This is a genomic window from Elizabethkingia occulta (assembly GCF_002023715.1).
GTDB lineage: Bacteria > Bacteroidota > Bacteroidia > Flavobacteriales > Weeksellaceae > Elizabethkingia > Elizabethkingia occulta.
In genome coordinates this window covers 57,672-115,342 of sequence record NZ_MAHX01000005.1, presented here as the reverse complement: position 1 = coordinate 115,342, position 57,671 = coordinate 57,672, and the positions used below count along the sequence as shown (strand labels likewise).

Here is a 57,671-nt window from a genome sequence, read left to right as displayed (position 1 = left end):
TGGAAATCAGTATTTGATCTTCACACAAAGCCAAAAAGGAAAAATTATTTTAAAATCAATTTAAATTGCTTCATTATTTGGCTTAGAAATGTAGAATTGTTAATTTTGACACCGGTTAATAAAAGAGCATAAAATCAGCTATGCTGATTCTATAACGATAAAGAATAATAAAAAATAGATATATGAAAAAATATATTTTATCTGCAGTAGCAATTGTTGCCATAGCATCTTGTAGCGCTCCACAAGGAGGAAACAAAAACACGATAAAGAGAACTGAGGATGTTGCTCGTTATTCAGATAATATGGAGCCTTCTGAAACAGAACCAAACTTTGCACCTTCACAAGCTGAAAAGCCAGCAATGACTGACAGTACTAAAGTTGCTAAAACTGCAGAAGTGAAAGCAGTGAAAGACTCTGCTACAGCTAAGCCGGCAGCAGAAGCTAAAAAATAATCAGATAACATTTATCATACTAAAATGTCTTGCGCTTCGCAGGACATTTTTTATATTTACCTAAATTAAAAATTATTATGTCAGAAACCCAAAATTACATTCAGGAGAATAAACAACGCTTTCTGGATGAACTTTGTGATCTATTAAAGATAGCTTCTATCAGCGCTGATCCTGCATACAGTAAAGATGTTCTTAACTGCGCAGATGCTGTAGCCAAACATTTAAAAGAAGCAGGTGCAGATCAGGTTGAAGTTTGTGAAACCAAAGGTTACCCAATCGTTTATGGTGAAAAGATCATTGATCCTAAACTTCCGACTGTATTAGTATATGGTCATTACGATGTACAACCACCAGATCCGTTAGAGTTATGGGAGAGTGGCCCATTCGAACCAGTAATAAAAACTACACCTTTACACCCTGAAGGGGCTGTATTTGCAAGAGGTTCTGCGGACGACAAAGGTCAGTTCTTCATGCATGTAAAAGCTTTTGAAGCAATGATGAAAACTAATTCTTTGCCATGTAATGTAAAATTCATTATCGAAGGAGAAGAAGAAGTAGGATCTGAAAGCCTTGGAGACTGGATTTCTGAGAATAAAGAGAAGCTGAAAAATGATGTAATATTAATTTCTGATACTCACATCTATTCAAACGAACAGCCAACTGTAACTACAGGACTAAGAGGTCTTAGTTATGTAGAGGTTGAAGTTGAAGGACCTAACAGAGATTTGCATTCCGGGCTTTATGGTGGTGCAGTACCAAATCCTATCCATGTTCTTTCAAGAATGATTGCTCAACTGATCGACGAAGACGGAAGAATTACAATAGATGGATTCTACGATAATGTAGAAGAAGTTTCTTTGGAAGAAAGAGCAGAAATGAATAAACTGAAAGATGATCCGGAAGGTTTTAAAAAATCTATCGGTTTAAATGGAGTAGAAGGTGAGAAAGGTTATACAACTCTGGAAAGAACATCTATAAGACCAACGTTGGATGCAAACGGCATCTGGGGAGGTTATACTGGTGAAGGTGCTAAAACGGTAATTCCTTCAAAAGCTTTTGCTAAAATTTCTATGCGTTTGGTTCCATATCAGACACCTGAAGAGATTACTGAGAAGTTTACCAAATATTTCCATAAAATTGCTCCTGAAAACGTAAAAGTAAAAGTTACTCCACACCATGGAGGTATGCCATACGTTTTACCAAGTGATTCAGAAGAATTCCTGGCGGCAAAAAAAGCAATGGAAAAAGCTTTCGGAAAAGAAGTATTACCTTACAGAAGCGGTGGTAGTATTCCTATCACAGCGTTATTCGAAAAGGTATTGGGAAGTAAATCTGTATTAATGGGCTTTGGACTGGATTCAGATGCAATCCACTCTCCAAATGAGCACTACGGACTATTTAACTTCTACAAAGGCATTGAGTCTATTCCATATTTCTTTGAATACTATACGGATTTAAAAAAATAATAAAATTTATGCTAAACAATAAAGTAGCATACATCACTGGCGGTACCAAAGGCATAGGCTTGGGTATCGCCAGTGTTTTGTTAAATGCAGGAATGAGAGTGGCCATTAGTGGCCGAAATCTGGATGATGCAAAAGCTGCGGCAGCGCAACTTTCCAGCGATCCTTCAAAAGTTTTAGCGATACAATCCAATGTACGCAACTTTGAAGATGAAGACAAAGCACTTCAGGAAATTAAAAATCACTTCGGACAAGTTGATCTTGTAGTGGCAAATGCCGGACTGGGTCATTTTGCCCCCGTAGATGAACTTTCTGTTGAAGCATGGCAGGATATGATAGATACAAATCTTACAGGTGTTTTTTACACCCTGAAAGCATCTGTAGAAGCATTGAAAAAATCTGAAGGTTATTTTATTTCCATTGCCAGCCTGGCAGGAACTAATTTCTTTGCTAACGGATCAGGATATAATGCTTCCAAGTTCGGCGTTGTAGGTTTTACACAAGCAGCAATGCTGGATCTTAGAAAGTATAATGTAAAAGTTTCCACTATTATGCCGGGATCTGTAAAATCACACTTTAATAACCATGATCCTGGAGATAATGATGAATGGAAAATTCAGCCGGAAGATATTGGGGAACTGATTGTTGATATGATGAAAATGAACCCAAGAACATTACCATCTAAAATCGAAATCAGACCTACACTTCCAAAGTAATTGGAAAACCTGATTCAGGATTACAAAAACTACACATTAAAAGCTGCAAAACGCAATATTGATCATTAATTAAAAGCAAGTCATTGTAATCTGCGAACTATATGGTAATTAATATGCTATGTATATATTTTGATAAATTTAGTATGCATGCATAACATTTTTTTATTAACTTAGCCAAAATTCAATACACAATTTCTAATTATGAAAATATTAGTATGTATCAGCAGTGTACCAGATACAACTGCAAAAATAAACTTCACAGCAGATAAATCTGCATTCGATAAAAATGGAATTCAGTGGGTAATTAATCCACTTGATGAATTTGCTTTAACAAAAGCTATAAAATTACAAGAATCTCAGGGCGCTACAGTTACTGTGATCAATGTAGGAGACGCAGGAACAGAGCCTGTTATAAGAAAAGCATTAGCTATCGGAGCTAATGATGCAGTAAGAGTAAATATCGAAGCTAAAGATAGCTATTCTACAGCAAAAGAAATTGCTAAGATTGCTCAGGAAGGTGGTTACGATTTAGTTATCGCTGGTAAAGAGTCTATCGACTATAATGGTGGAGCTGTACCAGGAATGGTTGCACAAATTCTTAACCAGCCATTTGTTAACGCTTGCGTAGGTCTTGAAGTTAATGGTGGCGAAGCTACTGCTGTAAGAGAAATTGAAGGTGGTAAAGAAACAATCTCTGTAAAACTTCCTGCGGTTATTGCCGGACAAAAAGGAATGGTAGAAGAGAAAGACCTTATTATCCCGAATATGAGAGGTATTATGTCTGCAAGAACAAAGCCTTTGCAAGTTGTTGAACCTACATCTACAGAAGTTAAGGTTGAAGCTGTTTCATTTGACAGTGTTCCGCCAAGAGCTGCTGTAAAATTAGTTTCTCCGGACAACTTAGATGAATTGGTAAGATTACTTCATGAAGAAGCAAAAGTTATCTAATTATCTATTTTTCATCTAAAATTCAAAATTTATAATTTTAAAAATTTAAGAAAATGGCAATATTCGTATATGCAGAAAATATAAATGGCGTTTACAAAAAGGCAGCTTTCGAAGCAGTTTCTTACGCTAAAGCGGTTGCAGATAAGGCTGGCGACAGCGTAACTGTTATTGCAATTAACCCTACAGATTCTTCTGATGTTCTTTACAAGTATGGAGCAGATAAAGTAATCAATGTAAAAGATGAAGGTCTTAAAAACTTCAGCGCTAAAGCTTATGCACAAGCTGTTGGTGAAGTTTTGGATGGTAACGTTATTGTTTTCCCTCACACTACAGATGCTTCTTCAGTTGCACCAATGCTGGCTATTTCTAAAGGAGCTTCATTAATTACAAATGTAATTGCAGCACCAGAATCTATTTCTCCTTTCCAGGTAAAAAGAAAAGCTTTCTCTGGTAAAGGTTACATGCATGCAAAAGCAGATGCTTCAAATGTTGTAATTACTGTTTCTCAGAATGCATTCGGTATAAAAGAAAATCCTGCTTCAGGTTCTGAAGAAGTTAAAAACCTTTCAGTAGCTAATGAAGATACTAAGGTAATTAACCACGAACAATCTTCAGGTAAACTAGACCTAAAAGAAGCTGAAATCGTTGTTTCAGCAGGTCGTGGTATGAAAGGACCAGAAAACTGGGGAATGATTGAAGATCTTGCTAATGTTTTAGGAGCTGCTACTGCAAGCTCTAAGCCTGTAGCAGATATTGGCTGGAGACCTCACGCTGAGCACGTTGGACAAACAGGTAAGGCAATTTCTCCAAACCTCTACATCGCTGTAGGTATCTCAGGTGCAATCCAGCACTTAGCAGGTGTTAATGGTTCTAAAACAATTGTAGTTATTAACAACGATCCTGAAGCACCTTTCTTCAAAGCTGCTGATTACGGGGTAGTTGGAGACGCTTTTCAGATTATTCCTGCTTTAACTGAAAAGTTAAAAGCTTTCAAAGGATAATAATTTTGAGGTAAAAATTTCAAAATCATATAAAACATCGTGGCTTATTGCTACGATGTTTTTATATTTGTAGCTATGGATTATAAGAAACTAATCATAAGAGGCATTTCATACAGCCAAACCCAAATGGGAGCTTATGCACTGATCCTGGAACAGGAAGAAACAGGGATAAAACTGCCTGTTGTTATAGGTAATTATGAAGCACAATCTATTTCTCTGGGGCTAGAAAAAGACATTCAGCCACCGAGACCCTTAACCCATGATCTCTTTTCAAAATTTATCACCACTGTAGGTTATGCATTGGAGAGTATTATCATTTATCAGATTATAGACGGAGTATTTTTCTCCAATTTAATTCTTAAAAACGATCAGAACGAAAAACTGATTCTGGATGCACGTACATCCGATGCTGTTGCTATGGCAGTTCGTTTTGATGCACCTATTTATACCACAGACGAAGTTCTTACAGAAGCAGGTATTATGTTGGAATTGTCCGATAACGATGATAAAACAGAATACAAAGCTGAAGACGAAGAGGAGGCTCCTGAAATAAAAGGTTATGAAGTTTACACACTTGAAGAAATCCAGGAAATGCTTGACAAAGCAGTTCAGGAAGAGGATTTCGATACAGCTCTTGAACTTCAGCAAGAAATAAAGAAACGAAAAAAGAATATTGATTAATATTGATATTCTGCCCTATTAATAAACTTATGAATATAAAATTACGATTAACCCTACTCAATTTTTTCCAATTTTTTGTTTGGGGTGCCTGGTTAATTACCATTGCCAATTATTGGTTCGGTACAAAACAGTGGGACGGAACCAAGTTTGGCGCTGTCTTCAGTACTATGGGATTTGCCTCTATTTTTATGCCGACACTCTCCGGTATCATTGCTGACAGATGGATCAATGCAGAACGTCTTTACGGAATATTACAAATACTGTATGCAGCAGTATTATTCTTTCTTCCGCAGGTAACAGATCCGGGAACTTTCTTTTGGGTAATGCTTATAGCTATGTGCTTTTATATGCCTACGATTGCCCTGAACAACTCTATATCTTATACCGTTTTAAAAAACGAAGGAAAGGATGTTGTTAAAGATTTCCCACCAATCCGTGTATGGGGTACAATTGGTTTTATTGCAGCAATGTGGATTACCAATCTTACAGGAAGCAAATCCAATGAGTACCAATTCTATATAGCTGGTGCATCGGCTCTGCTTTTAGGACTTTATGCATTTTCCCTGCCTAAATGTCCTCCTAAAAAGCTTCTGGACAAAAATGCTAATATATTCCAGACACTAGGATTAGATGCTTTTAAGCTATTTGCAAATTACAAAATGGCTTTATTCTTCTTTTTCTCTATGTTTCTTGGTGGTGCGTTACAGCTAACCAATGCTTATGGAGATGTTTTCCTAGATGAATTCAGACACTATCCAAAATTTGCAGAATCTTTTGTAGTGAAATATTCTACCATTATCATGTCTATTTCTCAGGTTTCGGAAACGCTTTTTATTCTTGCAATTCCTTTCTTCCTGAAAAAATATGGTATTAAAAAGGTAATGCTAATTTCTATGCTTGCATGGGTATTGCGTTTCGGCTTATTTGGATTAGGAGATCCATCTACAGGACTATGGATGATTATCTTATCATGTATCGTGTACGGAATGGCATTTGACTTCTTCAATATTTCAGGATCTTTATTCGTAGAAACCAATACAGATGCTAAAATGCGTTCGTCTGCACAAGGTCTGTTTATGATGATGACTAATGGTTTTGGTGCCGTATTTGGAAGCTTAACCTCAGGATGGCTAATTGACAAATACTTTACTCAGAGTTACAATAAGGTTTCTGATCTGGCTCAACATCTGGATACAACCGCAGATAATTCTCATTTTTTAAGTTTCTTATCTAAACAAAAAATAGATGTATTAGCTGATGGTATATTGTCTCAGCCTGTTATGCTGCGTGACTGGCATGATATCTGGTTGACTTTTGCTGCTTATTCTCTTGTAATTGCTGTATTATTTGCTATTTTCTTCAAGCATAAGCATGATCCACAGGAAATAAAAGATGCAGGGCATTAATTTATAACAAACATTAAAAATAACACAAAGCCTTTCTGAGATCCAGAAAGGCTTTTGCTTTAATAATAAGCCAATAGCTCAAATCATACACCAAAAACAATCGATAAAAAGAAATATTTTAAACAAATAACATAAATTAAATTATTTTTTTTATAAACTATAAATTTATTTTATATATTTGAATTACAAACATTTATACTTCATTTAGCAAATGAAGATATTTTATCTTTGATAGCGTAAGGTTCCTATAACCTTATATGCAAAGCACTACAACATAACAAATAATGATTTTGCAATAACATTAATGTATTACAACAGTTAATTTATTTTTTAACCAAAATCAAAATTGTTATGAAAAAACAACAATCAATTCCACTTGTGATGCTAGCCATCATGATGATTTTTGCTGCATGTCAGCGTAATCTTCATAAAAATTGACTATTAGGTTAAACAGATTTTTTACAAACTTAATTTAACACAGATTAAAGCTTTAAAAACAACATTTAAAAGTATGATCATTATTTAATAAAATCATTAATAATATTTATCATGAAGAGAGCACTACTTTTATTTCTTACAAGCATATTAATACTTTCCTGTAAGGACATTATGGATGACAACTCTATAAATCAGCAAAAACCAATAGCAAATGCTGAATTGGTTACACTTAAATCGGATATTACAGTTGAAAGAATAAGGGATCTTAATTTATTTGGTGGTGATATGATCCTATCTCCTTGCAATAAAAATCACTAGAAGAAAATGATAACTTATCATACTATGATGGTATACTTGGGATAATGCTGGTGCCAATACCAACGTTGAATGGAAATAATAAATTGCCACCTAGGAATTCGATATTATATAGATATCTACAAAACTATTTAATTATCCTATCGATTTAAGTTATATAAGAGCATATTAATGAAAGTTATATCTAAAGTGAAAGAATGGCCATTATTTAATATTTAATCAAAATTGCTATGAAAAAACAACAGTCAATTTCATTTATGGTGATTGTCACAATATTCTTGATTTCAAAGACAAAATAGTCCTCAAAAATAATGCAATGAATGATAAAAATTTCAGATTGGGAGAGGTGGTCTTCTTGATAGATAGAGTTGGAGGGTTTCAATCCAGAGGCACAAGACCATATTTGGTGGATAAAGGTATGCTTTCAATAAGCTGGACTTGGGCATCGCCCCAGTTATCCGGAGATTGGCTGGCTTTTGAGGTGAGCAAAGACAAGCTTATACTTCAAAAAGGCTATGGAAATAACAATTTCAATTACATTATGACACTTACAAGAACTGATTAAAAAAATACTATAATATTTTTAATTTCTATACTTAGACTATAAAAACCAAAATGAGGCTATTTAAATAAAATAATAGTCTCATTTATTATTTTATTAGATAAATATTTTTGGAAATCATTTTTTGTAACTATATTTATTTCACCACAAACAAGTAATGCATATAAAGACATGTTCTATTTGAATTAATAGAATTATTTATAAACATAACTTAAACTATACTAATGAAAAAAGTTACATTACTATTTGTGTGTTGTCTTTCACTGCTTTCTCATGCACAAAAAAGATACATTGTCGTCATTCATGGCGGAGCCGGTACTATTCTGAAAAAAGATATGCCACCTGAACTAGAACAACAATACAAAGAAAAAATAAAAGAAGCTTTATATAAAGCTTATGAAAAACTGCAACAAGGAAGAACTGCTGTAGAAGCTGTAGAATCTGCAATTGTAATTTTGGAAGATAGTCCGCTTTTTAATGCAGGCAAAGGTGCTGTTTTTACTAATGATGGTAGGAACGAACTCGATGCTTCCATCATGTATGGCAAAGATAAAACAGCCGGTGCTGTAGCTGGAGTTACTACTATTAAAAATCCTATAAAAGCAGCCATAGCTGTTATGCAGAAATCTGAGCATGTTATGTTAATGGGAAAAGGAGCTGAACAATTTGCAAAAACTCAGAAATTAGAAATTGTAAATCCAAAATACTTTTGGACAAAACACAGATGGGATGCTCTTCAGAAAGTCAAAAAGGCAGAGTTAAAAGTAAATCAGCCCAATGCTTCTAATCAACAATATCCTGTCCATTACCAGATTGACAAGAAGTTTGGAACAGTAGGCTGTGTTGCATTAGATAAGGATGGTAATCTGGCAGCCGGAACCTCAACAGGAGGAATGACCAATAAAAGATATGGAAGAGTAGGAGATTCACCCATTATTGGAGCCGGAACCTACGCTGACAAGAATATAGGTGTATCAGGAACAGGATGGGGTGAATTTTACATCCGAACAGCAGCAGCCAGAACTGTAGCCGCCAAGTATGAATATCAGAATAAAGATGTAAAGACTGCTATACAGGAAGTAATGTCTGAAATTGAAAATATGGGTGGAGACGGTGGCCTAATTGCTTTGGACATGAATGGAAATATGGCAATGATCTTTAATACCGAAGGCATGTATAGAGGTGCCATAACCAATAAAGGTGAAATCGAAGTAGAAATTTATAAATAAGTACATGATGAAAAATACATTTATTTTAATCTTAATTCTCATTTATGGATTAGTACCAGCCCAGACATCAAAAGGTAAACTGTTTATAATTGGAGGCGGAGACAGCCCTGATTTTCTCATTGACAGAATGGTAAAAGAAGCCGGATTAAAAAAAGGAGAGTATGTAGCCATTTTTCCACAAGCTAGTGCTATTCCGGATTCTTCATTTATTTATACTTCTGAAGATTTTGAAAAAAGAATCCTGAAACCTCTTAACTATTATTTTACTAAAGGCGAAAAACTTTCAAAACCCAGACTAGATTCTCTCAAGAAAGCTAAACTAATTTTCATTAGTGGTGGCGATCAGACTAAATTTATGGAACTAATCAATTCTTACCCGGAAGTAAAGAACATAATAAAAGAATCTTATTTCAATGGGAATATGATTGCAGGAACCAGTGCCGGAGCTGCTGTAATGAGTGAGATTATGATTACCGGAAATCAACTCAGGCATAAAGAATACAATAGTACTTTCGATAATATAGAAACTAATAATGTCGAAACCCAAAAAGGACTTGGCTTTATTAATTCTGCTGTTATAGACCAGCATTTCATTATAAGAAGCAGATACAACAGATTGCTATCTCTTGTTATAGACAATCCCAAATTAAAAGGAATTGGTATAGATGAATCTACGGCCATACTTGTAAAAAATGGAGAAGCAGAAGTTGTAGGAAAAGCTCAGGTAATTGTTTTTAAAAACCCTAAACAATCCAAATCCAGCCTGAAAGATAAACTGGGTGCAAAAGCTATTGTATTGGACATTTATCTGAACGGAGAAAGATTTAAATTATAATATCTGCTCTATACTAATTTAATAACCTCTTCTGCTATTGCTAAGGGGATATTATTTACATGAAAAACAGTTTTGATACTTATTTCGCAGCCATTATCTGGCTGTATATATACTAATCAACACAATAAAAACCACTTGATATGAAAGTAAATTACAAAGTATTTACTGCATCATTATTTTTTATAGGAACGTGTGTCTATGGTCAGAAAAAAGATACCCTACTTAAAGAAAAGAAAATTGATGAAGTAATAGTTGTCGGCTATGGAAAGTCAACCAAATCCAGAATGACAGATAATGTTGCTAAGATAAGCACAGAATCTATTAAAGAAATTCCTAATGCCAACTTCCAAAATGCACTTGTAGGAAAAGCTGCTGGCGTACAAATTAGCCAGATCAATGGCAAGTTGGAAGCCGGATTCAATGTCAACATCCGCGGATCTGCAAGTATAGGTGCAGGTACTGGTCCGCTATATGTAATAGACGGAATCCCAATGATTAACCGTGATGAATCTACAAACGCTGCTCCTGTTAATCCATTGGTGACACTAAGTGCCTCGGAAATTGAATCTGTAGAAATACTGAAAGATGCCTCTTCTGCTGCTATATACGGTGCCCGGGGGAGCAATGGAGTAGTGCTGATTACTACTAAAACCGGAAAGAAAGGAAAACCAAAGCTCAATTTTAATGTTTCTCAGGGATTTAGCAGTCCTACCAATAAAGTGAGATTCTTAAATGCAAAAGAGTATGTAGAATTATTGCTGGAAGCTGGAAGAAATGTAAATGATGAAGATTTTGTAATCCGCAGATTCAACAGATATTCTAATAATACGGACTGGAGAAACAGAGCTATAGATACCAATTGGCAGAAATATATTTTCCGGCAAGGCTCTGTACGGGATGCTGATTTCTCTGTTTCGGGTGGAGATGATAATTATAACTATATGTTCACCGCATCCAACAATGACAGCAAAGGTATTATCCGAGGAAATGATTTGGGAAGGAATACTGCAAGGCTTAATGTAAGTGCTAAGGTTACTGATAAATTAAAATTAGCCATGAATTTAGGCTTTTCCAGGACAGATATAGAAAGAGTTGCAAATGACAATGAATTTACCACCCCTATGCAGGCTGTAGCACAAGCTCCTATATCACCTGCTTTTATTGATGGAGAGCCCTTTGCCGGAACAACCTATGCAAACTTTCTACTGGAAGATAAATATGCCAGTTATAATACTTTAGTAAAAAGGATAACAGGTAAATTATCCGCAGAATATAAAATACTGAAAAACTTAGCTTTTAACTCAGATTTAGGCTACGACTATTATAATCAGAAGGAGAAGAACTACAGAGGAAGAAAAGCACCACAGATGTCTACAGATGGTTATGCTTATAATTCCCGAGTAGATACCGAAAACTTAGTTTTCACCAATTACTTTTCCTATAATCTAAAGTTTGATTCCAACAATATTAGTGTAGTAGCAGGTACAGAATACAATAAAAACAGAAGAGAATTCGGAAGTGTAACAGGTATAAGATTCCCTTCGGATGATTTTCAGAATATAAATAGTGCAGGGGAGATTACCGAAGGAAAAGGCGAAGCTAGTGAATATACATTTTTTTCTTATTTTGCCAGAGTAAATTATGACTACAAAGGCAAATATTTATTAAAAGGCTCTATACGCAGAGATGGCTCATCCAGATTTGGGCAGTCAAATCGATATGGGACATTTCCAGCTTTCTCCGCCGGATGGATAATTTCCAAAGAAAGTTTTTTGTCGGAATCCAATACTTTTTCCTTGCTAAAACTAAGAGCAAGCTGGGGAAAAACCGGAAATGCTGAAATAGGAGATTTTGCAGCAAGAGACCAGTGGCAAGCCACTAAATATAAACAAATCCCCGGGATAGAGCCCTTCCAACCTGCTAATGCAGATTTGACCTGGGAAAAATCTACCCAGACAGATATCGGTGTAGATTTTGGCTTATTCAACAACAGAATTTCAGGAGAACTGGATTATTACAATAAAAAGACAAGCGGTCTATTATTCCAGCAGAATATTCCTTACACATCAGGATATGCCAGTATATACAGAAATGTTGGAGATATGAATAACAAAGGCTTTGAAGTAGTACTAAATACCCAAAATTTCAGAAAAGAAAATTTCACATGGAGCACCAGCTTTAATATTGCCAGAAACGATAATAAGATAACAGCATTACCAGACAATAATGCTGATCAGATTATAGGAAATACCATACTAAGAGTTGGTGAGAGATTAACCTCTTTCTATTTGGCAGAATATGCTGGCGTAGATCCGGCCAATGGAGATGCGTTGTATTACAAAAATATACTAAAACCAGATGGTACATTAGACAAATCTACTACCAATCAATACAGTCAGGCCAACAGAATTGTTGTTGGTACTTTTACTCCTGTATGGATAGGAGGTCTTACCAATACCCTGGAATATAAAAATTTTGATTTATCCTTCACTTTATACGGAGAATTTGGAGCAAGTATGTACAATTCCGGTGGAAAATTCATGTCCACAGCCGGCAGCTGGTTCGATAATCAAACTGCTGATCAGATGAATAGATGGAAAAAGCCTGGTGATATTACCAATGTACCTCAGGCCAGATTAGGTGAAGAAAATGGGACTCAGGAATCTACCAGATATCTTGAAAAGAGAGATTTTATAAGATTAAGAAATTTTAGTCTCGGCTATACATTCGATAAAAACTTAGTAAAATCGCTAGGTGTCAATAAGCTGAGAATCTATTTGTCAGCAATCAACCTTCTGACATTTACAAAATACAAAGGTTATGATCCTGAAGCTTTAGCAGATACAGGAAGAGGTGGAGGTGGTGCAACCTTTTATTCGGCTCCGCCAGCCAGAACATTTACCTTCGGTCTTAATGTTAACTTCTAAAACAATTAAAAATGAAAAGTATTAAATATATTATTTTAGGCTTGTTCGGGTTATTATTTTTCATCTCTTGCAATAGAGAGCTAGATATCAATCCTGAACAAAGTATAACAACTGAAAAGGCTGTATCTACACCGGAAAATATAAACAATATACTGATAGGTGCATATGCCAATACTGGTAAGTCGGATCTATTCGGTGGCAACTTGCAAATGTATGCTGACTTGCTGGGGGACTCAGGTTATTTGTCATGGTTTGGGACTTATCCTGATCTTCGTACTATTTATAGTAAGAATATAATATCCGATAATGTTTATGTAAGAGATTCATGGCGTACTGCATACAAAGTTATATTCGGGACTAATTTGATCCTTGACAATTTGAATATAATAACTATTGAAAACGATAGAAAAAGGATAGAGGGCGAAGCTAAATTTCTACGGGCTATAAACTATTTTGAATTGGTGCGTTACTATGGTAAAGCATATATAGAAGGAATCAACAATACCCAACTTGGTGTACCCTTGATTCTCTCAGGAAAAATTAATTATAACGGAAACTTATCCGTTCCCAGAAGTACAGTAGAAGAAATATACACTCAGGTTATAAAGGATCTTACAGATGCCATTACAGTAATACCTGTAAATAATTCTTATTACGCCGATGTTTATTCGGCAAAAGCATTACTTGCAAGAGTATACTTACAAAAAGGAGATTATAAGAAAGCCCGGGATATGGCTCATGATATTATCACTAATAGTGGAAAAAGCCTAATACCCAATTACAAAGATATATTCAACACCTCTGAAAATACTCCGGAAGATCTGTTTGCCATACAAGTAACTTCCCAATCCGGGATCAATGATCTTATAACGTTTTATGCATCTGAAGCCAATGGTGGACGTGGCGGAGATATTGCTCTGAAAGATGATTTCCTTAATTTATTCGAGGCAAATGATATAAGAGGCTCATTTTATTATCTCAATCCTTACGATGACAAACTTACCAGTAAATACACAAACAGATTTGGAAATCTCCATGTAATAAGACTTGCCGAAATATATCTGATAAGAGCCGAATCTAATTTCAGAGAAAACACTTCCTTAGGAGCTGTTCCTTTAGATGATATTAATACCATAAGAAACAGAGCCAAAGCCACAATATTAAGCTCAGTATCATTAGATGATATTCTGATGGAGAGAAGAAAAGAATTAGCTTTTGAAGGTTTTCTTTTGCATGATATAAAAAGAACTAAAGGTTCTGTAGGCTCCTTACAGTGGAATAGTGATAAATTAGTTTTCCCAATACCTGTAAGAGAAATGCAGGTGAATCCAAAACTCATTCAGAACCCCGGATATAACTAATATTGAGCTATATACTGAAAAATTAAAAACATTAAATTTTCATTTTTTTCAGATAAATATTTTGTGGAATCATTTTTTGTCTATACTTTTATACTGTTTTTAGAGAACAAATGAGAGTAAATACTATTATTACATCCACTTCCACAACGACAATTATTCAATTGCCGCAGAAGGGTTGTATTAGTATTTGACGACAAAAAATATAAATTACACAAGGCCTTTCTGAGATTCAGAAAGGCTTTTTTTATTCCTGATAACCATAGATATTGATATGAAAGTTTTAAAATTTGGAGGTACTTCAGTCGGAAGTACAGAAGCCGTAAAAAATCTCAGGCTTATTGTTGAAAGAGAAAAGGAAAATGATAAACCTTTGTTTGTCGTATGTTCAGCATTCTCAGGAATTACCAATTCTTTACTGGAAGCAACTGAAGAAGCATTACACAACCGGGACTATCAAAGTATTCTGGATGGTATAGAGCAGCGTCATTATGACATGATAAAAGAAACGCTGCCTGTATCCGTTCAAAATCCTTTACTTATGCTCGTTAAAGGCAATTTTAATATTCTGGAAGATTTACTTTCCAGTGTTGCACATTTAGGTGAGCTTTCCGACAGAACAAAAGCAAAAATTGTTTCACTAGGCGAACAGCTATCCTGTCCAATTATAGCTGCCTACCTAAATACCTCCATGCCTGCAGAATTTAAAGATGCAAGAGACTTAATCAATACCAATTCCAACTATCTGAAAGCTGAAGTTAATTTTGATGCAACCAATCGGAATATTCAGCAATGGGCACAAAATTTGGAAAACAAAGTGTATGTTGTCACTGGTTTTATAGCTACTGATAAAGATAAAATAACAACTACTCTGGGAAGAGGAGGTTCAGATTATACTGCGGCTATTCTTGGTGCAGCACTCAATGTTCAGGAGGTACAGATATGGACGGATGTCAATGGTTTTATGACCGCCGATCCGAGACTTGTAAGAAATGCTTATTCTCTTGAGTACTTAAGCTATCAGGAAGCTATGGAACTTTCATATTTTGGAGCAAAAGTAATTTACCCGCCTTCATTAGTTCCTGTAATTTCTAAAGAAATTCCGATATGGATTAAGAATACTTTCGAGCCAGAACATCCGGGCACTATGATTCATGTAGAAAGAGAAGCTCAGGATAAAGCATTGATTACAGGAATATCCTCTATCAATAATGTGGCACTCATAAATGTTGTAGGTACCATGATCCGACTAAAAGGCTTCAGTGCCAGATTATTTGGTACTTTATCCCGTCATGATATTAATATCATCCTGATTACACAGGCTAGTTCTGAACATAGTATTTCATTCGTAGTTGCATCAGAAGATGTTGCTAAAGCTCGATTGGCAATAGAAGACGAGTTCCATTCTGAAATTACTACTGAGAAACTACAGCATCCGGAAATAGACACCAATATCAGTATTGTAGCTATTGTTGGGGAACGTATGAAGAAGACAAAAGGTATTAGTGGTAAATTATTCAGTACCCTTGGAAAGAATAGCATCAATATTATAGCAATCGCACAAGGTTCTTCCGAACTTAATATATCTACAGTTATTTCTAAAGATGATCTTACAAAAGCACTGAACGTTATTCACGATGCATTTTTACTCTCTCCGGTTAAGACCTACCATGTCTTTTGTGCAGGTACAGGGAACATCGGTCAGGAATTCCTGGGACAAATTTGTCAGGAAACAGATAATCTGATCGAGAAGCATAAAATAGAGATTAAAGTACTGGGAATAGCCAATACCCGAAAAATGCTTTTAGCGAATGGTAGCCCTGTTAATATTGCCGGATGGAAAGACCAACTTGAAGAAAAAGGATTGCAAGCCGATTTAAAAACATTTATACAGGAAGTAAAAAAATACGAATTACCCAATACCGTATTTATAGATAATACTTCCAGCAAGTTTGTGGTAGAAGAATACGAAAACCTTTTTAGGAATAATATCTCGGTAGTTACCTGTAACAAGATTAGTAATTCTGAAAGCTATGCTCAGTATCTAAATCTGAAACATCTGGCCGCTAAAAATGGTGTTAGTTTTTTGTATGAAACCAATGTGGGAGCTGGGTTGCCTATTATAAAAACACTCAATGATTTGGTAATAAGCGGAGATGAGGTTGTAAAAATAGAAGCTATACTTTCCGGAACTATATCTTATATCTTCAATAATTATACAGGAGATAGGACTTTTGAAGAGGTTGTAAGAGAAGCTCAGGAGCTAGGCTATACAGAACCTGACCCAAGAGATGATCTGAATGGGCTGGACTTTTCCAGAAAAATGCTGATTCTGGCCAGAGAAAATGGATTGCCATTGGAGCTTTCTGATGTCAACATCAGTAGTTTTCTTCCGGAGGCTTGTCTGAAAGCAGATTCTGTAGAAGACTTTTATAAAGAACTTAAAAACAGCGAACCTCATTTTGCATCATACAAGGAGCAAGCTGCAAAGGAGAATAAAAAACTAAGGTTAATTGGTATTTTGGAAAACAATGAAATTAAAGTTGAAGTAATGCTGGTCGACAATACACATCCGTTCTTCAATCTTTCTGGTAGTGACAATATCATATCATTTACAACTGCCAGATACCAGAATACCCCTTTAGTAGTTAAAGGTCCGGGAGCCGGAGCTTCGGTTACAGCGGCTGGCGTTTTCGCAGATTTAGTAAGAGTTACCACATTATAACCATATAGAAAATATAACAAAATACTCTACATAGGAAATAAGAAAATATAGATGAAACCTGGACAGTAGAAAATCTATATCCTTATGTGGTTTAAATAAAATAAACTATTCAAATGAAAAAAATAAAATGTTATGCCCCTGCAACAGTAGCCAATGTAGTATGTGGTTACGATGTATTAGGCTTTGCTATAGATAATCCGGGAGATGAAGTTGTTGTATCATTCAACAACAGTAATAAAACGCTAATTACAAAAATAGAAGGTGACCAGGGAAAGTTACCGCTTGATGCCGAAAAAAATGTGGTTGGACATGTGGTGAATCTGTTTTTAGAAAAGATAGACTCCAATCAGGGTGTTGATATAGAATTATACAAAAAGATGCCTCTGAATAGCGGTTTAGGTTCTAGTGCTGCCAGTAGTGTAGGAGCATTAGTAGCTGTAAACGAATTATTTGACAATCCATTATCCCGACAGGAACTTCTGCCTTTGGCTATGGAAGGAGAGCGGCTTGCTTCCGGAAATGCTCATGCAGACAATGTTGCTCCATCTTTATTAGGTGGTTTGGTTCTTATTCGCAGTTATGAACCTTTGGATGTTGTCAAACTTCCTACTGAAATGGATCTGCATGTTGTATCTGTACATCCGCATGTAGATGTACCAACAGGAGAAGCCAGAAAAATTATCCGTCAGCAGGTTCCATTGAAGAAAGCTGTGGAGCAGTGGGGGAATGTAGCTGGTCTTGTGGCGGGTTTTTGTACAAATGATACTGATCTTATCGGTCGCAGCATGAAAGATGTAATTATAGAGCCGATCCGCTCTATGCTGATTCCTTATTTTGCTGAAATGAAGCAGACAGCACTTAATCATAATGCAATTGGATTTGGAATTTCAGGTTCTGGGCCTTCTGTATTTGCTTTATGTAAAAATAAAGATGAAGCCGAAAAAATTGCTATCGAACTTCACAAGCTACTTTCAGCTCAGAATATAAGTTGTGAATCTTTAGTTACTAAAATCAATAATGAAGGAGCAGTAATACTATAACCACCAAACTAAATAACAATGAAATATTATTCCACAAGAGGAAAACACAGTGTCAATATACAACAAGCCGTACTCAATGGCTTAGCAGATGATGGCGGGCTCTATATGCCGGCATATATCCCGCAATTACCTGCATCTTTTTTTGAAAATATTGAGAATAAATCTTTGCCGGAAATTGGCTTTGAAGTAGCAAAGTTATTTTTAGAAGATTCTGTTCCGGATGAGGTTTTAAAGGAAATGATCGATGAGGTTCTCAACTTTGATATTCCAGTAGTGCCGGTTCATCATAACATTTACAGTTTAGAGCTTTTCCATGGTCCTACGTTAGCATTTAAAGATGTGGGGGCAAGGTTTATGGCGCGACTGATGTCCTATTATGCAGATGGAAACGCTATGAAGGTAATTGCAGCAACTTCCGGAGATACGGGTAGTGCTGTTGCAGCAGGCTTCTACAATGTACCAGGAATTAATGTCTATATTCTGTATCCTAAAGGTAAAGTAAGTCCCTTGCAGGAAAAGCAGCTTACAACATGGGGAGGCAATATAAAAGCATTGGAAATCGAGGGAACTTTCGACGATTGTCAGGCGCTTGCCAAACAACTTTTAGCCGATGAAGAATTACAGGAACATCAGGTAACTTCTGCCAATAGTATTAATATTGCAAGGCTTATCCCACAGAGCTTTTACTATTTCTGGGCTTATGCACAACTAAAAAAAGAGAATAAAAAGATTGTCTTTAGTGTACCAAGCGGAAACTTCGGGAATCTTACAGCGGGACTACTCGCTTATAAAATGGGATTGCCGGTGGATCGCTTTATCGCTTCTACCAATATCAACAATGTTGTACCTCAGTATCTAGAGAGTGGCACATACGAAGCCAGACCATCTCTTTCTACTGTCAGCAACGCTATGGATGTAGGAAATCCAAGCAATTTTGAAAGAATGAAAGATTTGTTTCAGGAAGATGTTGCTAAATTCAGAAAGATTATATCTGGCTATTACTTTACCGATGAAGAGACAAAAGCTACAGTTCAGAAAGTATATAAAGAATCTGGTTATCTTTTGGATCCGCACGGCGCTGTTGCCTATCTTGGATTAGTACAATACCAAAAAGAACAACAGGAAGATTTTAATGGTATTTTACTAGAAACTGCTCATCCTGCAAAATTTATAGAAACTGTGGAAGAAAGCATTTTGGAAAAGATTGAGGTTCCGGAAAAGCTTTTAGCTTTTGGAAAAAAGGAAAAAGTAGCAACACTGTTCCCCGTAGATTTTCAGCAGATAAAAGCATTTATAAAACATAATTAAAATAAAGAGATTACTACTTCCAAAGACACAAACTAAAAATGAATCATTTTTCTGTAGCATAACCATTCAGTAGTATGATGAATATATTTGGTGTCTTTGTATAAACTCTGATTCATTCAAAATAAAATTTAAGTTTAATTTATCTACCACGGAAAGCATTGTGCAATAGCGCAATGCTTTCTTTATACCACACCATTTAATGCCGACAGAAACACTATACCTTACAAATAAGTATTTTTTGTATTTTAGTGGGATAAATTTAGCTATGAAGAATGTGCCTTTAGTAGGTTGTTTATTAGTATTTGCAGGTAGTTTTCTTCCCTTAGTTCATATCCCTCTCGTAGGCAACTGGGGTTACTGGAAGTTGGATCACACCATGGCCATTATGGTATGGTCTGTATCATCTGTTGCACTTGCAAGTATAATATTCAATAAAGTAAAATTTACCCGCATTCTGGCTATAATTTTATTATGCCTCTTCGCTATCACATTATTTGCTATAAAAGCCAAATCACTGAACTTTTTCAGCTTTATTCCTTTTAAAGGGCTTCAAAACACCATGGCAGGAATTGTAAAATTGTCATGGGGATGGCTTTTTGAATTCTCAGGAGCCTTACTAATGCTTTTAGCGAAAAACAACAAGATAGAAAATCAAAATTTATAAACCCTAAAAATAAAATAGTAATGAAAGAAGTATTCATCGTATCTGCAGTAAGAACTCCTATGGGAAGTTTTATGGGGAGCCTTTCAGGTGTTCCTGCTACTCAGTTGGGAGCAGTAGCCATAAAAGGTGCTTTAGATAAAATAAATTTAAATCCTGCAGAAATTCAGGATGTTTACATGGGAAATGTATTACAGGCTGGAGAAGGACAAGCGCCTGCAAAACAGGCTGCATTAGGAGCAGGTCTTCCGAATACTACACCAACTACAGCAGTAAACAAAGTTTGTGCATCTGGTATGAAAGCGGTTATGATGGCAGCACAGTCCATTAAGGCTGGAGATGTTGAAGCTATCGTAGCAGGAGGTATGGAAAATATGTCTCAGGTTCCTCATTATATCGACGGAAGAAATGGTGTAAAACTAGGAGATATCAAATTACAGGATGGTCTTCTGAAAGATGGTCTTACCGACGTATACAGCAAACAACACATGGGAAACTGTGCTGAACTGTGTGCTAAAGAATACAATATTACCCGCGAAGAACAGGATGCATTTGCTATTCAGTCTTATGAGCGTTCTGCAAAAGCCTGGTCAGAAGGAAAATTCAAAGAGGAAGTTGTTCCTGTTAGTATTCCACAAAGAAAAGGAGAGCCTATAATCTTCGCCGAAGATGAAGAATATAAAAATGTGAAATTCGACAGAATTCCTACATTGCCAACTGTATTCCAAAAAGAAAACGGTACTGTTACAGCGGCTAATGCTTCTACATTAAATGACGGAGCTTCAGCTTTAGTATTGATGTCCAAAGAAAAAATGGAAAGCCTGGGACTAAAGCCATTGGCAAAAATAGTTTCTTATGCAGATGCTGCGCAGGCTCCTGAATGGTTTACTACAGCTCCGGCAAAAGCTTTACCAATAGCATTAGAGAAAGCTAACTTAACAGTTAATGATATCGACTTCTTCGAGTTTAACGAAGCGTTTTCCGTTGTTGGGCTGGCTAACAATAAAATCTTAGGTCTGGATGCTGCTAAAGTAAACGTAAACGGTGGAGCAGTAGCACTAGGTCATCCACTAGGAAGTTCAGGTTCAAGAATTATTGTAACCCTTATCAATGTACTTAAACAAAACAATGCTAAGTATGGAGCTGCTGCTATTTGCAATGGTGGAGGCGGAGCATCTGCTATTGTTATAGAGAACATCTAAAATTATCAAATTATAAACTATTCCATGATAACAGAGAATACCAAAAACAACAAAAAGGTAATGAAGGCCTGGGCCTTCTATGATTGGGCAAATTCAGTATATTCATTAGTTATAACATCAACTATTTTTCCTATTTATTATGCTATTCTTACAACAGCATATGAGAAAAATGAATATGTTGCAGCCAGTCATAAGTGGATAAAAGTTCCGGTAAGGAATACCATTAAACTTTTTGGCAACGAATATCATCCGGATGCTGTTTACGGCTATTCTCTTACCATATCATTTCTGATCGTGGTATTGTTATCACCTATTTTGTCCGCATTAGCAGATACTATAGGGAATAAAAAATCTTTCCTCCAGTTCTTCTGTTATCTGGGCGCTACTTCTTGTATGGGATTAGCATTGTTTACCAGTATGCACACTGTTTTCCTTGGATTATTATTCAGTATTACAGCCAGTGTAGGTTTCTGGGGAAGTTTGGTATTTTATAATTCATTTTTACCGGATATTGCAACACCTGATCAGCAGGATGCACTTTCCGCTAAAGGATATATCTATGGCTATATAGGTTCTGTAATCCTTGTTGTAATCTGTTTATTACTGATCATGGTAGTAGCACAGACACCAAAACAGGCAATGATACTTACACGTATTAGTTTCCTTCTAACAGGAGCATGGTGGTTTGGTTTCTCCCAATACACTTTTAAGCATCTTCCAAAATTCGGAAAACTAACTGACAAGCTGCCAAAAGATATAGTATTACTTAATATCAAAAACTTCTTCAAAACCCATAAGGATAATGGAGGTTACGCACATGTTGTAAAGGAAAATATTCTTTTCTATAAGGAGATTACAAAAGAAAGTTTCAGAGAATTGTTCAGAGCAGGGAACAAACTGTTCACAACGCCCAACCTGAAATACTTCCTTATAAGTTTCTTCTTTTATAGTGTAGGAATGCAGACAATCTTCTTAATGGCAACATTATTTGGTAAAAGTGAAATTAATCTTTCTCAGGAAAAATTAATCCTTACTCTTATTGTCATCCAGATTGAAGCAATTATAGGAGCTATATTCTTCTCATGGCTGTCCAGAAAAATAGGAAACAAGAATGTAATCAGTATTGCTGTTATATTATGGATGGTGGCATGTTTATCTGCTTATTACCTGAACAAAGAAAATCCTAATGTAGAATATCAGTTCTATGGCGTTGCCGGAATTGTAGGGCTTGTAATGGGTGGTCTGCAGGCCATGTCCCGTTCTACATTCAGTAAACTACTGCCACAGGATAGTATGGAGAATACAACTTACTTTAGTTTTTATGATGTACTGGAAAAAGTGGCGATCATTTTAGGTACTTTTATATTTGCTACGCTTATAGAAAAGTACAATAATATGAGATTTGCAGCTCTTTCTATGACAATCTTCTTTGGAATTGGGTTAATATTTATCCGTTTTCTGAAGCTAAAAACAAAGAAATAAGAAAAATATAAAGATTAAATAATAAGAGAGAGCCTTTAAAAGGCTCTTTTTTAATGCCTTATAAAAACAAAAACCCTGGCCGAAGCCAGGGTAAAAACTAATAACCATGAAAACTCAAATTAAACATGAGAATCGAGTACAAATTAACAAAATTTGTGCCAATAAAAAAATAATTTTCAAAAAATTTATTATTCTTTCCCTAACAGAATTTTATTCGCCAAAAAATAAATGATTTTTGTATTTTTGCCCTGTAAAATTTAATACACAATGTCAGGACAAATTACCTTTACGATGATTAAGCCGGATGCAGTAGCAGACGGTCACATCGGAGCAATTTTAGGAAAAATTACAGAAGCAGGATTTAAGATCAAAGCAATGAAGTTAACTCAACTTACTGTTGCTGATGCCAAAAAATTCTATGAAGTACACGCAGAAAGACCTTTTTACGGAGAATTAGTAGACTTCATGTCTTCTGGGCCTATCGTTGCTGCTGTTCTTGAAAAAGAAAACGCTGTAGAAGACTTCAGAAAACTTATCGGTGCTACAAACCCTGCTGAAGCTGCTGAAGGAACAATCAGAAAAATGTTTGCAAGATCAGTTGGTGAAAATGCAGTACACGGATCAGATTCTGATGAGAATGCTTTAATAGAAGCTTCTTTCCATTTTGCTGGAAGAGAAATTTTCTAATTAATTTCTTTCAGAAAAAATAAAATAACGATCTCATTATGAGGTCGTTTTTTTTTATTTCTTTATTTTTTTATCGTTTATTTTTGCTCACTTTCAATATTCTGCACAATAAAAAGCATTAAATAATGTTATATCTGTATAAAAAAGCATTAAAATTAGAATTATGAAAAAAGTATTTTTGACCCTTTTAAGCGTTTTTACCCTAAGTACAGCATTTATTTCCTGCAATGATGGTGGAGATATTGCAATTGAGACTCAGGAAGTAAAATCAACTGATTTACCTGCAAAGGCTCAGGCGCTTATCAGAACATCGTATGCAGATGTTCAGGTTAAAGAAGTAAGAAGGGCTGATTTGGGGGATAACAAGTTTTTCTATGCAGTTGAATTAGCTGATGGTAGCAGACTAGATTTTGATACAAACGGAGATTGGGTAACAATTGATAGTAAAGTAAAAGCAGTTCCCGCAGCTGCAGTACCTGCAAATATTTCTTCTTATGTAAAAACAAATTATCCTTCTAAGGACATTATGTACATTAACAAAAATGTTAAAGGCTACTTTGTTAAACTTACAACTAATATCAAGTTAAGCTTCGATGTTAACGGAAACTTCGTAAGCAACGACTGGTAATCTTTAAATTAATGAAAAAACCGGAAAAAATATTCTCTTCCGGTTTTTTTATGTCATAAAGACACATTTATACTGTCAAAAGTTACTTCTTCAGTTCTTCAATCATGGCTGAAGGGTTCTCCGCCGAGAATACAGCATTTCCGGCGACAAGTACATCAGCTCCGGCTTCAAAAAGCTGAGCTGCATTATGCTGGTTTACACCGCCATCAATTTCAATTAAAGCATTAGAATTGTATTTCCCAATCAATGCTTTTGTCTGATGGATCTTTTTATAAGTATTTTCTATAAATTTCTGTCCTCCGAAACCAGGATTTACACTCATTAAAAGTACTAAGTCTACATCTCTAATAGTATCTTCTAAAACAGACACCGGAGTAGCAGGATTTAGTACTACACCAGCTTTTGCGCCTAAATCTTTAATCTGGTGAATTACTCTGTGCAGGTGAGTACAAGCCTCATAATGAACAGTAACCAAATCTGCACCTTCTTTTACAAACTCTTCTACATACTTTTCAGGCTCTACAATCATTAAATGCACATCGATAAACTTCTTAGCATGTTTTTTAATAGCCTTCATTACAGGAAAGCCAAAAGAAATGTTAGGTACAAAACGTCCGTCCATAACATCCACATGAAACCAGTCTGCCTCGCTATTGTTAATCATTTCAATATCTCTCTGCAGATTTCCGAAGTCTGCCGAAAGTACCGACGGAGCAATTAGTTTGTTTTTCATTTTTACTTTTTACTTATTTATATTCTTAGATAAAAAAGAGGACAAAGCTTATTAAAAACTTTGTCCCATATTAAATTTACAATCTTGTCATTGTTTCAGTCAGAATTACTTTCCTAAATAAGATTTAAGAATTTTACTTCTGCTGTTATGCTTTAATCTCTTAATAGCTTTTTCTTTAATCTGACGCACACGTTCTCTGGTCAGATCAAATGTTTCTCCGATCTCTTCAAGAGTCATAGGATGTTTTCCGTTTAACCCGAAGTACAATCTTACTAAATCAGCTTCTCTTGGCGTTAAAGTATTCAGTGCTCTTTCTATTTCAATCTGTAGAGATTCAAGCATCAAATCTTTATCCGGAGAAGGAGATTCACCTGAGCGAAGAACGTCGTAAAGGTTAGAATCTTCACCTTCAACTAATGGAGCATCCATAGAAAGGTGACGACCTGAGTTCTTCATGGATTCTTTAATATCCTCTTCACTCATATCCAATACTTCTGCCAATTCTTCTGGTGAAGGCGGTCTTTCATTTTCCTGCTCCAAGTGAGCGTAGGCTTTATTAATTTTATTAATAGAACCAATCTTGTTTAAAGGAAGACGAACAATTCTGGACTGTTCTGCCAAAGCCTGAAGAATAGACTGACGAATCCACCATACCGCGTAGGAAATAAACTTAAACCCTCTGGTCTCGTCATAACGTTTCGCAGCTTTCATTAAACCAAGATTTCCTTCGTTAATCAAATCGGGAAGAGAAAGTCCCTGATTCTGGTATTGCTTAGATACAGAAACCACGAAACGAAGGTTAGCTTTAATTAATTTTTCTAAAGCTACTCTGTCTCCTGCGCGAATTTTCTGTGCTAAATCTACCTCTTCATCAGCTGTAATCAATTCTACTTTTCCGATTTCCTGAAGGTACTTGTCCAACGATGCAGTTTCCCTGTTGGTAACCTGCTTGGTAATTTTAAGTTGTCTCATAGTATAAATACTCACCCACGAATTATGGGCTACAATTATATATACGTATGAAACAACAAAAAGGTTACAACTTTTTTATTTTATTTTCATTTTTCTTTATCCCTGTAAATTTTATTTTGACCAAGTTTTTTTGTAGATTGGCTCTCACAAAACAAATTCCATTATGAAAAAGACCATAACCATAGCTGTTTTAGCTGCATTACCTTTATTTATGACAAGTTGTAAAAAAGATGCTACAGGCACTAAAAATAGTACGGTTGAAGTAAAAGAGGATGATGCTAATGCTGTAATAGACTTTAACAATAAGTTTCTCAAGCAGTATAAAAGCCGTACAAGTAGCATAGAAAGTATTATAAAATACGCTAATGATGCTGTGAAAAAATCCAGTGGCGGAGATGTATTAATTATGTCTATGGTGTCTCCGTCATTCGAAAGTGCAATGGATAAGATAGAATCTGTACCAGCAGGATTTGGTAAAGTAAAAGGAGATATCGAAAAAGATTTTAAAATTTTTAATGAGACTAGTGCTTCTATTAAAAGTAAGTATGAAGAATTAAAGTCTTATATGTCTGCTGAAGACTATAAAGATGACAAAGGATCTAAAGCAAAAAAAATTCAGACAGAAATAGAAGCCACGGCAAAAGATTTTGTTGATGCTGCCGAAAGAATTCTGGTTAAAATAAAACCTGCTGCTGATGCTGCTGAGGAGATTACACTAAAAGATCATCCGCTGAAAAAATATATCCTCTCTTCCAAGTCAATGCTTAACAGTATCGACAATTCTTATGAAGCCTTCAATAAGCAGTATACAGATGGAAAGTATAACGAAGCTGAAAGTCAGAAAGCTTATGATGAAGTAAACAAATTATGGGAGGCCAATAAGGCACTTAAATTTGAAACCAGTGATTCACAAAGCAAATACAAAGGTACAAGCTATGATAATCTGAATAAAAATGTAGGAAATTATATGGATAATCTTAGAAAACTGATGAGAGATGCTAAAGGTTCCGGAAAAATATCCGACAGCGATATGAGAACACTGGACAACTACTATGACTCTATTATTTCCAGTTACAATACATTTGTTAATTAGTAACATATCTATAGTTAAATAAAAAATCCCGGACTTGCCGGGATTTTTATTTTTAAAAGCATATCTATTCCTGAAATTTCACAAATCATCATTATCTTTGTAACCTTATGGAAAACACAGATTTCATTGAAGTGTATGGTGCCCGCGAGCACAACCTGAAAGACATTAACGTAAAAATTCCACGTAACGAATTAGTGGTTATTACTGGGCTTTCTGGTAGCGGAAAATCATCGCTGGCTTTTGATACAATATTTGCAGAAGGTCAAAGAAGATATATCGAAACTTTTTCGGCTTATGCCCGACAATTTTTAGGTGGCTTGGAAAGACCTGATGTTGACAAAATAGAAGGTTTATCTCCGGTTATTGCTATCGAACAGAAAACAACGTCTAAAAACCCACGTTCTACAGTAGGTACAGTTACCGAACTGTATGATTATCTCCGTTTGCTTTTTGCAAGAGTTTCGGATGCTTATTCGGCAGATTCCGGAGATAAAATGATTGGTTACTCCGAGGATCAAATTCTGGAGGCAATCCGTGAAAGCTACAGCGGTCAAAAAATATTATTACTATCTCCGGTTGTAAGATCTAGAAAAGGACATTATCGTGAGCTTTTTGCGCAATATTCCAAAAAAGGATATTTACAGGCCAGAGTAGATGGTGAATTAATTGATATAGAACCCGACCTAAAGCTGGACAGATACAAAACTCACGATATAGAAATTGTTGTGGACCGCCTGATTATAGGAGAAGCCGCCTCTGAAGCAAGAATTCAGAAGTCTCTGTTTACAGCATTACATCTTGGAGAGGGGATTGTAATGATACAGAAGTTTGGAGAAGATAATTTCAGATACTTCAGTAAAAATTTAATGGATGCGGTAACGGGAGAGTCAATACCTTTACCGGAACCTAATACTTTTTCTTTTAACTCACCAAAGGGGAGTTGCCCAACCTGTAAGGGACTGGGAAATATAAAGAAGATTAATACAGACTTTTTTGTAGAAAATCCTAAACTTTCTATTAATCAGGGTGCTTTATTACCACTTGAAGATATTAAGAACAATAAATGGCTTCTTACTCAGATCAAATCTATTTTAGAGCTTTATGATCTGGATTTATCAACGTCTTTTAATAAAATTCCTGAAGAAGCATTAGAGCTTATCTACAATGGCTGTCATCAGGACATTGTAAAAGATCTTAAGCATGCGGGAATCAGTAAGAAGATTAAAATAAACTTCGAAGGTCTTATTCCTTTCCTGGAACAGGTTGTAGAAGATAAAGAAAGCTATGAAGCTACATTAATAGAAAGGCATTTTACTACCGATGAAATATGTCCGGACTGCCATGGCGCAAGATTACAGCCTTCCAGCTTACAGTTTAAAATCGACGGTAAAAATATTTCAGAAGTCAGCGCTCTTTCGCTTTCCGAACTTCAGGAATGGCTGGAAGCGGTTAAAGATAAATTCTCTGAAAAGAATAAAATTATTGCCCACGAAATTCTGAAAGAAATTCAGAGCCGCCTGGGCTTCCTTCTGGATGTAGGATTAGATTACCTAAGCCTTAGCCGTGCAACCCGTACACTTTCAGGAGGAGAATCTCAACGTATCCGTCTGGCAACGCAAATCGGGTCTCAACTGGTAAATGTTCTTTATATTCTGGATGAGCCTTCTATCGGTCTTCATCAGCGTGATAACGAAAGACTTATCAACTCTCTTAAAAATCTTAGAGATATTGGTAACTCCGTTATTGTGGTAGAACACGATAAAGATATGATTCTGGAAGCAGATCATGTACTGGATATTGGCCCTAAAGCAGGAAAATTCGGTGGAGAGATTCTATGGCAGGGAAAACCGGATGAACTGATAAAAGCAGATACTATAACGGCTGACTATATTACTGGTAAAAGAAAAATAGAAATTCCTGCAGAAAGAAGAAAAGGAAATGGTAAATCAATTGTTTTAAAAGGAGCAAAAGGAAACAATCTTAAAAATGTAAATCTTGAAGTACCATTAGGACAACTGGTTGTGGTAACTGGTATCTCCGGAAGCGGAAAATCTTCTCTGATTAACGGAACATTGTATCCGATTCTTAACAGACATTTCTACAGAAGTGTACAGGAACCTTTACCATATAAAAGTATTGAGGGAATAGAGAATATTGACAAAATTGTAGATGTAGATCAGTCCCCAATCGGAAGGACACCACGTTCTAATCCTGCAACTTATACAGGAGTATTTACAGATATACGGAACTTGTTTGCAGAACTTCCTGAAGCCAAAATACGTGGTTATAAACCGGGAAGATTCTCTTTTAATGTAAAAGGTGGAAGATGTGAGACCTGTCAGGGGGCAGGATTAAAGCTTATTGAAATGCATTTCCTTCCGGATGTTTATGTACACTGTGAAACCTGCAACGGGAAGCGCTTCAACAGAGAAACACTGGAGGTTCGTTACAAAGGAAAATCTATTTCCGATGTACTGGACATGACCATTAATGAGGCAGTGGAATTCTTCCAGCCAATACCTAAAATTTTTGCAAAGGTTAAAACTTTACAGGATGTTGGTTTAGGTTATATTACCCTGGGACAGCAGTCTACAACACTTTCGGGTGGAGAAGCTCAGCGTATAAAGCTAGCTACAGAACTGGCTAAAAAACAAACCGGAAATACACTTTATATATTAGACGAACCTACTACCGGACTACATTTTGAGGATGTAAAGGTCTTGCTAAATGCAATAGAGCAGTTGGTGGATATGGGTAATTCTTTTATCATTATAGAGCACAATATGGATGTTATAAAAATGGCAGACCATATTATAGATATAGGACCGGAAGGGGGTAAACATGGTGGTAAGATTGTTGCAGAAGGAACTCCTGAACAGATTATTAAAAACAAAAACAGCCTTACAGCTAAATTTTTGAAAAAAGAATTGTAATTTGGATTATGGATAATTTTGAAATCAGAAACATGCAGGAAACCGACGGTCAGTTGGTATTAGATATTTTCAAAGAAGGAATTGACGGAAATAATGCAACATTTGAAGAAAATGTTCCAACCTGGGAAGCCTGGAAAATCAATCATTTTGAGAACTGCAGGCTCGTAATAACTGATGAAAACAACACGGTTATAGGATGGGCAGCTTTGTCTCCTGTAAGTAAAAGACCTTGCTTCAGTGGTGTTGCAGAAGTAAGCATTTATCTGTCTAATGCTGTAAAAGGGCAGGGGCTTGGTACACTTCTTCTTCGCAGACTTGTTAACGAAAGCGAGGAAAATGGCTTTTGGACCTTGCAATCCGGTATTTTCCCAGAAAATAAAGCAAGCATGAATACTCACCAGAAATGTGGTTTCAAAGTTGTTGGTACCCGTGAGAAAATAGGCAAGATGCCTGATGGAACCTGGAGAGATATTATATTGGTTGAAAAAAGAAAAGAAGATTAATATTATCTAGCTTCTGATTCATCATAAACTATATACAGGCACAGACTTTCCGTTTGTGCCTGCTTTATAAACACCATAGGAATAGAATTTAAAATATGTCTGAAAAGCAATATACCTTTATAAAGTCCGGAAAAAGGTTAATCAAATTAAATTTTGACGAAATCTCTATCATTAAGGGACTTGGCAATTATGTGGAAATTATTACAACACACAATAAAAAACTGGTATATTATAAATCGCTAAAAGACCTTATTGAAAATCTTCCGGAAGAATTTATGAGAGTTCATAATTCGTTTATCATCAATCTCAGAAATGTAGATTACTTTGAGGACAACCATTTGATTATAAATGATCAGAAAATTTCTGTTGCAAAAAGCTACAAAGACTGTCTGCTGAAGAGTATAGAGAAATTATTGCTCTAAATAACCTCGGTTCGGGATAAGAAAATTAATATCATGTTAAGCTTTCCTAGAAGAAAAAATAATCAAAATATTGTCTTTTTCCTTACCTACAAATAGTTTTCAATACAATTTTTGAGGCAAGAATCGCTTAAACTGATTTTGATACAAAGCACTTTTGCATTAGAAACAAAAAGTTAGAAAAAGCAATTAAGATAGCGTTCCTCCGGAACGCTGTGAATTTTCATAATTATATGCTCTACTACAGATATAAAGTTCCTAAAGGAACTTATATAATACATTACATGCTCTGTATCAATTCAAGGTATGAAAAATTAGAAATATGCTCCGGAGGAGCCTAATTTGTGTAGAAAACAAATGCCCCAGAAAATGAGTATTCCGGAGGAATACTATCTCATAACAGGATTATTTTCACTCTTCTCTGATTATATCTGTTCCAGGCTTTCTTACCTAAAATCAGTTTAAATAATAAAACCTTACGGCTGAATAAAAAAATACAGCAGGTAAATAATAACTTTTCCCAGCATCTGAAAGCACACTAGTTTTGTTGAAAAATAAAACAAATTATGTCCTCACCATCAAGTTCAGAAAACAATTCTTTTATGGCAGATGTTCTGTCTGTTGACTCAATAATAAAAGCTTCATACGAAGTCGTATCTGGTGAAAAGGGTGCTAAAAGACAATGGCAAAGAGACAAGTTTCTGCATCATCCTAAAGCAGTTTATTCTTTCACAGATCGATCTGGCGAAAAACAGGAACAAGTCGTTATGTCAATCGGAGAATTTCAGCATGAAACAGACGAAATGGTTTTAGAAACTGCTTTCTATGAAAAGGAGATTAACCGGGAAGTAAGGATTTTCGGAAATATAGCCCATGTATGGAGTACTTACGAAACCCAATTAGAAAAAGATGGTCCCGTCATAAGAAGGGGAATCAATAGCATCCAACTTTTCTTTGAAAACAACCGTTGGTATATTATATCCTGGATTTTCGATAAAGAACTGGACAGCAACAGAATTCCTAAAACTTTTGACAGGAACTGATATGATATTTTGTTTATTTGAAGTACTGCTTATACTTCTGGAATATTTCTTTTCAAATAACCTTCATAATCCGGTATTTCTGCCTGATATTCAGTTTCCATAAAAGGAGAGGAGAGTATAAAGTCTGCGGTAGCACTATCACATGCCATTGGTGTATTCCATACAACACAAAGTCTGATAAAGGCTTTTACATCGCTGTCGTGTGGTTGTGCTTCCATAGGATCCCAAAAGAAGATTACAATATCTATCTGACGCTGTGCAATCATAGATCCAAGTTGCTGATCTCCTCCCAGCGGACCACTCATTACTCTTTTAACTTCTACACCCAAATGCTCCTCAATAAGTTTCCCCGTTGTTCCGGTAGCAATAAGATTATGCTTCGTTAATTTCTCTGCATGTTTTTGCACCCACCTTACCAAATCATCTTTCTTATGATCATGCGCTACGAGGGCGATAGTTTTTCTTTCTGGCAGAGTTCTTATGCTTTTCATAAATTATTAGTTAGTTATACAAAGTTAATTTTTAGACATAAAAAAAGCAACCGTTCAGGTTGCTTTTATATAGATATCGGGGTTATCTGTCGATACTTCCCATTACTTTCTGGGCAAAACCATTTAACGCATCTTTTTCTGACGCTCCGGCCTTTACCTGTGCGTGTACTTCCTGTGCTCCGCAAATATTGGTAATAAGCTCTCCGGTAACATCTAAATCCTCATCAGAAACACCTCTGAACTCAGTGAATTTTTCCAGTACTTCCAGAGTAGCATCTAATTGCTCCTCTGTACAGTTTTGGTATAGCTGTCTTATAATTGGTAATTTCATGTCTTAAGCTTTAATTTCGTTGAACAATTCGTTTAAAACTTCAGCTTTATTCGTCTGAACCTGATTTTTTAACTGACCTCCTTCAAAAGCCGCAAAAGTAGGTAAGTTGTCTACATTCGCTAATTTTCTGGATTCAGGAAGTTTTTCTGCATCTACATAGTAGAATGGAACATCTTCATTTTCAGAAGCCAGTTTTTTAAATTTAGGCTTCATAATTCTGCAATTACCACACCATGACGCACCATATTGTACCATCACTTTTGCATTGCTGTTTATAATTTCTTGTAACTTATCTTCTGTTAATTCTAAAAACATCGTTGTATTTTTTTGTTAAAATTTGGGTATAAAAAATGTGATAATCAGCAAAAGCTAACTTAACCAATTATCACATTATATTTTATTTTTACGGATTAGTGCTTGCTAAGGTACTCAGCTACTCCTTTTCTGTCTGCATTCATTGCATCTTTACCTTCTTCCCAGTTTGCAGGACAAACTTCTCCGTGCTTTTGTACGTGTGTATAAGCATCGATTAGTCTAATGTACTCTTGTACATTTCTTCCTAATGGCATATCGTTTACACTTTCGTGGAAAATTTTTCCCGTTTCATCGATTAAGTAAGTTGCTCTGTAAGTAACATTACCTCCTGAGTAAACTTCTTCACCAGTTTCATCATCATAGTCTACATCCTGATCTAAAATACCTAAGATAGAAGAAAGATGTCTGTGTGTATCTGCTAAGATTGGATAAGTTACCCCTTCAATACCACCATTGTCTTTTGGAGTATTTAACCATGCAAAGTGAACTTCGTTAGTATCACAAGATGCACCAATGATCATAGTATTTCTTTTTGCAAATTCTTCAGTAGCTTCCTGGAAAGCGTGAAGTTCCGTAGGACATACAAAAGTGAAATCTTTTGGATACCAGAATAATAATACTTTAGTTTGCTTATTTACAGCCTCTTCAAGAATATTAATTCTTAAGTTATCGCCCATATCGGAGATTGCGTCTACTGTTACATTTGGGAATTTCTTTCCTACTAATGCCATAATTCTTCTGTTTTTTTATTAATTAATAATTATTGATTATCTAATTTTGTGATACAAAGATATAATATAAATTCTATTGATAAAATATTTTTTAATAAATAAAATCTATCAAAATAATTTTCGAAAATCTCTTACTCTTACTTATTAATAACCAAATATTTCAGCAAGTGTAAGCTTTTTAAACTCACCAAGCTTCTTCATATCTTCTTCTTTTACTTTATTTTCACTAGCCACTATACAATAGGTATAATTCTTACCACTAAGCTCCTTGGAATGGAAATTTTTAATATCATTAAAACTCATAGTCTGGGTTTGCTCATATATATTCTTACGAATATCAAAATTGTTTCCTAATTTCTGAGCTTTGATATAATTGAAAATAATTCCGTCCTGAGAGATTCTTTCTGATGCTAATGTTTTCTTTAATCCGTCTTTAGCCGTAACAAATAGTTTTTCAGATTGTGGCAGTGTAGTAAGCAATTCATTCATAGCAGCAGTTGCCTCATTGAATTTATCTGCCTGCGTTCCTACATACGCCATAATAACATCTCTGTCTCCTTTTTTACCAGGAGTAGAGTAGTATGATGAAGTAGAGTAAGCCAAAGCTTTAGATTCTCTTATTGTCTGGAATACAATTGATCCCATTCCGCCACCAAAATAATTATTGAATAAGCTAATTGTCGGAACTTCTTTAGCATTATAGAAATCGGAATTTCTGGACCATGCTACTTCCGACTGAACCATATCATAGTCAGCAAAAAGCACTTTATTCTTATCTGAAGTAGTTTGAGTAAATGTTTTACTCTGAGTAAAGTTTTTGAATGCAGACGGAGACTTATGAAGAGGTTTCAATGTTGCTACAAGCTCTGCCCCGGCTTTTGGTCCATAATAAAGAACTTCATGCTTGTAGTTGAACAGATCATGTAAGATTGCAACAAGATCCTCAGCTTTCAATGCATCTAATTCAGCATCTGTCAATACATTATTAAATGGATTCTGAGCGCCATACTGAGCATAACTTCTTAATCCGGCCATAATAGCACTTTTATTCTGCTTAGCATTTTGTCTTCCTTTTTTCAATCTTGCTTTGAATGCCTGTAAAGCTTCTTCATCCGGCTGACAGTTTTTAAGAAGATCTTCAAAAAGACTTATAGTCTGCGCAAAATTTGAATTAAGACCATCTAATGTAATATAGGTTTCTTCATTACCAGCACTTACATTGAAACTGGCTGCCAACTTATAGAAATCTTTACTTATATCTTCTGAAGATTTATTTTTAGTCCCCAGGAATTCCAGATAACTTGCTGCTAAAGGCAATAGTTTATTATTCCATTTTCCTACACCGAAATAATAATGCAGGCGGAATAAGTCATTATCTGTATTTTTTACAGAAAGGATATTTAATTCGCCCAATTTAGATTTCTGAATGTCTTTGTTATAATCCAGCCATACTGGTTTTATAGGAGATTCAGGCATATTATTAACCTTTATAAGGAAAGGAGATTGTGCATCGCGATTAACTTCTACCGGAGTGATAGGTGGTTTCTCAACTTTCACTACATTTTTGTCTGCACCTTTTCTCTTGTAAACAGCCACATAATTATTATCATTAAAATATTTATTGGCAAAATTTACAATATCCTGTTTGGTAAGAGCAGAAATCTCACCGATATAATCCAATGTAGATTTATGATCCACACCGGATGTAAATTCATTCATCAGATTACCTGCACGGGAGGTGTAGCTCTCATCACCCTGAATTGTATTTTTCTTTACGTTATTTACAATAGACGGGATTAGATCATCCGGGAAATCTCCTTTTTTAAGTTTGTTAATTTCCTGAAGCAATAATTCTCTAACCTGATCCAAAGTTTGTCCTTCAACAGGATTCCCTTGTAAAAGCATTACAGAATAATCTTTTAAAGGATATGCAAATGCTGATGCTCCCAGAAGTTTTTGTTTTTTAATCAGATCCAGATCAATAAGTCCGGCTTGTCCATTGGTCAACATTTCACCGACTAACGAAAGTAAACGGGCATCTTTAGTAGAAGCACCAGGGAAACGGAATCCTATCATAATATTCTCCGGATTAGGTCCCCATACTTCTTTTACCACAGGTGCAGAAATAGGATTTTCCTTTCCAGGATTATATTCAGGGATTTGCTTTGTCTGCATATAAGAGAAAGCCTTATCTATTTTAGCTATAAGCTCGTCCGGATTAAAATCTCCAGACATAATAACCCCCATATTGTTAGGTACATAATAGGTGTTATAATATTCGCGAATTGCTTTTAAAGAAGGATTCTTCAAATGTTCGATAGTACCAATGGTAGTTTGTTTACCATAATTATTCTCTGGGAAAAGTCCAGCAAACATCGTTTCAAAAACTTTACGTCTGTCGTCATCCAATCCACGATTCTTCTCTTCATAAACGGCCTCCAGCTCGGTATGGAAAATACGTAATACCGGAGCACGGAAACGCTCAGACTGTAATGCTAAAAATTTATCCATAGCATTAGCAGGGATATCCTCAGTATAAACCGTCTGTTCAAAAGATGTAAAAGCATTAGTACCTTGTCCGCCCATAGCACCCATCATTTTGTCGTATTCGTTAGCAATTGCAAATTTTGCCGCTTCTCCTGATACCTGGTCTATCTGCTTGTAAATAGTTTTACGCTTTTCAACATCTGTCGTTTTATTATACTCATCATATAATGCATCTATTTTATCTAAAAGCGGTTTTTCCTTAGACCAGTCTTTTGTACCAAATTTATCTGTCCCTTTAAAAAGCATATGCTCCAGATAGTGAGCTAATCCGGTATGATCTGCAGGATCGGTTTTACTACCAGCTTTTGTAGCAATATATGCCTGAATACGGGGTTCTTTTTTAGTTGGACTTAAAATAACGGTTAATCCATTCTTCAGTGTATAATACCTTGCTGAAGTAGGATCATTCGTTACATATTTATAAGTATATCCGGCTGAAGTAGCCTCTTTCCAGTCATGTTCCTGGCTTTGAGCAAAGTACATATTGCTGAATGTTGCAGCAATAGTAGTTGCAATAGTAATTTTCTTAAAAAAATTCATATATTAATATTTGGATAGGGTTTCTTTCATCCTTTTAGCGGCTTCTATAAGGTCTGCTTCGGAAGATGCATATGAGAAACGTATACATTCCGGAGCTCCAAATGAAACGCCGCCTACACAAGCAACTTTAGCTTCGTCTAATAAAAACATTGCAAAGTCGTCTGAATCTTTAATTTCTTTCCCGTTTAGTGTTTTTCCAATATAATAGGAAATTTCAGGGAAGATATAGAAAGCACTCTTAGGCTTGTTTACTTTAAAACCAGGAATTTCTTTCATCAGATCGTATACAAGATCTCTTCTTTTCTGGAAAGAATCGATCATAGACTGATAATGTTCTTTTCCTGCATCTAATGCTACAATAGAAGCTCTTTGAGCCATTGTATTAGCACCAGAAGTCATCTGTCCCTGTACTTTATCACAAGCTGAAGCCAACCATGTTGGTGCAGCACAGTAACCAATTCTCCATCCTGTCATAGCGAAAGCTTTAGACATTCCGTTGATTACCGCTGTTTGTTCATATACCTGAGGGAATTCTGCAATACTTGTATGTTCTCCTTCATAATTAAGATATTCATAGATCTCATCAGAGATAATAGTAATCTGAGGATATTTAGCTACAACATTTGCGATCGCTTCTAATTCTTCATGGGTATAATAACTACCAGAAGGATTACAAGGCGAACTATATAAAATTGCTTTTGTTTTTGGAGTAATTACTGCTTCCAGCTGCTCTGCAGTCATTTTGAATTCAGTATCTATTGAAGTTTCAATAAAAACACTTGTTCCGCCAACTACTTTTACCATTTCATCGTAGCTTACCCAATAAGGAGTAGGCAGGATAACTTCATCTCCATCATTAATAATAGCAAAAAGTACATTAACAATAGATTGTTTTGCACCGTTTGATACTACGATCTGATTTGCTTTATAATCCAGATTGTTATCTCTCTTCAGTTTTCTGGAAATAGCCTCACGAAGTTCCAAAAACCCCGGAACAGGAGAGTAGTGGCTAAAGTTTTCATTGATAGCATCGAATGCTGCTTGTTTTATATTATCCGGAATATCGAAGTCTGGTTCTCCCAAAGTTAAACCTATTACATTAACCCCTTGCGCGCGCATTTCTCTTACTTTGTTAGACATTACAAATGTCTGAGAATAACTTAATCTGTTCAGTCGATCCGAATATTTTTCCATAGTTTTTAATTTTTATTGTTAACAAAGGTAAAGGATTATCCGAAATTTTTCGTGGAATTATCATTATTTTTGTGCTCTAAAAACAAAGTATGTCAGCAGACCTTATCTTAAAGCATTTCCCCAATATAACTGAGAAACAGAAAGAACAGTTCCAAAAACTAGAAAATCTGTATACAGAATGGAACCAGAAAATAAATGTAATATCCAGAAAAGATATGGATGCTTTATATGAAAAGCACATTTTACATTCTTTGGGAATTGCTAAAGTAATGCCTTTTGCTGAAAATACTAAAATACTGGATATTGGTACTGGTGGAGGATTTCCGGGTATTCCGTTAGCCATTCTATTCCCGGAAGCTCATTTTACATTAGTGGACAGCATCGGAAAGAAAATTACAGTAGTAAATGCTGTTGCAGAAGGTCTTGGACTACAAAATGTAAAAACATATCATGCAAGGGCTGAGCAGGTGAACGAAAAATTCCATTTTGTAGTTAGCCGTGCTGTTACCCAAATGCCTGTTTTTCTTACATGGCTAAAAGGAAAGTTTGAGAAAGAAAATTTCAACGCAAAACATAATGGCGTTCTGTATCTTAAAGGAGGATATTTAGCGGAGGAATTAGCAGGAATTAAAGCAGAAATCTTTAATCTGAAAAATTATTTTGAGGGTGAATTTTTCGATACCAAAAAAGTAGTGTACATTTCTAAAGGACACGTTTAAGTATTCAGTAACTTTAGATAAAATATCAGCATATTCTTCTACCAGGAAGAGTATGCTTTTTTCTTTTTAAGGAAATAATCCAGTCCGAAAACTTTATATCCGTAGAAGGAAAACATACCCAACAGCATAATATATAAGACCTGTGGAAGAAAAAAGAAATAAGTAAGCCATGTAAAATTATCCATTGGATGGACGCCTGTTTTAGGATCAATCGGAATAAGTTCTGTAGGAATAGAGTGGATATCTTTAGTGGTAATTGCTACGATCATAATGATGATGAGCGAGAAAGAGCTAAGCCTTGTAAGTAAACCCAGTAACAGCAATAATCCCCACAGGGCCTCATTAAATGCTACAAAATGAGCCATAAGCTGTGGGTCTGAAAAACCAATTTTAATCATTGTATTCAGCATGTAGCCCTGAAAAACTGGATGGAACAATTTATTGAGGCCTGTAATAAAAAAGAATAGGCCTATACTCATCCGGCATATTAAATAAAATACATTCCCTGCTTTGTTTAAACTTTCTGGTTTCATTTCTATACATTTTAATCTGTTATCTCCTTCTTAAAAGACAAAAGAGCCGGATACCAATTATCACAAATAACCCAAGACCAGGCACCTAACAAATATAACTAAAAACAAGTACTAATTTTGTTTAATAATCGTTAAAAGCTATATAAAACTTTATACAGATTTAGAGTTTGGAATACTATTTGTCACAAACAGCAAAAATAAGTCACTTATGAAAAAAACAGTTTTTGTACTCACTGCAGGTGTAATAATGGCGGGAGGCCTTATGTCGTGTGGTTCAAATTTAGGCGGAACAATGGGGGTTGGTGCATTACAAAATCTTCTTTTCAATGCCAGCAGCCAAGGATTCAGTATATTAGGAAATCCACAGGAATTCATGACCAATGCACTGATTCAGTCTGCAATGCCGGAAGAACTCCGCAAAGTAAACAATACTCTGGAGTCTGTAGGATTAGGCAATCTTGTAAAAAAAGAAAAACAATATATTGCTGAAGCAGCAAAGCTTACCGTTAATACTTCTAAACCAATCGTAACTCAGGCCATCAAAGAAATGACCGTTACAGATGCAATTAACATTGCTTCCGGTGGAAAAGGAGCTGCAACGGCTTACCTGAAAAACAAAACAAGGGAAAAATTAATTGACGCTATTCAGCCACAGGTAGATGCAAAGCTTAACGAATATGGAATTGTAAAAAGTGTAAATACAGCGTTAAGCGGAAGCAGCATCAGTGGTATTTTGGGTACAATTCTTGGTACGGATAAGAAAAATAATGTAAATGCCGCATCACCAATCACCAGATTAGCTTCCGAACAGATGGTAAACGGACTATTCTATGTAATTGAAAATTACGAAGTAAACAACGTTACCAATCCCAATGCATGGAAATAATCTAAGTTTTATTAAATTGCAGCATTATTTCACTAACCTTTTATAAGGTTTTACATAAAGATCATGAACAAGGAAAACAATATTAACAAAGCACCTAACCCGGAAGAATTTTACAAAAAGCTGCATACACAGCTGGAAGAGCATCATAATTTCCCGGAGGACTATACTTTCAAATTTATTATCGAAAACAATCCGAGTCTGCTGACTGATATTTATAAAGTTTTCGATGAAACCAAAAATACGTTTTCAACGCGGGAAAGCAGCAACGGAAAATACATGAGTTGCACCATCGTAGCATTCGTCCTGGATGCAGAGCATGTAATAAAGCTATATAAAGAAACAGCTAAGATAGAAGGGGTTATTATGCTATAAACCTGAACTTTAAAATATTTAAATCCTGACTTTATGTTGGGATTTTTTATATTTAGTACACTCCTGAAAACCTGATTTTCAAATAAACAGTTTAAACCTTATCTTTGCACAAATTATTTTTTAATGAAATGTGGTATCGTAGGTTTACCCAATGTAGGTAAATCAACTCTTTTTAACTGTTTAAGTAACGCTAAAGCTCAGAGCGCTAACTATCCATTCTGTACTATAGAACCAAACGTAGGGACTGTTTCTGTTCCGGATCAGCGTTTATTCGAACTGGAAAAGCTTGTAAAACCAGAGAGAGTTTTACCTGCAGTTGTAGAGATTGTAGATATCGCAGGACTTGTAAAAGGAGCAAGTAAAGGTGAAGGTCTAGGAAACCAGTTCCTGGCTAACATCCGCGAATGTGAAGCAATTATTCACGTACTAAGATGTTTTGAAAACGACAACATTACTCACGTAGAAGGCACTGTTGATCCGTTAAGAGACAAAGACATTATCGATATCGAGTTACAGCTTAAGGACTTAGAAGCCGTATCTAAAGCAGTAGATAAAGCTAAAAAATTAACAAAATCTGGTAAGAGAGATGATATTTTGGCTTATGAAACTTTAGTAAAGCTTTCTGAATTTATTGAAAGCGGAAGAAATGCAAGAGAATTTCCTATGGATGATTTTCAGGCAGGGATTATTTCTGAAATTCAGTTATTGACAAACAAGCCGGTTCTTTATGTTTGCAATGTGGACGAGAATTCTGTAAAAAACGGTAATCCTTGGATTGAAAAGATAGAAGCTATGGCAAAAGCCGAAAGTGCTGAGACTATTGTTTTAGCAGCTCAGATTGAAGCTGATATAAACGAATTGGAAACTTTTGAAGAAAGACAGATATTCCTTGAAGAACTTGGATTAGAAGAACCAGGTGTAAACCGTCTTATCCGTGCTGCATATACTTTATTAAATCTTCAGACTTACTTTACTGCCGGGGTAAAAGAAGTAAGAGCATGGACTATCGGAAAAGGATGGACAGCTCCACAGGCTGCTGGTGTTATCCATACTGACTTCGAAAAAGGATTTATCCGTGCAGAAGTAATAAAATACCACGACTATATCCAATATGGTACTGAAGCTAAAATTAAAGAAGCTGGTAAACTTGGAGTAGAAGGAAAGGAATATATCGTACAAGATGGTGATATTATGCACTTCAGATTTAATGTGTAAATAATCCTCAAAATATACAATAAAAGCTTCCCGTGGGAAGCTTTTATTGTATTATAGAGCCATGTCAAGGTTTTAAGCCTTGACAAGGTTTAAACGTTTCCATAAATTTGGGAGCGTTTTTTGTATACGTTATTGAAATCATAATCTATGAAAAAAATATACTGGCTTATATTACCATTTATCTTTTCATGCTCCAAAAATATTGAGGACAGGTGTTTTGTTTACAAAAAGGATAATAGAGATGGAGATTACAAAGAAGAAATACCTTATACTGTACAGCAAATCCTTAATGAAAAACCTGACTACCTTGAAATTGAAAACCTGAAAAGCTACAGAAGCTTTAAAAAAGATAGTACAGAATACAATTTTCACAATATATCCGACGAAGAATCTGAAAAGAGAGTAAAAACCTATAAGAATGATTATAAATTATTTAAAAAATTCTTTTCCGATCAATTCTGGTATCTTCAAAGACAGCAAATTGAAAACACACTCTATTCACTTGCAAAGAATAATCTAGGTTACTGGCTTTTAAAAATTGAAAAAAATAAACCTTCAGCTTATTTTTTAGGATTAAGCTTTAGTCATTATTACTTCAATAAAATCCAGGAAAATCCTATTATAAAAGGTGATTATTTCCAGATTGAAGGCAGCTTAGTAAAAATAGTAAAAGTTCCGGGACTTCCCGGTTATGACGATTATTCAGCAATAGAGGACGGAAAATTATTCAAAATAAAGCTGAAAGATCTGATACTGGATTCCGACCAGGATGGCTATAATGATATTTTCGAAAAAAGCTTTGGCTTAAATCCCAATAATAAAGACACAGATGGTGACGGAATCGACGATTTTAACGACATGAACCCAATGTATAAATCAGAGAAAAATAAATTCTCTCAACTTTATGATCAGTTAATACAAGCTAATTCTTCAGGTATTGAAAACCCCGAAAAATTACATTATTACTTTAATGTTTATATTAATGATTGCGATTATTTTCATCAGGTAAATCCATATATCAAAACGTTATTTATCCCTGAAAATAAGAAAGAGCAAACCAATTATACCAAGGTAACGGATGTGGCAAGAGAGAATATTTCCAAAATGCAAAAAGATGAGAAAAATCCAAATATTTTTTATTTTAAGGTATCAGGAAACAGTTATTCAGATGGCTGTTCAGCAGAATATAAAAATGGAGAGTGGGATATAACTATACGTCAAGGATTTGTCATTTAAAAAATGATCTATGAGAAAAATGTACTGGCTTCTATTACCATTTATCTTTTCATGCTCCAAAAGTACAGAAGACAGATGTTTCATGAGTGGCAAAGAAAACTCATTTGAAACCTATGTAGAAGAAAAAACCTATACCATACAGCAAATTCTTAATGAAAAACCAGACTATCTTGAAATTGAAAATCTAAAAACCTACAGAAGTTTTAAAACGGATAGTATCGGAAATACCATTCATAATATATCCAAAGAAGAAGTGGAAAGAAAATGGAAAGCCTATAAGAATGATTATAAATTATTCAACGAAGCGTTTTCAGAACAATTCTGGTATCTAAAAAAACAGCAAATTGGGAATATCTTATATGCTCTTGCCAAAAATGAATTAGGCTATTGGCTTTTAAAAATCGAGCACAACAAACCTTCAGCATATTTTCTAGGCTTAAGTTTTAGTCATTATTATTTTAATGAAGTTCAGGAACAACCTATTATAAAAGGTGATTATTTCCAGATTGAAGGCAGCTTAGTAAAAATAGTGAAAATTCCGGGACTTCCCGGTTATGACGATTATTCAGCAATAGAGGACGGAAAATTCTTCAAAATAAAGCTGAAAGATCTGATACTGGATTCCGACCAGGATGGTTATAATGACATTTTTGAAAAAAGTTTTGGTTTAAATCCCCATAACAAAGATACAGATAATGACGGAATCAATGATTTTGATGATATGAATCCTATGTATAAATCCGAGAAGAATAAGTATACCCAACTATACGAACAATTATTACAAGTCAATTCCGGATTTTCCAATCCGGAAAAGCTACATTATACTTTTGGAATTTATATGAGTAACTGTGATTATTTCCATCAGGTAAACCCTCATATCAGAGTTTTATTTATCCCGGAAGAAAAGAAAAAACAAACAAATTATATTAAAGTTACGGCAGCAACTAGAGAAGAAATTTCTAAAATGCAAAAGGACAAAAAAAATCCAAACATTATATATATTGACAAAGCAGGAAGTAGCTATACAAACAGTTACCGTGCGGAATACAAAAATGGGAAATGGGATCTAATTATAGACCATTCAATTGTCATTTAAAAACATGGCTTTATTTTAGTTTTTCAAGATACTGAAGTGCCTGTTCTATTGTTTCATTCTTTTTCGCAAAGCAGAAGCGTATTACAGCTTCATCCGTACCATCTTCATAGAAAGACGAAAACGGGATTGTAGCTACTTTATGTTCTTTGGTCAGCCATTGAGCAAATTCCAAATCTCCCAAATCTGAAAACTTTTTATAAGATGCAGACAGAAAATAAGTAGCCTCAGGAATTAAAACATCAAATCCAATTTCTGACAAACCTTTTGCTAATAAATCTCTTTTCTTCTGGAAGAATCCTGACAATCCGGTATAACTTTCCGGGTTTTGCAAAAGCTCTGCTATAGCATACTGAGCGGGCGTATTTACACTAAACACATTGTACTGATGCACTTTTTTCACCTCCTGCATAATAGATTCCGGAGCAAGCACATAACCCAGCTTCCAGCCTGTAATATGGTACAACTTCCCAAAAGAGGCTACAATTATACTTCTGTCTTTTAATTGGGATTGACTAAGGCTTAGGTGCTTTTTACCATCAAACACAATATTTTCATACACATCATCACTTAGAATAACGATGTTGGTATTTTCAACCAAAGCTGTCAATTGGGAAATGTCTTCTGCATCCAGAATATTCCCAGCCGGATTATTCGGATTATTAATAATGATCATTTTTGTTTTATCCGTTATCATTTGCTTTACAACCGACCAGTCAATCTTATAATTGGGATAATGAAGCTTTACCGTTTTAGGAATTCCTCCAAAAAGTCTGATCACCGGAATATAAGAATCATAGGCAGGTTCAAAGACGATTACTTCATCTCCTGCATTTACCAATGCAGCAATAGAGCAGAAGAGAGCCTCCGTTGCGCCTGCTGTAACCATTACTTCAGATTCCGGACTATAATCTATACTATAACAATACTTTACTTTTTCAGAAATTGCATTGCGCAGGGGTTCTATACCCATCATTGGAGCATATTGGTTAAAACCTTTTACAGCATATTTACCAATATTCTTTAACAACTTTTCATCCGGATAAAAATCGGGGAATCCCTGAGAAAGATTTACAGCATTTTCTTGCTGAGCCAACATAGACATTCTTGTAAAAATAGTCGTTTGAACCTCAGTAAGTTTTGAGTTTAAAAGCAAAGGCATTATATTTTTTTTAACAAACAAAAATACTTATAAAGCATCACTCTAAGGCATAAAAACTCACAAAAAATCACTATTTTTGTAGATATTACAATTTCAAGAATGTCTGAAAACACTACTGTTAACTATTCCGAAGATAATATACGATCCCTCGAGTGGCAGGAGCACGTAAGATTGCGTCCCGGCATGTACATCGGAAAACTGGGAGATGGTTCTTCCGCCGATGATGGTATCTATATTCTCTTAAAAGAAATCATCGATAACTCGATTGATGAATTTGCCATGAACTCTGGTAAAAGAATCGAAATAAAATTGGATGAAGGCAAGGCCATTATCCGGGATTATGGTCGTGGTATCCCTTTAGGTAAAGTTGTGGATGCGGTATCCAAAATGAATACCGGTGGAAAATACGATTCTAAAGCATTCAAAAAATCTGTAGGTCTGAACGGTGTAGGTACCAAGGCTGTAAATGCTCTTTCTAACTTCTTCAAGGTAAAGTCAGTTCGGGAAGGAAAAGCCAAAGTAGCCGAATTTAGTCAGGGAGTTATTGTACAGGATTTTCCGGAGGCAGACACTACCGAAAGAAATGGTACCGAAATTACTTTTGTACCAGATGATACAATCTTCACCAACTATCGTTTCAGAAAAGAGTACATCGAGAAGATGCTTAAAAATTACTCTTATCTGAATCCAGGGCTGAAAATTGTATTTAACGGACAAGTATTTGTTTCAGAAAACGGTCTTAAAGATCTCCTTCAGGATGAGATTGACGGTGAAATCCTTTATCCAATCATTCACCTGAAAGACAATGATATTGAAGTTGCTATTACCCACTCGGATAAATCTCAGTCCGAAACGTATTTTTCATTTGTTAACGGACAGAATACCACACAAGGAGGGACACACCTTAATGCTTTCCGTGAAGCATTTGTAAAGACTATTCGAGAATTTTATAATAAAAGTTATGAAGCTGCCGATGTAAGAAAATCTATTATCGCTGCTATTTCCATAAAAGTAGAAGAACCTGTTTTCGAATCTCAGACCAAAACCAAACTGGGAAGTAACGAAATGGGACCAGGCCAAGTTACTGTACGTACTTTCGTAAATGACTTCCTTAAAAACAAACTTGATAATTTCCTTCATAAAGAACCAGAAACATCGGAAGCTTTATTAAAGAAAATTATCGTTTCCGAAAGAGAGAGAAAAGAGCTTTCCGGTATTCAGAAACTGGCTCGTGAGCGTGCAAAAAAGGTATCGCTTCACAATAAAAAACTTAGAGACTGCCGTCAGCATTATAACGATCAGAAAGCCGACCGCAAATCGGAAACTATGATCTTTATTACCGAGGGAGATTCCGCATCAGGATCCATCACGAAGAGCCGTGATGTAGAAACACAGGCGGTATTCAGTTTAAAAGGTAAACCCTTAAACTGCTACGGGCTGACCAAGAAGGTAGTTTATGAAAATGAAGAATTCAACCTGCTTCAGGCAGCTCTTAACATTGAAGAGAGTTTGGAAGATCTTCGTTATAATCAGGTTATTATCGCTACCGATGCCGATGTCGATGGTATGCATATCCGATTACTAATGATTACATTCTTCTTACAATTCTTCCCGGATGTTATCAAGAACGGACACTTATATATCCTTCAAACACCTTTATTCAGGGTTAGAAATAAAAAAGAAACCCGCTATTGCTACACCGAAGCTGAAAGAGTAAAAGCACTCAATGAGCTTGGGAAAAACCCTGAAATCACACGATTCAAGGGACTTGGTGAAATTTCTCCGGATGAATTCAAACACTTTATCGGAAAGGATATCCGTCTGGAACCTGTTGTAATGGGTAAAGATACCACAATAGACCAACTACTGGAATTCTATATGGGTAAAAATACACCGGACAGACAGAACTTCATTCTGGAAAATCTTGTTGTAGAAGATACGGACATCGAAAGAAAAGAACTGAAAGAAGAAGAAGAAGTGATAACTGAAACAGAAGGATAAGAAAAAACTTCAACAAACTCAGTATGGGAATGCTAAAATTTAGATTATTAGTCTTTAGCATTAAATACTGAATATGTAGAAGCCCAATATATTCTTATTAAATTATATACAGCGCTACCAATATAAATGGAAGAAAACAATTTAAACCACGCAGAAGAATCATTAAAGAAAGTCTCCGGGCTTTATCAGGACTGGTTTCTGGATTATGCCTCTTATGTAATTCTTGACCGTGCAATTCCGTCCGTATATGATGGACTGAAACCTGTGCAACGAAGAATTATGCATTCTATGCGTGAACTGGAAGACGGGCGTTATAACAAAGTTGCCAATATCGTAGGTAATACAATGAAATATCACCCGCATGGTGACGCATCCATTACCGATGCAATGGTACAAATCGGACAGAAAGAATTATTAATAGATACACAGGGAAACTGGGGAAATATATTCACGGGAGACAGTGCAGCTGCAGCGCGTTATATAGAAGCCCGGCTAACTCCTTTTGCTCTGGAAGTAGTCTTTAATCCGAAAACTACTGAATGGGCAAAGTCTTATGATGGAAGAAATAACGAACCTATTGATCTTCCTGTAAAGTTCCCTTTGCTTCTAGCACAGGGAGTAGAAGGGATTGGTGTAGGTCTTTCTACCAAAATCTTACCACACAACTTCAACGAGCTAATCAACGCATCTGTTGCTTACCTGAAAAAGAAACCTTTTCAGGTATTTCCTGACTTTCTTACAGAAGGTCTGCTGGATGTTTCTGAATACAATGACGGGCAACGTGGTGGTAAGGTAAGGGCAAGAGCAAGAATTACCCAGAAAGATAAGCATACGCTTATTGTAACCGAGCTTCCTTTCTCCAAAACGACTGGAGACCTTATTGATAGTATTATTAAGGCGAATGAGAAAGGGAAGATTAAAATCAAGAAAATTGAAGATAATACTTCGGACAAGGTAGAAATTCTGATTCACCTTCATCCGGATGTATCACCAGATAAAACAATTGATGCATTATATGCATTTACCGACTGCCAGGTAACTATTTCACCAAATGCCTGTGTTATTGTAGGGGATAAACCAATGTTCCTGAATGTTTCGGACATTCTGAAAATGAATACAGACCATACAGTATCATTACTAAAACTGGAGTTAGAGATAGAACTTGGGGAGCTTGAAGAGAAATGGCATTTTGCATCTCTTGAAAAGATCTTCATAGAAAATGAAATCTATCAGGAGATTAAAAACAGAGCTTCAAAAGAAGAAGTTTACAGCGCTATTGATCTGGCTCTAAATCCATTTACCAAGCATCTGATGCGCAAAGTTACTGTTGAAGATATCATCAGATTGACGGAGCTTCCTTTCATGAGAATATCCCGTTATGATCAGGACAAAGCGCTGGAAAATATTGCAGCACTGGAAGGGAAAATAGAGCAGGTGAAGCATCATCTGGCGAATCTTATTACTTATGCAATAGATTATTTCCTGAACATCCAGAAAAAATACGGAAAGAATAAAGAAAGAAGAACTGAACTAAGAATTTTTGATACTATCGATGCAACCAAGGTAGCTGTAGCGAATGAGAAGTTCTATGCTAATTTCGATGAAGGCTTTATCGGTACTTCACTGAAAAAAGACCAGTTCCTTTTTGAATGTTCAGATATCGACGACATTATTATCTTCCGTAAAGATGGTACGATGCTCGTAACCAAGGTAGAATCTAAAACTTTTGTCGGCAAAAACATACTGCATGTTGGCATTTGGAAGAAAAATGATAAACGTACAGTTTATAACATGATCTACCGCGAAGGTAAAGAGGGACCTTATTACATGAAGCGTTTCTTTGTTACCGGTGTTATCAGAAGTAATGAATACAACCTGGCATCGGATAAGAAGGGATCGGAAGTTCTTTACTTCTCTGCTAATGCAAATGGGGAAGCAGAGGTTGTAAATGTTTTACTGAAACCAAGTGCCCGTATCCGTAAAAACAAACTGGATATAGATTTCTCCGAACTGGCAATAAAGGGTAGAGACTCTAAAGGTAATCTGGTAACCAAATATCCGATTAAAAAGATCGAAATGAAGGAGGAAGGTGTTTCTACACTGGCTCCCCGTAAAATATGGTTCGATGAAGCTGTAAGAAGGCTGAATGCAGATGCAAGAGGTACTTTCCTTGGAACTTTCAAAGGTGAAGACAAAATTTTATTGGTTACGCCAAAAGGAGAAGCCCGCCTTGTAAGCTTTGATCTTTCTAACCGTTTCGATGATGAATATATTATCCTTGAAAAATGGAAACCGGAACAGTCAATAGGTTGTATTTACTATGATGGCGAGAAAGAGCGTTATTTTGTAAAGCGCTTCTTGCTGGAAAACACAAACAATCCACAACTATTCTTCCCGTCGGAACATCCTAAATCTTTTGTAGAGTGGGTAAGTACCGGTAAAAATGCATCAGCCGAGCTGATTTTCAGTAAAGAAAAAGGAAAAGATAAAGATCCGGAAACCATACTGATAGATGATTTTATTACTGTAAAAGGTATTAAAGCATTAGGAAACCAGCTGTCAAAAGACAAAATACGAACCATTAACATTACAATTCCTGAACCTGAAGAGGAGGAAGTAATTGAAGAAATTCCGGATACTTCTGAGGATTTTGATGATGATGGTACAATAGGAAATCTGTTTGAGGAAGGAGACGACAACTAAAATATTTTGGCTTCGCTCAGTATAGTATAAAACAAACCTCATAGGCACTGAAACCTGTGAGGTTTAGTATAAAATAGTCAGACAAATGGCTAGCATTAAACAAAACAAATAAAAGGTTCACACTCAATATGTTCTCCAAACAAGAAGCAGCACAACTGAAGACAGAATTTTGGATAGCTTTCGGGAAATCATTTCCCCGAAAGTGGCTTTTATATGATACAAAAATCAAAGATTTTTCTTTCAAATTTTACGCAGACAACAAGAAAGCAGAGGTTTCATTAGATATAGAAATGAAAGACGAGCTTTTCAGGAATGCCTATTATGAGAAAACTGAATCTCTGGAAAATTTATTAAGAGAAGATTATCTTCCGGATGCTATTATGGAGGAGCATTACTTTCTGGAAAGCGGAAAAGAAATAAGCCGTATTTGGGTACAAAAAGAAAATGTAAGTATCTTCAATAAAAATTCGTGGCAGGAAACTTTTGAGTTTTTTGTAGAAAAAATGACTGCCTTCGAAAACTTTTATCAGGACTTTGAAGATTTTATAAAAGATGTCTGAAACTACCCAACATAGTTTTCTAAACAAAATTGTTGACAGTCTCCTCCAACAGGACAAGCCTCTTCATGCCTATACCTTTATCCTTCCGGGTAAACGTCCGGCAGTTTTTATCAAAAAGATACTGGCAGAGAAACAATATGAAGGAATACTACCGAAATTTCAGACTATTGATGAGCTCATTACAGAAATATCCGGACTACAGCAGATCTCGGGTATTCCTTTATGGCTTTTCGCTTATAAAACCTATCGTAAAATAGATGCAAAAGAGGATATACAGTCTTTTCTGAAATGGTTCCCAACACTTTTAAAGGATTGGGACGATATGCTGAAGTTTTCTAAAAGTGATACTCCGGTTCTGGAATTTATGCTTTCTGACGAGCGTATAAAGAACTGGGGAGAATTGCTTGGTGAAGACAAACCACACCGACGCAACCTGAACTTCTGGCAGAAAATGAATTCTTTTCTTCCGCTACTGAAAAAAGAATTGCTTCAGGAAAATCTCGCAACTCCCGGAATTATTCATGAAAAGGTAAAGGAAACTGTAAGCCACTTTGCTGAAACTACAAAACTACAGTTGGTATTTTGTGGTTTCAATGCCTTTACACCTGTAGAAGAAAAGTTGGTCAGAAATCTCCTGCAATGGGATAAGGCATTATGTTTTTTCCAGGCAGACGAATATTACATTAAAGACAGACGTCAGGAAGCCGGGAAATTTCTGCGCGAACATCAGCATTGGAAAGAGTTTAACGAATACAGACCTTTCAGCTGGATAGAAAATCACTTTTCAGAAAATAAAAATATTCAGGTATTCGAAGTTTCCGGAAATATTGCACAGACAAAACTTCTTCCACATATTCTGGATGATCTTCGGAAACGAAATCCTGAACTAAGCAACACAGCGGTTGTTCTTCTGGACGAAAATCTACTGCCACCAACACTGGAAAGTCTCCAGCATCTGGTGAAGAGTTTGAATATTACTATGGGATTTCCACTGAAGAATTTATCATTCAGTGTAGCCATGAAAAAACTTTTTTATCTGCAGAAACAGTTGGATAAAAACAGTTCATCTTACTATTATGCAGACCTTGTTCCACTGTTAGAGGAATTACCATACAAGAAAGAAGATGAGCCTATTATAAAAGGCTTTCTGGAGCAACTGGAAGAAAGGAATCTGGTTTATATTTCCAGAAAACTGTTTAATGAGCTTTTAGGAGGCATATCATATATTAATTTACTGATCAAACCAAATGATCCAAAAGTCTATCTGGATACACTTATCGACTTTTGCATCTCATGTAAGTTTGAAAAGATAAACGATATAGATTATGAAAATATATCGAGCTTCGAGAAAGCTTTTATAAGTCTTAAAAATCAGTTACAACAATATGATTTTCTCATAGACATTATTACTCTGGAAGTATTAGTAAACCAACTCGTAAGTACTGAAACTATAGATTTTGAAGGGGAGCCTCTTTCGGGATTACAGCTTATGGGACTTTTGGAAACCCGTTTGCTGAATTTTGAGAATGTTATTATGCTTTCTATAAACGAAGGTAAACTACCATTGGGAAGAACCCAGAATACTTACCTGCCTTTCGATGTCCGCCGTAATTTCGGAATGAATACTTTTCTGGAAAATGATTCTATTTATGCATATCATTTTTACCGACTTATTCAGGAAGCAAAGAACGTATACATGCTCTTTAATGGACTCACAAGTGGGGTAAATATTGGTGAGAAAAGCCGTTTCATCACCCAGATCGAAATGGAAAGTCAGCACCACATACAAAATTATGTTGTAGACAGCTCTTCTGAACCTGTGAGCCAGGAACCGATACGCATCAGGAAAACACCAGTAGTATTGGAAAAGCTGGAACTTTGGAAACAGAAAGTTTCACCTTCACATCTCAATGCCTATCTCTATAATCCAATGGATTTCTACCTGAATCAGATTCTGAACACCAGACTGCCGGATGAACTGGAAGAAGAAATCTCTGTCCGTAACTTTGGTAATCTTGTGCACTATACACTGGATTATCTTTACCAGAGTTTACTGAACAGAAAGCTGACAACTGCAGATCTTAAGCAAGCTCAGAATAAAGTAGAGGAGTCACTGGACTATGTTATAGTAGAAAAACTAAAACATTCCCCGGATTATTATAAACGCGGAATGAATTACATTCATAAATCGGTTGCTAAAAGAACACTTCAGAATATAATTCAGAAAGACCTGGACGATGTTGAACAAGGAAACTCACTGGAAATTCTGGCTCTTGAGCATAATATATATGCTGATTTTTATCTGGATGATCAGCAGCAGGATAAAATAAGCTTTAATGGTTTTGCTGACAGAATTGACCGCTTCAACGGAGCACTTCGCATTATAGACTACAAAAGTGCTAAAGCGGGTGATCTGAATGTAAAGTCTAACCCTAAAAAGGATGAGGATACACAGTTATTTGATAAAAAATACAAGCAGGAAGTTCAGCTATCTATCTATGCACATTGTGCCTTGACTTCCGGGGCTTTTCCGGATCAGGAAGTACAATGTGGTATATGGAGCTTTGTAGCTCCTGATGAGGGACCTAAAATGCTGAATATATCCGGAGACAGTTATATCAGTAAATCTGATCTCGAACTGCCAATGAAATCGGTAAAGTCTATTATACTGGATATTCTGAACCCAGAGAAGGACTTTGTTGAAGAGGACAGCACAGGCTGGGGCTAAATAGTTTTTAAAAATATATTAATAAAATGATACCAATTCACGACCTTATCTTTTTTATTATAGCAGCTTTTATCTTAGTGATCAGTCCGGGTCCTAATATGATCTATCTGATCTCCAGAACCATAACACAGGGAAGAAAAGCAGGTCTTACGTCCCTTGCAGGTGTTATTTGTGGATTTTTGTTTCATATTGTTATGGTCTCTTTTGGGCTGACAGCAGTATTATTCGCTGTACCATATGCCTATGTTATATTAAAGATTTTAGGAACAGTTTACCTTTTATATTTAGCCTATCAGGCAATAAAGCCTAACAGTAAAAATATCTTTGAGGTTAAGAACATTTCAATAGATCGTCCCGGGAAATTATTTACTGTTGGCTTTCTTACAAATGTTCTCAATCCTAAAGTAGCTGTTTTTTATCTGTCTTTCTTTCCACAGTTTATCAAACCTCAATATGGCTCCATTTTCACTCAGAGTCTGGAACTGGGCATTATACAGGTATTTGTAAGTTTTAGTATCAACTTTATTATTGTATTAACCGCTGCACAAGTCGCACGTTTCTTTGCCAAGAATCCTACATGGATAAAAATTCAGAAATGGTTTATGGCAAGTGTATTAGGCTTTCTTGCAATAAAAATGGCACTTTCAAAAGCGAAATAAAACTAGGTCTCAAAAAATTAAGATCAATTTTATATAAATTTAAAAACCATAGTAAGATATATCTTACCATCGTTTATTTTTAAACTTTTGTTTGATCCTGATTACTCCATGAAATCCCCTGATACATAATACCAGCTGTCATGCATTTTTTGAAAGTAGGAAAACTCATGATGAATTTGTTCCTGGCCTTCTGAATTAATGAAATAAGCTTTGAACTCAACATGATTTAATGCCGGGGTTCTTACAATTTCCAGCTTTATCCATTGGTTCATTTCTCCCAATTCCTGCATATCCGCTTTGTCATGGAATTTGCGTTTTCCGGGATGAGTGGTTTCCATCAGATACTCTCCGTTGGGAATAGCATATGCTGAATATCGGGAACGCATAAGCGCTTCAGCAGTAGGTGCATGTTTTTCTTTTCTGTGAAAAGGTGCACAACATTCTTCATAGGTTTTCCCCGAACAGCAAGGACAATTCATTTTACTTCTTTTTTGCAAAGATAACAGAATTCATACGGAATTGGCCCTGACATTATCCTATTCTTTATCCAATAATGGTTATTGGTTAGGATAGAGACTAGTTACTTCCACCAGCTCTGTTTTGCTCTTCAAATTTAACTTGCTTGGTAGCACCTTTCACATTATTATTCCCGAATTTATAGGTCACAGAAAGATTCACATTTCGTGTAATACCTTTGTAATAATACTCCGAATTAAAGTCCTGATAGAATTCGGTACCTTTTGAGCGATTGGTATTGAAAACATCATTTACCGTTAAATTAAATAGTAAGTTCTTTTCCAAAAAACTAGCTCTTAGCCCTGTATACATAGAAAAATTTCCGTTGAAGTAGGTATTACCACTACGTTCCGGAATATTACTCCACAAGCCTAATACAAACGTGAGGCTTTTATCCTTTTTCAGAAAGAAATTATTATCCAGATTGAGGTTGGCTCCATAACCCGACATTCCGGAAATTACCTGTGGTATATAAGATTTCGATTTGGCATAATATCCATTTACGAAAATATTAGACTCCAGCCATTTCAACTTATTATAGTTGTAACTGATATTAATTCCGGTACTATTCTGATTATAAAAATTAAGCGTTGTACTATACTTTAATCCGTCTTCTATCATCTGAACTCTATCCCAGTTGGCTTTGGTATAATTGTAATAAGCCGTGATATTCAGGTTATTTTTCAATACATAACCAAACTCTAAATTATCTGTAAACGTTGGCTGTAAATATGGATTTCCTGTACTGTATTCAAAATCTGAAGTATAATATTTAAAAGGATTCAGGTTTCCAAAATAGGGGCGACTGATTCTCCGGGAGTAATTCACAGAAAATGAATGGTTATCATTGGGCTTATAACTTATATAGGCTGTAGGGAAGAATTTTCCGTATTTATTGGTGGATGTAAGATTTTCATTTGGTGAATAACCTTTCAGGTGCGTATATTCATAACGCAATCCTGCTTTGGCATCCCATTTATCATTGATTTTAAAACTCGTTGAAATATAAGCGGCATAATTCTCTTCATTATAAAAGAAATTGTTACTTCTTTTTGTATTGAATACATTCTCTCCATTTAGAATATCATAAAAATTAAATTCTGAATCGTTTTTAATCTTTGTAAACTTAATTCCGGATTCCGTTTTTATTTTGGAAAAATTCTTTTCTAAATCTGCCTGTCCTGAATAGATTTTATACTGGCTGACAGGATTAACAAAAGTGGAAGTTCTTGTACTGGTGATCGTATTATAATAATTATTAGCATTGGAGTTATTAATCATCATATTGGCAGAGATACTCAGCTTACTACCCAGCGAATCTAATTTCAAATCATAGAAAGCTGTGGCATTATGCACATTCCTCTTATTTCTGTTATTTGAATCTGATGCAAATGACCGATCACCCTTTTCATCTCTTATGCTGGTGGCATTCTGGGCTTGTTCCAATGGATTGCTAAATGAATAGTTATAACTAACACCTATCAGATTTTTATCATTTATCTTGTATTCTGTTTTTACATTACCACTTTTATAACGGTAATTAGAAGAAGTTTTCTCATCAGTATTCCAGTAGTTATTATTTCCATTACCCGAATTATAAGTATAAGCATTTCCCTGCCAGTAATTGTCACCGGTAGAAAGATTTGTAGATACTGAAAGTTTCTTCCCCTGATAATTGAAACCTAAACCACTTCTGCTGGAAACGGTTGGCCTGCCGAAATAGTAGTTTCCGGAAGTTTGTAAAGATGCATTCCAGCCCAGATTGGTATTTTTCTTCAGGATAATATTGATCAGCCCGCTTTTACCTTCCGCTTCATAACGTGCGGGTGGGGTAGTGATTACTTCAATTCTGGCAATATCATCTGATCTTAACGTCTTTAGGTAATTGATTAATTCCTGACCGGAAAGATTAAGCAATTTATCATTGACCATTACCGCAACATTACTTTTACCTGCAATGGATATTGCTTCGTCTGTAGTACGCACCATCGGTGTTTTGGCTAGCGCTTCTACTAAATCCAATCCTTGTGACGCTACTGAGTTCTCAACATTGAAAACCAGGCGGTCTACTTTCCTTTCAATTAGCTTTTTCTTTCCTGTTACTGTAACACCTTCAACTTTGGTTTCTGTAGTCCTGGGTAATGGAATCAGAAAATTCCTGTTGATATTACCTTCTATTGCTATATTTTCAGATAACAGCTTCTCACCATCCCTGAAGATTTCAATCTGATAAGTTCCGTTTTCTTTCAGTTTTATATTAAAAATTCCTTCAGCATCACTGATACCGGATATTTTTTCTGTTCCTTTAGATAATATAATTTCAGAATCCGGAATTTGTTTTTTGTTTTCATAACTCAGTTTTCCCTGTATGCTTTGTGCAAACGAAAAAACTGAAGTTACTAATCCTATCAAAATATAATTCTTTCTCATAATTTTTACTTTTAATCATAACACAACAGAAGGCAAAGTTCTGTTACATCAAGCATATAACTTTTTGTATATCAGCTATATAACCGAAATAATACCAATTAAAAATAAACACGTTAATAACTGACAATCAATAATTTACATTTTAAACACCTTTGAAAAGTGTCTGAAAATGAACACTAACTGTTCGTTTTCGGACAAAATAAAAGCTCTGCAATTGCAGAGCTTTTTATATGATAAAGAATTAAAGTCTAATTAAAAGGAACCAGCTTATCATTTGGAAGATCATATTCATACAAATCTCCATTACGCTGGTCAATATAAAGCCACTGCGCTACACTGAAACGGTTTTCAAATTCTGTCCCTAGACCTAAAACAATATAATCTTTGCCTTGTTCATTTCTTTCTTCAATAGAATAGGTGAGTTCTTCATTTTTTTTCAGATGAAGTAGCAACAATTTATTTTTGGTATTTGCCAGATAATACTGCACACTATTGTAAATATTATCTCTTTCTTCATTCGACAAATCAAGATCCTGACCAAATGTATATTTTACAGGTTTTGTATAACGCTGCTTAAACAGAGACAATGCACCATCCTTAATCTTCTTTACAGAAACCAGCATTTTGTTGTCTTCTTTCCGGTCGTTATCTCCGGCAATATCAATATGTACTTTTTTCCATTTAACTTCTACTAAGTCTCCACGGTTAAGATCCTTATTGACAGCCTGAGTTACAAAACTTTCAATTTTCCCGTTATCTTTAATCAGAAGATAAAGATAATCTCCAATTTCTTCATAATTATAGAAATCAGCTGTAACCGCCTGTCCCGTATTCTTTGGATGATTAACCTTTATTGAATCGGAAGCGATAATAGCAGAAGAATCTGGTTTAGTTTCTGAAGATACTGCACCTTCATTTTTCTTACATGAAACTATAAGTAAAGCCGCTA

Annotated in this window: 51 protein-coding genes (2 of these 51 cut by a window edge); 38 read left to right on the top strand and 13 right to left on the bottom strand. The window is 35.5% G+C overall.

The window, feature by feature from the left end; genetic code table 11:
• The 22 genes from BAZ10_RS02700 to BAZ10_RS02600 form a co-directional block, all read left to right on the top strand.
• Positions 1-64: the end of a class I SAM-dependent methyltransferase gene (locus BAZ10_RS02700; protein WP_078770738.1), read on the top strand. It extends 1,091 nt beyond the left edge of the window; 64 of the gene's 1,155 nt are visible here — the last part of the coding sequence; its start codon lies beyond the left edge, outside the window; it ends in the stop codon at positions 62-64.
• A 118-nt stretch (positions 65-182) separates the two neighbouring features.
• On the top strand, positions 183-452 hold the full coding sequence (locus tag BAZ10_RS02695) for a hypothetical protein (protein WP_059325496.1): 270 nt from the start codon (positions 183-185) through the stop codon (positions 450-452).
• A gap of 77 nt (positions 453-529) precedes the next feature.
• Entirely contained in the window at positions 530-1,918 is a 1,389-nt protein-coding gene (locus BAZ10_RS02690; RefSeq protein WP_078770737.1) for a dipeptidase, read from the top strand.
• A gap of 8 nt (positions 1,919-1,926) precedes the next feature.
• On the top strand, positions 1,927-2,631 hold the full coding sequence (locus tag BAZ10_RS02685; RefSeq protein WP_078770736.1) for an SDR family oxidoreductase: 705 nt from the start codon (positions 1,927-1,929) through the stop codon (positions 2,629-2,631).
• Between the two features lie 201 nt (positions 2,632-2,832).
• The gene (locus BAZ10_RS02680; RefSeq protein WP_059325499.1) at positions 2,833-3,579 is read left to right on the top strand and encodes an electron transfer flavoprotein subunit beta/FixA family protein; all 747 of its coding nucleotides are present in this window, start codon (positions 2,833-2,835) and stop codon (positions 3,577-3,579) included.
• A gap of 53 nt (positions 3,580-3,632) precedes the next feature.
• Entirely contained in the window at positions 3,633-4,580 is a 948-nt protein-coding gene (locus tag BAZ10_RS02675; RefSeq protein WP_078770735.1) for an electron transfer flavoprotein subunit alpha/FixB family protein, read from the top strand.
• Positions 4,581-4,655: 75 nt separating this feature from the next.
• On the top strand, positions 4,656-5,261 hold the full coding sequence (locus tag BAZ10_RS02670) for a bifunctional nuclease family protein (RefSeq protein WP_059153995.1): 606 nt from the start codon (positions 4,656-4,658) through the stop codon (positions 5,259-5,261).
• Between the two features lie 29 nt (positions 5,262-5,290).
• A complete protein-coding gene (locus BAZ10_RS02665; protein WP_078770734.1) occupies positions 5,291-6,667 on the top strand; it encodes a nucleoside permease in 1,377 nt (458 codons plus the stop codon).
• 549 nt (positions 6,668-7,216) lie between these two features.
• On the top strand, positions 7,217-7,423 hold the full coding sequence (locus tag BAZ10_RS18870; RefSeq protein WP_078796529.1) for a hypothetical protein: 207 nt from the start codon (positions 7,217-7,219) through the stop codon (positions 7,421-7,423).
• 313 nt (positions 7,424-7,736) lie between these two features.
• Entirely contained in the window at positions 7,737-7,985 is a 249-nt protein-coding gene (locus BAZ10_RS02660) for a hypothetical protein (RefSeq protein WP_245803727.1), read from the top strand.
• Between the two features lie 221 nt (positions 7,986-8,206).
• Positions 8,207-9,211, top strand: a complete 1,005-nt coding sequence (locus BAZ10_RS02655; RefSeq protein ID WP_078770733.1) for an isoaspartyl peptidase/L-asparaginase family protein — start codon at positions 8,207-8,209, stop codon at positions 9,209-9,211.
• Positions 9,212-9,215: 4 nt separating this feature from the next.
• A complete protein-coding gene (locus BAZ10_RS02650) occupies positions 9,216-10,046 on the top strand; it encodes a cyanophycinase (protein WP_245803726.1) in 831 nt (276 codons plus the stop codon).
• Between the two features lie 140 nt (positions 10,047-10,186).
• On the top strand, positions 10,187-12,973 hold the full coding sequence (locus BAZ10_RS02645; protein WP_078770731.1) for a SusC/RagA family TonB-linked outer membrane protein: 2,787 nt from the start codon (positions 10,187-10,189) through the stop codon (positions 12,971-12,973).
• Positions 12,974-12,984: 11 nt separating this feature from the next.
• Entirely contained in the window at positions 12,985-14,334 is a 1,350-nt protein-coding gene (locus BAZ10_RS02640) for a RagB/SusD family nutrient uptake outer membrane protein (protein WP_078770730.1), read from the top strand.
• 271 nt (positions 14,335-14,605) lie between these two features.
• Positions 14,606-17,056, top strand: a complete 2,451-nt coding sequence (gene thrA / locus BAZ10_RS02635; RefSeq protein WP_078770729.1) for a bifunctional aspartate kinase/homoserine dehydrogenase I — start codon at positions 14,606-14,608, stop codon at positions 17,054-17,056.
• A 113-nt stretch (positions 17,057-17,169) separates the two neighbouring features.
• Complete coding sequence (locus BAZ10_RS02630; RefSeq protein ID WP_078770728.1) at positions 17,170-18,096, top strand: homoserine kinase; 927 nt, start codon at positions 17,170-17,172, stop codon at positions 18,094-18,096.
• 18 nt (positions 18,097-18,114) lie between these two features.
• Positions 18,115-19,404, top strand: coding sequence for a threonine synthase (gene thrC / locus BAZ10_RS02625; RefSeq protein ID WP_078770727.1), 1,290 nt, complete (start codon positions 18,115-18,117; stop codon positions 19,402-19,404).
• Positions 19,405-19,669: 265 nt separating this feature from the next.
• Positions 19,670-20,068 carry a hypothetical protein gene (locus BAZ10_RS02620; RefSeq protein WP_078770939.1) on the top strand — a complete coding sequence of 133 codons (399 nt, stop codon included), beginning with the start codon at positions 19,670-19,672 and terminating at the stop codon, positions 20,066-20,068.
• A 20-nt stretch (positions 20,069-20,088) separates the two neighbouring features.
• Complete coding sequence (locus BAZ10_RS02615; RefSeq protein WP_078770726.1) at positions 20,089-21,267, top strand: acetyl-CoA C-acyltransferase; 1,179 nt, start codon at positions 20,089-20,091, stop codon at positions 21,265-21,267.
• A 24-nt stretch (positions 21,268-21,291) separates the two neighbouring features.
• A complete protein-coding gene (locus tag BAZ10_RS02610) occupies positions 21,292-22,749 on the top strand; it encodes an MFS transporter (protein ID WP_034867047.1) in 1,458 nt (485 codons plus the stop codon).
• A 267-nt stretch (positions 22,750-23,016) separates the two neighbouring features.
• Complete coding sequence (locus BAZ10_RS02605; RefSeq protein ID WP_009088489.1) at positions 23,017-23,436, top strand: nucleoside-diphosphate kinase; 420 nt, start codon at positions 23,017-23,019, stop codon at positions 23,434-23,436.
• A 163-nt stretch (positions 23,437-23,599) separates the two neighbouring features.
• Entirely contained in the window at positions 23,600-24,064 is a 465-nt protein-coding gene (locus BAZ10_RS02600; RefSeq protein ID WP_078770725.1) for a PepSY-like domain-containing protein, read from the top strand.
• 82 nt (positions 24,065-24,146) lie between these two features.
• Here the strand turns inward: BAZ10_RS02600 and rpe are convergent, their stop codons facing one another.
• Together rpe and BAZ10_RS02590 are read right to left on the bottom strand one after the other, a co-directional pair.
• Positions 24,147-24,797, bottom strand: a complete 651-nt coding sequence (gene rpe / locus BAZ10_RS02595; protein ID WP_078770724.1) for a ribulose-phosphate 3-epimerase — start codon at positions 24,795-24,797, stop codon at positions 24,147-24,149.
• Positions 24,798-24,902: 105 nt separating this feature from the next.
• Complete coding sequence (locus tag BAZ10_RS02590) at positions 24,903-25,769, bottom strand: sigma-70 family RNA polymerase sigma factor (protein WP_009088483.1); 867 nt, start codon at positions 25,767-25,769, stop codon at positions 24,903-24,905.
• A 163-nt stretch (positions 25,770-25,932) separates the two neighbouring features.
• On the opposite strand from BAZ10_RS02590, the gene BAZ10_RS02585 reads away from it, so the two are divergent.
• The 5 genes from BAZ10_RS02585 to BAZ10_RS02565 all read left to right on the top strand — a co-directional run bounded on the left by BAZ10_RS02585 (position 25,933) and on the right by BAZ10_RS02565 (position 31,760).
• Entirely contained in the window at positions 25,933-26,862 is a 930-nt protein-coding gene (locus tag BAZ10_RS02585) for a DUF6845 domain-containing protein (protein ID WP_078770723.1), read from the top strand.
• A gap of 107 nt (positions 26,863-26,969) precedes the next feature.
• Complete coding sequence (uvrA, locus tag BAZ10_RS02580) at positions 26,970-29,795, top strand: excinuclease ABC subunit UvrA (RefSeq protein ID WP_078770722.1); 2,826 nt, start codon at positions 26,970-26,972, stop codon at positions 29,793-29,795.
• An 8-nt stretch (positions 29,796-29,803) separates the two neighbouring features.
• Positions 29,804-30,298: a GNAT family N-acetyltransferase gene (locus BAZ10_RS02575; RefSeq protein ID WP_078770721.1), complete on the top strand. Its 495-nt coding sequence runs from the start codon at positions 29,804-29,806 to the stop codon at positions 30,296-30,298.
• Positions 30,299-30,393: 95 nt separating this feature from the next.
• Positions 30,394-30,720 (top strand): LytR/AlgR family response regulator transcription factor, encoded by a 327-nt coding sequence (locus tag BAZ10_RS02570; protein WP_078770720.1) that lies wholly within the window; start codon positions 30,394-30,396, stop codon positions 30,718-30,720.
• A gap of 563 nt (positions 30,721-31,283) precedes the next feature.
• Positions 31,284-31,760, top strand: coding sequence for a hypothetical protein (locus BAZ10_RS02565; RefSeq protein ID WP_078770719.1), 477 nt, complete (start codon positions 31,284-31,286; stop codon positions 31,758-31,760).
• Positions 31,761-31,789: 29 nt separating this feature from the next.
• Here BAZ10_RS02565 and BAZ10_RS02560 read toward each other — a convergent pair whose 3' ends face one another.
• The 6 genes from BAZ10_RS02560 to BAZ10_RS02535 all read right to left on the bottom strand — a co-directional run bounded on the left by BAZ10_RS02560 (position 31,790) and on the right by BAZ10_RS02535 (position 37,909).
• Positions 31,790-32,251 carry a methylglyoxal synthase gene (locus tag BAZ10_RS02560; RefSeq protein ID WP_078770718.1) on the bottom strand — a complete coding sequence of 154 codons (462 nt, stop codon included), beginning with the start codon at positions 32,249-32,251 and terminating at the stop codon, positions 31,790-31,792.
• 82 nt (positions 32,252-32,333) lie between these two features.
• Positions 32,334-32,582: a DUF6952 family protein gene (locus tag BAZ10_RS02555; protein WP_078770717.1), complete on the bottom strand. Its 249-nt coding sequence runs from the start codon at positions 32,580-32,582 to the stop codon at positions 32,334-32,336.
• Positions 32,583-32,585: 3 nt separating this feature from the next.
• Entirely contained in the window at positions 32,586-32,897 is a 312-nt protein-coding gene (locus tag BAZ10_RS02550) for a thioredoxin family protein (protein WP_034867070.1), read from the bottom strand.
• A 95-nt stretch (positions 32,898-32,992) separates the two neighbouring features.
• Positions 32,993-33,628 (bottom strand): peroxiredoxin, encoded by a 636-nt coding sequence (locus tag BAZ10_RS02545; protein WP_078770716.1) that lies wholly within the window; start codon positions 33,626-33,628, stop codon positions 32,993-32,995.
• A gap of 144 nt (positions 33,629-33,772) precedes the next feature.
• Positions 33,773-36,715 carry a M16 family metallopeptidase gene (locus tag BAZ10_RS02540; RefSeq protein WP_078770715.1) on the bottom strand — a complete coding sequence of 981 codons (2,943 nt, stop codon included), beginning with the start codon at positions 36,713-36,715 and terminating at the stop codon, positions 33,773-33,775.
• A 3-nt stretch (positions 36,716-36,718) separates the two neighbouring features.
• Positions 36,719-37,909, bottom strand: a complete 1,191-nt coding sequence (locus BAZ10_RS02535) for a pyridoxal phosphate-dependent aminotransferase (protein WP_078770714.1) — start codon at positions 37,907-37,909, stop codon at positions 36,719-36,721.
• An 89-nt stretch (positions 37,910-37,998) separates the two neighbouring features.
• Between BAZ10_RS02535 and rsmG the strand changes: the two genes are divergently transcribed.
• Entirely contained in the window at positions 37,999-38,628 is a 630-nt protein-coding gene (gene rsmG / locus BAZ10_RS02530) for a 16S rRNA (guanine(527)-N(7))-methyltransferase RsmG (protein ID WP_078770713.1), read from the top strand.
• Positions 38,629-38,666: 38 nt separating this feature from the next.
• Here the strand turns inward: rsmG and BAZ10_RS02525 are convergent, their stop codons facing one another.
• Positions 38,667-39,161: a DoxX family protein gene (locus BAZ10_RS02525; protein ID WP_078770712.1), complete on the bottom strand. Its 495-nt coding sequence runs from the start codon at positions 39,159-39,161 to the stop codon at positions 38,667-38,669.
• A 208-nt stretch (positions 39,162-39,369) separates the two neighbouring features.
• On the opposite strand from BAZ10_RS02525, the gene BAZ10_RS02520 reads away from it, so the two are divergent.
• From BAZ10_RS02520 to BAZ10_RS02500, 5 genes are all read left to right on the top strand, one after another.
• The gene (locus BAZ10_RS02520) at positions 39,370-40,047 is read left to right on the top strand and encodes a DUF4197 family protein (protein ID WP_078770711.1); all 678 of its coding nucleotides are present in this window, start codon (positions 39,370-39,372) and stop codon (positions 40,045-40,047) included.
• 63 nt (positions 40,048-40,110) lie between these two features.
• Positions 40,111-40,419: a YbeD family protein gene (locus BAZ10_RS02515; protein ID WP_059153969.1), complete on the top strand. Its 309-nt coding sequence runs from the start codon at positions 40,111-40,113 to the stop codon at positions 40,417-40,419.
• A 123-nt stretch (positions 40,420-40,542) separates the two neighbouring features.
• Complete coding sequence (gene ychF / locus BAZ10_RS02510; protein WP_078770710.1) at positions 40,543-41,634, top strand: redox-regulated ATPase YchF; 1,092 nt, start codon at positions 40,543-40,545, stop codon at positions 41,632-41,634.
• Positions 41,635-41,781: 147 nt separating this feature from the next.
• A complete protein-coding gene (locus BAZ10_RS02505; RefSeq protein WP_078770709.1) occupies positions 41,782-42,870 on the top strand; it encodes a hypothetical protein in 1,089 nt (362 codons plus the stop codon).
• 10 nt (positions 42,871-42,880) lie between these two features.
• Positions 42,881-43,966: a hypothetical protein gene (locus BAZ10_RS02500; RefSeq protein ID WP_078770708.1), complete on the top strand. Its 1,086-nt coding sequence runs from the start codon at positions 42,881-42,883 to the stop codon at positions 43,964-43,966.
• A gap of 10 nt (positions 43,967-43,976) precedes the next feature.
• Here BAZ10_RS02500 and BAZ10_RS02495 read toward each other — a convergent pair whose 3' ends face one another.
• Positions 43,977-45,125 (bottom strand): methionine aminotransferase, encoded by a 1,149-nt coding sequence (locus tag BAZ10_RS02495; protein ID WP_078770707.1) that lies wholly within the window; start codon positions 45,123-45,125, stop codon positions 43,977-43,979.
• A 99-nt stretch (positions 45,126-45,224) separates the two neighbouring features.
• Here BAZ10_RS02495 and BAZ10_RS02490 point away from each other — a divergent pair, with 99 nt between their 5' ends.
• From BAZ10_RS02490 to BAZ10_RS02470, 5 genes are all read left to right on the top strand, one after another.
• Positions 45,225-47,126 carry a DNA topoisomerase IV subunit B gene (locus tag BAZ10_RS02490; RefSeq protein WP_078770706.1) on the top strand — a complete coding sequence of 634 codons (1,902 nt, stop codon included), beginning with the start codon at positions 45,225-45,227 and terminating at the stop codon, positions 47,124-47,126.
• A 126-nt stretch (positions 47,127-47,252) separates the two neighbouring features.
• Positions 47,253-49,829, top strand: coding sequence for a DNA gyrase/topoisomerase IV subunit A (locus BAZ10_RS02485; RefSeq protein ID WP_078770705.1), 2,577 nt, complete (start codon positions 47,253-47,255; stop codon positions 49,827-49,829).
• A 128-nt stretch (positions 49,830-49,957) separates the two neighbouring features.
• Positions 49,958-50,389, top strand: a complete 432-nt coding sequence (locus BAZ10_RS02480; RefSeq protein WP_078770704.1) for a DUF4268 domain-containing protein — start codon at positions 49,958-49,960, stop codon at positions 50,387-50,389.
• Positions 50,382-53,117 (top strand): PD-(D/E)XK nuclease family protein, encoded by a 2,736-nt coding sequence (locus tag BAZ10_RS02475; protein WP_078770703.1) that lies wholly within the window; start codon positions 50,382-50,384, stop codon positions 53,115-53,117. The genes BAZ10_RS02480 and BAZ10_RS02475 overlap by 8 nt, the downstream gene beginning before the upstream one ends.
• Positions 53,118-53,143: 26 nt before the next feature.
• Entirely contained in the window at positions 53,144-53,776 is a 633-nt protein-coding gene (locus BAZ10_RS02470) for a LysE family translocator (RefSeq protein WP_078770702.1), read from the top strand.
• Between the two features lie 101 nt (positions 53,777-53,877).
• Here BAZ10_RS02470 and BAZ10_RS02465 read toward each other — a convergent pair whose 3' ends face one another.
• The 3 genes from BAZ10_RS02465 to BAZ10_RS02455 all read right to left on the bottom strand — a co-directional run.
• Complete coding sequence (locus BAZ10_RS02465) at positions 53,878-54,255, bottom strand: YchJ family protein (RefSeq protein ID WP_078770701.1); 378 nt, start codon at positions 54,253-54,255, stop codon at positions 53,878-53,880.
• Positions 54,256-54,352: 97 nt separating this feature from the next.
• Positions 54,353-56,722, bottom strand: a complete 2,370-nt coding sequence (locus BAZ10_RS02460; RefSeq protein WP_078770700.1) for an outer membrane beta-barrel family protein — start codon at positions 56,720-56,722, stop codon at positions 54,353-54,355.
• Positions 56,723-56,970: 248 nt separating this feature from the next.
• On the bottom strand, positions 56,971-57,671 hold the 3' portion of the coding sequence (locus BAZ10_RS02455; protein WP_078770699.1) for a hypothetical protein. It continues 25 nt past the right edge of the window; only the last 701 of its 726 coding nucleotides appear in the window; its start codon lies beyond the right edge, outside the window — the gene reads right to left on this strand; its stop codon occupies positions 56,971-56,973.

Bases quoted from the DNA above. Each gene is read 5' to 3' on its own strand.
- BAZ10_RS02585 (WP_078770723.1), top strand. From the start codon at position 25,933: ATGAAAAAGACCATAACCATAGCTGTTTTAGCTGCATTACCTTTATTT.
- BAZ10_RS02525 (WP_078770712.1), bottom strand. From the start codon at position 39,161: ATGAAACCAGAAAGTTTAAACAAAGCAGGGAATGTATTTTATTTAATA.
- BAZ10_RS02630 (WP_078770728.1), top strand. From the start codon at position 17,170: ATGAAAAAAATAAAATGTTATGCCCCTGCAACAGTAGCCAATGTAGTA.
- BAZ10_RS02475 (WP_078770703.1), top strand. From the start codon at position 50,382: ATGTCTGAAACTACCCAACATAGTTTTCTAAACAAAATTGTTGACAGT.
- BAZ10_RS02570 (WP_078770720.1), top strand. From the start codon at position 30,394: ATGTCTGAAAAGCAATATACCTTTATAAAGTCCGGAAAAAGGTTAATC.
- BAZ10_RS02660 (WP_245803727.1), top strand. From the start codon at position 7,737: ATGAATGATAAAAATTTCAGATTGGGAGAGGTGGTCTTCTTGATAGAT.
- BAZ10_RS02650 (WP_245803726.1), top strand. From the start codon at position 9,216: ATGATGAAAAATACATTTATTTTAATCTTAATTCTCATTTATGGATTA.
- BAZ10_RS02655 (WP_078770733.1), top strand. From the start codon at position 8,207: ATGAAAAAAGTTACATTACTATTTGTGTGTTGTCTTTCACTGCTTTCT.
- BAZ10_RS02505 (WP_078770709.1), top strand. From the start codon at position 41,782: ATGAAAAAAATATACTGGCTTATATTACCATTTATCTTTTCATGCTCC.
- BAZ10_RS02695 (WP_059325496.1), top strand. From the start codon at position 183: ATGAAAAAATATATTTTATCTGCAGTAGCAATTGTTGCCATAGCATCT.
- BAZ10_RS02490 (WP_078770706.1), top strand. From the start codon at position 45,225: ATGTCTGAAAACACTACTGTTAACTATTCCGAAGATAATATACGATCC.
- BAZ10_RS18870 (WP_078796529.1), top strand. From the start codon at position 7,217: ATGAAGAGAGCACTACTTTTATTTCTTACAAGCATATTAATACTTTCC.
- BAZ10_RS02480 (WP_078770704.1), top strand. From the start codon at position 49,958: ATGTTCTCCAAACAAGAAGCAGCACAACTGAAGACAGAATTTTGGATA.
- BAZ10_RS02680 (WP_059325499.1), top strand. From the start codon at position 2,833: ATGAAAATATTAGTATGTATCAGCAGTGTACCAGATACAACTGCAAAA.
- thrA (WP_078770729.1), top strand. From the start codon at position 14,606: ATGAAAGTTTTAAAATTTGGAGGTACTTCAGTCGGAAGTACAGAAGCC.
- BAZ10_RS02520 (WP_078770711.1), top strand. From the start codon at position 39,370: ATGAAAAAAACAGTTTTTGTACTCACTGCAGGTGTAATAATGGCGGGA.
- BAZ10_RS02500 (WP_078770708.1), top strand. From the start codon at position 42,881: ATGAGAAAAATGTACTGGCTTCTATTACCATTTATCTTTTCATGCTCC.
- BAZ10_RS02690 (WP_078770737.1), top strand. From the start codon at position 530: ATGTCAGAAACCCAAAATTACATTCAGGAGAATAAACAACGCTTTCTG.
- BAZ10_RS02610 (WP_034867047.1), top strand. From the start codon at position 21,292: ATGATAACAGAGAATACCAAAAACAACAAAAAGGTAATGAAGGCCTGG.
- rsmG (WP_078770713.1), top strand. From the start codon at position 37,999: ATGTCAGCAGACCTTATCTTAAAGCATTTCCCCAATATAACTGAGAAA.
- BAZ10_RS02670 (WP_059153995.1), top strand. From the start codon at position 4,656: ATGGATTATAAGAAACTAATCATAAGAGGCATTTCATACAGCCAAACC.
- BAZ10_RS02615 (WP_078770726.1), top strand. From the start codon at position 20,089: ATGAAAGAAGTATTCATCGTATCTGCAGTAAGAACTCCTATGGGAAGT.
- BAZ10_RS02575 (WP_078770721.1), top strand. From the start codon at position 29,804: ATGGATAATTTTGAAATCAGAAACATGCAGGAAACCGACGGTCAGTTG.
- BAZ10_RS02560 (WP_078770718.1), bottom strand. From the start codon at position 32,251: ATGAAAAGCATAAGAACTCTGCCAGAAAGAAAAACTATCGCCCTCGTA.
- BAZ10_RS02545 (WP_078770716.1), bottom strand. From the start codon at position 33,628: ATGGCATTAGTAGGAAAGAAATTCCCAAATGTAACAGTAGACGCAATC.
- BAZ10_RS02600 (WP_078770725.1), top strand. From the start codon at position 23,600: ATGAAAAAAGTATTTTTGACCCTTTTAAGCGTTTTTACCCTAAGTACA.
- thrC (WP_078770727.1), top strand. From the start codon at position 18,115: ATGAAATATTATTCCACAAGAGGAAAACACAGTGTCAATATACAACAA.
- BAZ10_RS02555 (WP_078770717.1), bottom strand. From the start codon at position 32,582: ATGAAATTACCAATTATAAGACAGCTATACCAAAACTGTACAGAGGAG.
- BAZ10_RS02460 (WP_078770700.1), bottom strand. From the start codon at position 56,722: ATGAGAAAGAATTATATTTTGATAGGATTAGTAACTTCAGTTTTTTCG.
- BAZ10_RS02515 (WP_059153969.1), top strand. From the start codon at position 40,111: ATGAACAAGGAAAACAATATTAACAAAGCACCTAACCCGGAAGAATTT.
- BAZ10_RS02470 (WP_078770702.1), top strand. From the start codon at position 53,144: ATGATACCAATTCACGACCTTATCTTTTTTATTATAGCAGCTTTTATC.
- BAZ10_RS02640 (WP_078770730.1), top strand. From the start codon at position 12,985: ATGAAAAGTATTAAATATATTATTTTAGGCTTGTTCGGGTTATTATTT.
- BAZ10_RS02685 (WP_078770736.1), top strand. From the start codon at position 1,927: ATGCTAAACAATAAAGTAGCATACATCACTGGCGGTACCAAAGGCATA.
- ychF (WP_078770710.1), top strand. From the start codon at position 40,543: ATGAAATGTGGTATCGTAGGTTTACCCAATGTAGGTAAATCAACTCTT.
- BAZ10_RS02620 (WP_078770939.1), top strand. From the start codon at position 19,670: ATGAAGAATGTGCCTTTAGTAGGTTGTTTATTAGTATTTGCAGGTAGT.
- BAZ10_RS02485 (WP_078770705.1), top strand. From the start codon at position 47,253: ATGGAAGAAAACAATTTAAACCACGCAGAAGAATCATTAAAGAAAGTC.
- BAZ10_RS02675 (WP_078770735.1), top strand. From the start codon at position 3,633: ATGGCAATATTCGTATATGCAGAAAATATAAATGGCGTTTACAAAAAG.
- BAZ10_RS02565 (WP_078770719.1), top strand. From the start codon at position 31,284: ATGTCCTCACCATCAAGTTCAGAAAACAATTCTTTTATGGCAGATGTT.
- BAZ10_RS02645 (WP_078770731.1), top strand. From the start codon at position 10,187: ATGAAAGTAAATTACAAAGTATTTACTGCATCATTATTTTTTATAGGA.
- BAZ10_RS02590 (WP_009088483.1), bottom strand. From the start codon at position 25,769: ATGAGACAACTTAAAATTACCAAGCAGGTTACCAACAGGGAAACTGCA.
- rpe (WP_078770724.1), bottom strand. From the start codon at position 24,797: ATGAAAAACAAACTAATTGCTCCGTCGGTACTTTCGGCAGACTTCGGA.
- BAZ10_RS02540 (WP_078770715.1), bottom strand. From the start codon at position 36,715: ATGAATTTTTTTAAGAAAATTACTATTGCAACTACTATTGCTGCAACA.
- BAZ10_RS02665 (WP_078770734.1), top strand. From the start codon at position 5,291: ATGAATATAAAATTACGATTAACCCTACTCAATTTTTTCCAATTTTTT.
- BAZ10_RS02550 (WP_034867070.1), bottom strand. From the start codon at position 32,897: ATGTTTTTAGAATTAACAGAAGATAAGTTACAAGAAATTATAAACAGC.
- uvrA (WP_078770722.1), top strand. From the start codon at position 26,970: ATGGAAAACACAGATTTCATTGAAGTGTATGGTGCCCGCGAGCACAAC.
- BAZ10_RS02605 (WP_009088489.1), top strand. From the start codon at position 23,017: ATGTCAGGACAAATTACCTTTACGATGATTAAGCCGGATGCAGTAGCA.
- BAZ10_RS02535 (WP_078770714.1), bottom strand. From the start codon at position 37,909: ATGGAAAAATATTCGGATCGACTGAACAGATTAAGTTATTCTCAGACA.
- BAZ10_RS02495 (WP_078770707.1), bottom strand. From the start codon at position 45,125: ATGCCTTTGCTTTTAAACTCAAAACTTACTGAGGTTCAAACGACTATT.
- BAZ10_RS02465 (WP_078770701.1), bottom strand. From the start codon at position 54,255: ATGAATTGTCCTTGCTGTTCGGGGAAAACCTATGAAGAATGTTGTGCA.